General features: G+C 69.9%; 46 protein-coding genes and 1 pseudogene. 38 read left to right on the top strand and 9 right to left on the bottom strand.

Annotated elements, in window-relative coordinates:
- Positions 1-379: epoxide hydrolase N-terminal domain-containing protein (locus tag VK501_RS13030; RefSeq protein ID WP_324337949.1), on the bottom strand; the 379-nt coding region annotated here is incomplete at its 3' end.
- Between the two features lie 872 nt (positions 380-1,251).
- Here VK501_RS13030 and VK501_RS13025 point away from each other — a divergent pair.
- Positions 1,252-2,829: a PAS domain S-box protein gene (locus VK501_RS13025; protein WP_324337948.1), complete on the top strand. Its 1,578-nt coding sequence runs from the start codon at positions 1,252-1,254 to the stop codon at positions 2,827-2,829.
- Between the two features lie 778 nt (positions 2,830-3,607).
- On the opposite strand, the pseudogene VK501_RS13020 reads toward VK501_RS13025, so the two are convergent.
- A pseudogene (locus tag VK501_RS13020) lies at positions 3,608-4,773 on the bottom strand (IS256 family transposase).
- Positions 4,774-5,115: 342 nt separating this feature from the next.
- Between VK501_RS13020 and VK501_RS13015 the strand changes: the two are divergent.
- The 3 genes from VK501_RS13015 (at position 5,116) to VK501_RS13005 (ending at position 6,817) form a co-directional block, all read left to right on the top strand.
- On the top strand, positions 5,116-5,601 hold the full coding sequence (locus tag VK501_RS13015; RefSeq protein WP_324337946.1) for a hypothetical protein: 486 nt from the start codon (positions 5,116-5,118) through the stop codon (positions 5,599-5,601).
- A 172-nt stretch (positions 5,602-5,773) separates the two neighbouring features.
- Positions 5,774-6,211, top strand: a complete 438-nt coding sequence (locus VK501_RS13010; RefSeq protein ID WP_324337944.1) for a hypothetical protein — start codon at positions 5,774-5,776, stop codon at positions 6,209-6,211.
- 75 nt (positions 6,212-6,286) lie between these two features.
- Complete coding sequence (locus VK501_RS13005) at positions 6,287-6,817, top strand: hypothetical protein (protein WP_324337943.1); 531 nt, start codon at positions 6,287-6,289, stop codon at positions 6,815-6,817.
- Positions 6,818-7,024: 207 nt separating this feature from the next.
- Here the strand turns inward: VK501_RS13005 and VK501_RS13000 are convergent, their stop codons facing one another.
- On the bottom strand, positions 7,025-9,100 hold the full coding sequence (locus tag VK501_RS13000) for a penicillin-binding transpeptidase domain-containing protein (protein WP_324337940.1): 2,076 nt from the start codon (positions 9,098-9,100) through the stop codon (positions 7,025-7,027).
- 766 nt (positions 9,101-9,866) lie between these two features.
- Between VK501_RS13000 and VK501_RS12995 the strand changes: the two genes are divergently transcribed.
- From VK501_RS12995 to VK501_RS12975, 5 genes are all read left to right on the top strand, one after another.
- Positions 9,867-10,124 (top strand): hypothetical protein, encoded by a 258-nt coding sequence (locus VK501_RS12995; RefSeq protein WP_324337939.1) that lies wholly within the window; start codon positions 9,867-9,869, stop codon positions 10,122-10,124.
- Positions 10,125-10,562: 438 nt separating this feature from the next.
- On the top strand, positions 10,563-11,510 hold the full coding sequence (locus VK501_RS12990) for a toll/interleukin-1 receptor domain-containing protein (protein ID WP_324337937.1): 948 nt from the start codon (positions 10,563-10,565) through the stop codon (positions 11,508-11,510).
- Between the two features lie 148 nt (positions 11,511-11,658).
- Positions 11,659-11,862, top strand: coding sequence for a hypothetical protein (locus VK501_RS12985; RefSeq protein WP_324337935.1), 204 nt, complete (start codon positions 11,659-11,661; stop codon positions 11,860-11,862).
- Between the two features lie 261 nt (positions 11,863-12,123).
- Positions 12,124-12,549, top strand: coding sequence for a DUF6941 family protein (locus VK501_RS12980; protein ID WP_324337933.1), 426 nt, complete (start codon positions 12,124-12,126; stop codon positions 12,547-12,549).
- Between the two features lie 317 nt (positions 12,550-12,866).
- Positions 12,867-13,955 (top strand): DNA cytosine methyltransferase, encoded by a 1,089-nt coding sequence (locus VK501_RS12975; protein WP_324337931.1) that lies wholly within the window; start codon positions 12,867-12,869, stop codon positions 13,953-13,955.
- Here VK501_RS12975 and VK501_RS12970 read toward each other — a convergent pair.
- On the bottom strand, positions 13,952-14,878 hold the full coding sequence (locus tag VK501_RS12970; protein WP_324337929.1) for an HNH endonuclease signature motif containing protein: 927 nt from the start codon (positions 14,876-14,878) through the stop codon (positions 13,952-13,954). The two genes, VK501_RS12975 and VK501_RS12970, sit on opposite strands and share 4 nt — an antisense overlap.
- A gap of 206 nt (positions 14,879-15,084) precedes the next feature.
- Here VK501_RS12970 and VK501_RS12965 point away from each other — a divergent pair, with 206 nt between their 5' ends.
- Positions 15,085-16,095, top strand: a complete 1,011-nt coding sequence (locus tag VK501_RS12965) for a NaeI family type II restriction endonuclease (protein ID WP_324337927.1) — start codon at positions 15,085-15,087, stop codon at positions 16,093-16,095.
- Between the two features lie 9 nt (positions 16,096-16,104).
- Here the strand turns inward: VK501_RS12965 and VK501_RS12960 are convergent, their stop codons facing one another.
- The 4 genes from VK501_RS12960 to VK501_RS12945 form a co-directional block, all read right to left on the bottom strand.
- Entirely contained in the window at positions 16,105-16,515 is a 411-nt protein-coding gene (locus tag VK501_RS12960) for a very short patch repair endonuclease (RefSeq protein ID WP_324337925.1), read from the bottom strand.
- An 8-nt stretch (positions 16,516-16,523) separates the two neighbouring features.
- The gene (locus VK501_RS12955; RefSeq protein ID WP_324337923.1) at positions 16,524-16,940 is read right to left on the bottom strand and encodes a hypothetical protein; all 417 of its coding nucleotides are present in this window, start codon (positions 16,938-16,940) and stop codon (positions 16,524-16,526) included.
- 766 nt (positions 16,941-17,706) lie between these two features.
- Complete coding sequence (locus tag VK501_RS12950) at positions 17,707-17,991, bottom strand: hypothetical protein (RefSeq protein WP_324337921.1); 285 nt, start codon at positions 17,989-17,991, stop codon at positions 17,707-17,709.
- A 365-nt stretch (positions 17,992-18,356) separates the two neighbouring features.
- Positions 18,357-18,947 (bottom strand): hypothetical protein, encoded by a 591-nt coding sequence (locus VK501_RS12945; RefSeq protein ID WP_324337919.1) that lies wholly within the window; start codon positions 18,945-18,947, stop codon positions 18,357-18,359.
- Positions 18,948-20,136: 1,189 nt separating this feature from the next.
- Between VK501_RS12945 and VK501_RS12940 the strand changes: the two genes are divergently transcribed.
- The 19 genes from VK501_RS12940 to VK501_RS12855 all read left to right on the top strand — a co-directional run bounded on the left by VK501_RS12940 (position 20,137) and on the right by VK501_RS12855 (position 40,602).
- Positions 20,137-20,940 carry a replication-relaxation family protein gene (locus VK501_RS12940; RefSeq protein ID WP_324337918.1) on the top strand — a complete coding sequence of 268 codons (804 nt, stop codon included), beginning with the start codon at positions 20,137-20,139 and terminating at the stop codon, positions 20,938-20,940.
- Between the two features lie 261 nt (positions 20,941-21,201).
- Positions 21,202-21,480, top strand: coding sequence for a hypothetical protein (locus VK501_RS12935; RefSeq protein WP_324337916.1), 279 nt, complete (start codon positions 21,202-21,204; stop codon positions 21,478-21,480).
- Between the two features lie 39 nt (positions 21,481-21,519).
- Positions 21,520-21,741, top strand: coding sequence for a hypothetical protein (locus VK501_RS12930; protein WP_324337915.1), 222 nt, complete (start codon positions 21,520-21,522; stop codon positions 21,739-21,741).
- Between the two features lie 36 nt (positions 21,742-21,777).
- Entirely contained in the window at positions 21,778-23,535 is a 1,758-nt protein-coding gene (locus VK501_RS12925) for a TraM recognition domain-containing protein (RefSeq protein ID WP_324337913.1), read from the top strand.
- A gap of 185 nt (positions 23,536-23,720) precedes the next feature.
- A complete protein-coding gene (locus VK501_RS12920; protein ID WP_324337911.1) occupies positions 23,721-24,548 on the top strand; it encodes a ParA family protein in 828 nt (275 codons plus the stop codon).
- Between the two features lie 68 nt (positions 24,549-24,616).
- The gene (locus VK501_RS12915; RefSeq protein WP_324337909.1) at positions 24,617-25,129 is read left to right on the top strand and encodes a hypothetical protein; all 513 of its coding nucleotides are present in this window, start codon (positions 24,617-24,619) and stop codon (positions 25,127-25,129) included.
- A gap of 279 nt (positions 25,130-25,408) precedes the next feature.
- Positions 25,409-25,738, top strand: coding sequence for a hypothetical protein (locus tag VK501_RS12910; RefSeq protein ID WP_324337907.1), 330 nt, complete (start codon positions 25,409-25,411; stop codon positions 25,736-25,738).
- A 37-nt stretch (positions 25,739-25,775) separates the two neighbouring features.
- The gene (locus VK501_RS12905; RefSeq protein ID WP_324337905.1) at positions 25,776-26,132 is read left to right on the top strand and encodes a winged helix-turn-helix domain-containing protein; all 357 of its coding nucleotides are present in this window, start codon (positions 25,776-25,778) and stop codon (positions 26,130-26,132) included.
- A gap of 309 nt (positions 26,133-26,441) precedes the next feature.
- Positions 26,442-27,236 carry a hypothetical protein gene (locus VK501_RS12900; RefSeq protein ID WP_324337903.1) on the top strand — a complete coding sequence of 265 codons (795 nt, stop codon included), beginning with the start codon at positions 26,442-26,444 and terminating at the stop codon, positions 27,234-27,236.
- A 284-nt stretch (positions 27,237-27,520) separates the two neighbouring features.
- Positions 27,521-27,769, top strand: a complete 249-nt coding sequence (locus VK501_RS12895; protein WP_324337901.1) for a hypothetical protein — start codon at positions 27,521-27,523, stop codon at positions 27,767-27,769.
- Positions 27,770-27,944: 175 nt separating this feature from the next.
- A complete protein-coding gene (locus VK501_RS28750; protein WP_349261009.1) occupies positions 27,945-28,106 on the top strand; it encodes a DNA cytosine methyltransferase in 162 nt (53 codons plus the stop codon).
- Between the two features lie 178 nt (positions 28,107-28,284).
- The gene (locus VK501_RS12890; RefSeq protein ID WP_324337899.1) at positions 28,285-30,933 is read left to right on the top strand and encodes a hypothetical protein; all 2,649 of its coding nucleotides are present in this window, start codon (positions 28,285-28,287) and stop codon (positions 30,931-30,933) included.
- A gap of 1,069 nt (positions 30,934-32,002) precedes the next feature.
- Positions 32,003-32,344, top strand: coding sequence for a hypothetical protein (locus VK501_RS12885; protein WP_324337898.1), 342 nt, complete (start codon positions 32,003-32,005; stop codon positions 32,342-32,344).
- The gene (locus VK501_RS12880) at positions 32,344-32,946 is read left to right on the top strand and encodes a thermonuclease family protein (protein WP_324337895.1); all 603 of its coding nucleotides are present in this window, start codon (positions 32,344-32,346) and stop codon (positions 32,944-32,946) included. Before VK501_RS12885 ends, VK501_RS12880 begins: the two co-directional genes overlap by 1 nt.
- Before the next feature lie 236 nt (positions 32,947-33,182).
- Positions 33,183-33,449, top strand: coding sequence for a hypothetical protein (locus tag VK501_RS12875; protein WP_324337893.1), 267 nt, complete (start codon positions 33,183-33,185; stop codon positions 33,447-33,449).
- Between the two features lie 408 nt (positions 33,450-33,857).
- Positions 33,858-35,153 (top strand): sigma-70 family RNA polymerase sigma factor, encoded by a 1,296-nt coding sequence (locus VK501_RS12870; protein WP_324337891.1) that lies wholly within the window; start codon positions 33,858-33,860, stop codon positions 35,151-35,153.
- Between the two features lie 30 nt (positions 35,154-35,183).
- Positions 35,184-37,325, top strand: a complete 2,142-nt coding sequence (locus tag VK501_RS12865) for a hypothetical protein (protein ID WP_324337889.1) — start codon at positions 35,184-35,186, stop codon at positions 37,323-37,325.
- Entirely contained in the window at positions 37,315-38,868 is a 1,554-nt protein-coding gene (locus VK501_RS12860) for a S8 family peptidase (protein WP_324337887.1), read from the top strand. Before VK501_RS12865 ends, VK501_RS12860 begins: the two co-directional genes overlap by 11 nt.
- Before the next feature lie 81 nt (positions 38,869-38,949).
- Complete coding sequence (locus VK501_RS12855; RefSeq protein WP_324337885.1) at positions 38,950-40,602, top strand: hypothetical protein; 1,653 nt, start codon at positions 38,950-38,952, stop codon at positions 40,600-40,602.
- A gap of 142 nt (positions 40,603-40,744) precedes the next feature.
- Here the strand turns inward: VK501_RS12855 and VK501_RS12850 are convergent, their stop codons facing one another.
- On the bottom strand, positions 40,745-41,974 hold the full coding sequence (locus VK501_RS12850; protein WP_324337883.1) for an IS701 family transposase: 1,230 nt from the start codon (positions 41,972-41,974) through the stop codon (positions 40,745-40,747).
- A gap of 351 nt (positions 41,975-42,325) precedes the next feature.
- Here VK501_RS12850 and VK501_RS12845 point away from each other — a divergent pair, with 351 nt between their 5' ends.
- Genes VK501_RS12845 through VK501_RS12805 form a run of 9 tightly spaced genes read left to right on the top strand, consistent with a single transcriptional unit; the run spans position 42,326 to position 51,713 of the window.
- Positions 42,326-42,937 carry a hypothetical protein gene (locus tag VK501_RS12845; RefSeq protein ID WP_324337881.1) on the top strand — a complete coding sequence of 204 codons (612 nt, stop codon included), beginning with the start codon at positions 42,326-42,328 and terminating at the stop codon, positions 42,935-42,937.
- 53 nt (positions 42,938-42,990) lie between these two features.
- Positions 42,991-43,923, top strand: a complete 933-nt coding sequence (locus VK501_RS12840; RefSeq protein ID WP_324337879.1) for a hypothetical protein — start codon at positions 42,991-42,993, stop codon at positions 43,921-43,923.
- A gap of 35 nt (positions 43,924-43,958) precedes the next feature.
- Positions 43,959-44,294, top strand: a complete 336-nt coding sequence (locus VK501_RS12835; RefSeq protein ID WP_324337877.1) for a hypothetical protein — start codon at positions 43,959-43,961, stop codon at positions 44,292-44,294.
- Entirely contained in the window at positions 44,291-46,225 is a 1,935-nt protein-coding gene (locus tag VK501_RS12830) for a hypothetical protein (protein WP_324337875.1), read from the top strand. The genes VK501_RS12835 and VK501_RS12830 overlap by 4 nt, the downstream gene beginning before the upstream one ends.
- Positions 46,222-46,680 carry a hypothetical protein gene (locus VK501_RS12825; RefSeq protein WP_324337873.1) on the top strand — a complete coding sequence of 153 codons (459 nt, stop codon included), beginning with the start codon at positions 46,222-46,224 and terminating at the stop codon, positions 46,678-46,680. Before VK501_RS12830 ends, VK501_RS12825 begins: the two co-directional genes overlap by 4 nt.
- Positions 46,668-49,373, top strand: coding sequence for a hypothetical protein (locus VK501_RS12820; RefSeq protein WP_324337871.1), 2,706 nt, complete (start codon positions 46,668-46,670; stop codon positions 49,371-49,373). The genes VK501_RS12825 and VK501_RS12820 overlap by 13 nt, the downstream gene beginning before the upstream one ends.
- Positions 49,370-50,482, top strand: coding sequence for a hypothetical protein (locus tag VK501_RS12815; protein ID WP_324337869.1), 1,113 nt, complete (start codon positions 49,370-49,372; stop codon positions 50,480-50,482). The genes VK501_RS12820 and VK501_RS12815 overlap by 4 nt, the downstream gene beginning before the upstream one ends.
- Before the next feature lie 17 nt (positions 50,483-50,499).
- The gene (locus VK501_RS12810) at positions 50,500-51,039 is read left to right on the top strand and encodes a hypothetical protein (protein ID WP_324337866.1); all 540 of its coding nucleotides are present in this window, start codon (positions 50,500-50,502) and stop codon (positions 51,037-51,039) included.
- Between the two features lie 2 nt (positions 51,040-51,041).
- Complete coding sequence (locus VK501_RS12805) at positions 51,042-51,713, top strand: hypothetical protein (protein WP_324337865.1); 672 nt, start codon at positions 51,042-51,044, stop codon at positions 51,711-51,713.
- Positions 51,714-52,073: the final 360 nt, after the last annotated feature.

The raw sequence follows: 52,073 nt of genomic DNA, 5'->3' as shown, positions 1-52,073 counted from the left end.
TGAGCAGGTCGACGATCTTCATCTGCTCGATCACCGAGCCGGGCCATCCGTGGCAGACGACGAGCGGCAGCGCGTCCTCGTGCTTCGAGCGAACGTGGACGAAGTGGATGTCGAGCCCGTCGATCTCGGTGATGAAGTTGGACACCGAGTTGAGCTTGGCCTCGCACTTGCGCCAGTCGTGCTCGGTCTCCCAGTAGCGCGCGACCGCCTGGATCGTCGCCAGCTGCACGCCCTGCGACGCATCGTCGACGCCTTCCTTCTCAGGCCAGCGCGTGGCCGCGATGCGGGCGCGCAGGTCTTCGAGGTCCGCCTCGGGGAACTTGACCGTGAACGGCCGGACTGCCGTGGCCTCCGCTGACCTGCCAGTGGTGGCAGACATGCGGGATCCTCCTTGCTTGCAGGCACCGGCCCGTCGCACGAAGCCTGATCGTGTTAATGCACTGCGCGCCCGTGGATGGCCCTGGGGTGTGCTGCGTGGGCTCAAGTCGAGCGCTGACTGGGAGCGCAAACCAACTCTACGCGCGCCAACGCCGCGACGCCAAAGAACCCGAATGCGCAGTGTTGTGGCACTGCACTGCCCTCGGCGGCAGAGCGACGAAATGGCAGGCGCGCCGGTTGGAGTCGGCAGCCAGGTCGGCGCGGCGCCGCGAGGGACACGGCATGGGCGCTGCTGCTGAGGCAGCATCTCGCCGGCGCGCGACTCCGTCCCTCAGCGGCGGGCTTGACCGGCCACCACTCTCGCTTTCCATGCGCAGGAGCACTGACCAACAGGCGACAGGCGACCGCAGCTTTCGCGGAATCGCAGAGTGCTGCTCGTCGTCCATTGCGACAGTGAGGGTGCCTCAGGCGCGGCTATCGCGTCTGCCTCTAAGGAGCAGCCCGGCTACCTCTGGTCCGGCTGCTCGCCGCGCTGCCGCTGATCGTCTCAGCGGGCACGGTGCCGGCTCTTCGAGACGCTGCTCGTCGGACGCCAGGCCGTAGCGGCCGGATCGCGCTGGGTCGGCGAACGTCGCGGCGAGCTGAACGGCTGCGCCGGCGGTCACGGCCGCGCGCACCACCGGCGACTAGGCGCCGTTCAGGTTGCTCGGCGAGACCGGCGCCGACGTCCGGGTCCAGCCGCAATAGGGGTCCGGTGGCGGTATTCCAATCTTTGCGGCGTTGCGTCCTCGGGACTATGCGAGTCATAATCGAGGCGAGCCAGCCGGAACGCAGCTTGGAAGTCCGATCCCAGAGGAGGAAGCGCGCAGCGACGTGGGACGCGACCCGCCCTCGGTGCCGCAGTCGGAGAGCGAGCTGGAGGGGCTCTTCGATCTGTCGCTCGACCTGCTCTGCATCGCCGGTTTCGACGGCTACTTCAAGCGGGTGAACCCGTCGCTGGCGCGCACGTTCGGCTATCGGAGACAGGAGCTGCTGTCCCGGCCGTGGCTGGACTTCGTGCACCCGGATGACGTTCAGTCGTCGCGCGACGTGCTCGCCTATCTCGTGCGCGGGAACGACGTGATCGGATTCGAGCACCGCATCATCTGCGCCGACGGCTCGGTCCGCTGGCTCCAGTGGAACACGCGGACCATGCCCGAGCGAGGCTTCGTGTACGGCGCTGCCAGGGACGTGACCGACCGCCGCCGCGCCGACGCCGAATTGCACGAGGCGCAGCGGATGGTCGAGGCGAGCCGCGATGAGCTGCGCGTGCTCGCGGAGGAACAGGCTGCGCTGCGGCGCGTGGCGACGCTGGTCGCGCGCGAGTCCTCACCCACGCAGGTCTTCGCGGCGGTCGCCGAAGAGGTGGGACGGCTGTTGCGCGTCGATCACACGGCAATGGTCCGCTACGAGCCCGACGGAACCGCCACCCTCGTCGGGGCCTTGGGTGAGCCTGACCCCGGCACCCCGGTCGGCACCCGGCGCACCTTGGAACGGGAGAGGGTGGAAGGGCACGTCGTTGCGCTCGTGCTCGACACGGGGCGGCCCGCCCGCATCGACGACTTCGCGAAGGCGCCCGGCGCTCTGGCGGCTTACACGCGCACGCTGGGCATTCGGTCGGCGGTCGGCACCCCGATCGTCGTCGAGGGACGGCTCTGGGGCGTCATGTTCGCCCTCTCGCGGCGGGCCGAGCCGCTGCCGGCCGACACGGAGGCGCGGATCGGGGAGTTCACCGAACTGGTCGCGACGGCGATCTCGAACATCCAGGCGCGGTCGGAGCTCGCCGCGTCCCGGGCGCGGATCGTGGCGGCGACCGACGAGGAGCGCCGGCGCGTGGTCCGCGATCTGCACGACGGAGCGCAGCAGCGCCTCGTCCACACGGTCATCACGCTGAAGCTGGCGCGCCGGGCGCTCCAGAGCCAGGAGGATGCCGCCCCCGCGCTCGTGACCGAGGCGCTCGACCACGCGCAGCAAGCCACCACCGAACTCCGCGAGCTCGCGCACGGCATCCTCCCGACGGTCCTCACCCGCGGCGGGCTGCGCGCTGGAGTGGAAGAGCTGGCATCGCGGATGTCGCTGCCCGTCGAGAACGGCGTGGCCGTGGGCCGGCTCCCCGCGGCAGTCGAGTCAACCGCCTACTTCGTGGTCTCCGAGGCGCTGACCAACGTCGCCAAACACGCTCGCGCCAAACACGCCAAGGTGACGGCGCGGATCGAGGACGACTCGCTGGCAGTCCACGTGCGCGACGACGGTATGGGAGGCGCCCGGCCTGACGGGAGCGGCCTCGTCGGGCTCGCGGACCGGCTCGCCACCCTCGACGGCCGGCTCCAGGTCGAGAGCCCGGCCGACGGCGGCACGCTGATCGCGGCCGCCATCCCCCTCGCCGGCTGGGCCCCGGACTTGGGCAGGTAGGCCAAGACGGCGAGAACGGTCCAAGACGGCGCGCCGCGCGTCCACGTCGCCAACACTTCCGATTGACCACGGCCGCGCGCCCCACGAGCTCGACCAGCGCGGCCGCACCCAGGGCGGCAAGCGCGCACGCACGATCCACTTACCCGATCCTTCCCTGGTACGCGCCCCCCATGGGGTACGACGACGAGCGTCTGGCTCGCGACGCCAGACGCTCACTCCGGACGAGAAGCGGGCGGCCGCCTCCGCGCGACCGGAGCCGTGCCACTTCCGCGTCCGTGGGACAGGCAGCAGCGACGGGCTGACTGCTCCTATCCATGCCGGCGTCGCGTGGGCCGGATGAACCAACACGCTGCTGCTTTCGCCTGCGCGCGAAAGCACAAGACGTCGCCGGCGGCGCGGCCATGTCGCGCGTGCACGCACGACTGATGTCACGGATGCGCAGGCGTTGGTGTGGGCTCTTTCGCGCTAACCGATCCAACCTGCGGATTAGAAAGGACTTGCTCACCATGTTCGGTGACGTCCGGTGGCGTCAGATTTGGCTCTGACTAACCAGATTCTACATCTCGTGACGTTCGACGGCGTGGCACAAGAGCGGGGACATACGCCCTTCAGGGAGCATTCCCGACACGTCAATCAAGCCCTGGGTGCCGCGCGTGGGTACCGCATGCCACCGCGATCGTTCGAGCTGCAGACTTCCGCGAGCTGGCGCTGCGGTGCAAGTTTACGGAGGTTGTCCCGTCCGTCGTGGATCTTCGTGACGGCGGTCCCGGTCTGATAGTCAGGCGTGGGCGAGCGTAGCGGCCTCCTTGAGCGGCTGCGAGTTGTCGTTGTTGGTGGTGCGGGAGGTGAGGTCTGCTTCGACGGCGATCGCGAGCTTGGCGAGGTCGGGGTAGCCGACGATCCGGCGGAACTGGGCCTCGGCCTCGAGCATCCCGGCGGCGGTCCAGCGCAGGCACATGTCGCCGGACTGCCAGCGCTTGACGTTGCGCGACGTGCGGCGGACGGTCTCGATCATCGACTCGATCGGGTTCGTCGACTGCAGGGTGCGCTTCAAGTTGCCCGTGATGCCCAGGCGGGTCAGCGTGAGCGTCTCCTCGAGGCCTTCGCGCAGCGAGCTCGCGGCGCCGGGATGCGGCCGCTCGAGCTCTGAGGCGAGGGCGCGCAGCCCGTCCAGCGCGAGCGCATGGTTCTCCGACGCCCAGGCCCTGCGCAGCCTGGCCTTGACCGCGGGGCGGTCGCGCTCGGGCAGGTGGTCCAGCACATTGCGCTCCTTGTGGCGAACGCAGCGCTGCACCGGCACCGGCCCGAACACCTCAGCCACCGCGGCGCGCAGCGCCTTGCCGCCGTCGAGGCAGACGAGCACGCCCTGCTCGACGTCCAGGCCCCGCTGCACGAGTCTGAGAGCAGGTGCACGGTGACGGTCTTGTTCTCGGTGCTGCCGTCCCACAGCCCGAGCGGGCCATTGGTCCCGTCGGTGGTGATGCCCAGCGCGACGACGCAGCAGCGGCCCTTGAGCTCGATCCCATCGAGCATCAGCACGGCCAGCCGGACGTCGGCCAGCGAGCGCGCCATTAGCGCGTCGAGATGCTCGCGGGTGCGGCCGACGAACTCGCGCGAGACCGCCGACTTCGAGGTCGACCGCTCGGCCTCGACGATCTCCCGGCCGACCGGCTCCCTGGTGCGCGCGAACCTGCGGGTCGAGACGCCAGCCAGCATCTGCTCGAGCACCGTCCGCGTCAGGGGGTCGCGATCGGCGAAGTGCGCATAGGTCACCAACGGCACCTCGCGCTCGCCGTCGGCGCTCCGAGCCCGCGGCCGGTCGACGGGCACGCGCCGGCCGCCGAGCGTGACCTCGCCCGCCTCGTGGCCGTGGCGCACCGCGACGCGGTCGGGGTTGCGCTTGCCCTTCGGACCAACAACATCATCAACTTCCTCTTCCATCAGCTCGGTCAGCACGCCGAGCCCGACGCCGACGCTGAGCGCCAGCAGCCCCTCCTTCGCTGCCCCGACCAACTCGCCCAACGCCTCCTGCACCCGCGCGGGCAGGACGGCCTCCTGCGCGATCGCGGCCTGCGCGACCGATACGGTCTCCCTCACGGCGGTTCCTCCTTCGATCTTGGTGGATCACCGCGAACGCTCCCAACCGGAGCGGACGCGGCGGAGGGACCGCCGTCTTCAAGTTCTACGAACTACGGGACAACCTCTTCACGTGCTGGCATAACACCAGTCGCTCCCATCGGACACCACACCGCAGGCCTCTTGACCGGCCCCGCCTGGAGGCATGGCATGCAGGAGGTCGTCGGTTCGAGCCCGTCTGGCTCCACTGGTACGAAAGGCCCGCAGACGCGGCTTTTCCTGCCTTTCGTCGTTTGTGAAGGGGTTGAACCGGCACCAAATCCGGTGGTTGAGCTCTCGTGGGTACCGGGCGTGGGTACCGCGTATCTCGTTGCCGACGGCCTGGCAGTCCGCCGCGAGCCGTTCGAGCTGGCCGACGACCGGACCGGCATCAGCCCGTCCGACGAAACTCGCGAGGACGTCGGCGTCCTCCATGAAGTGATGCACCGTCTGTTGCGGCGCCGAATGACCTCGGTGGTGCGGCCAGCCAACTCCGGCTCAAGGCCGCACTGCTTCAGCGGTGCGAGTAGACGACCAGCGGCGAGCTTTGAGGAACACCTAGCGGTCGTGGTTTGCCTCCTCGAGCTCGATTCGGTTCAGCACCAGCTCGACGTCACGGCTTGGGTCCGCGTCCAACGGCCGCGGCGGTCGCTGTGACCAAGGAGTACGAATTTGTGGAGCTTGGGATCAGGAATCGCTTAGTCATAGCTCACCGGGGAAACTATCGGAGACAGGTCTGTACCATGACTGGCGACGTCTAAGTGCTTCGAGGTACCTAGTGGCGAGCACTAGCGCCTCGCTCTATTCATTGACCCATGGGAGGACCCGTATGGCTAGTCGTTCCTGCTTCGGCGGGCTGTCGCTGTCGTTCGCCCGTATCGGCGCTCTGTTGACCGCGGCCGTGATGGTCGCGACGCTGGCGAGCGTCTGCGCGAGTACGTTCTCGCCCTCGACGGCACACGCGTCGTTCTTCACGTTTTGCTCGGCGGCGTCCCTTGGCGCCTACCCGAACGACCGGTGCGCCCATTCCGTGTCCCGGCAGTACGCGTGGACGCGGAGCTCCGTCGCCGTCACGTCGGGCGTGTGCGCCATCGTGAAGACCGACGCGGGCGGATTCGGTGGCAACGCCACGGCTCCGGCATGTGACTATACGGACCAGTGGGTGTACTCCTACTGCGGCTCGCCATACTCGTGCAACGGCTATCCAACCGTCACGAATAACGGCCAGTCGAGTCCGTATCAGTTCTACGCCGCGGCCAACTTCTAGGGAGACCTGCAGATGCTCAAAAGAATTGCTGTTGCCGCGGCGATCGTCGCCGCCGCCGCCGGAGTCGGCACTGCGGTGTCCGCGAACGGCGACTCGACATCGCGTTCTGGGCCGCCGGCGGCTGCCGACTTCCCGTCTGCGCCGGGGAACCTCGCGCGGTTCTCCGCGTTGAAGTCCGCACGGACCAGCGCGGACGCGTTGCCTGACGCGCTGCACCCAGAATCGCTCGAGGTCGACACGTCGACATCGCGTAAGATCACGTCGCGGCCTGCCGGTTCGGCGTGGATCACGGCCGACGACAAGCTGACGTGCCTATCTGTCCAGCCCTCCGGGGGGGGCGGGACGGCCAGCTGCCACTCGACGTACTCCGTTCCCCACGGCTTCGGCTACACCACCGGCGACGCCTCGGAAGGCGCCGTCACCGTCGCGGGTGTCGTTCCCGACGCAGTCGACCAGGTTGTCGTGCATATCAAGGGCGCCGCCGACCAGAAGGTGCCCGTGTCGAGGAATGGCTACATCGCCGAGGTCAAGGGCTCGCCCACGAGCGTCTCCTACACCGACGCATCCGGCGAGCACTCCTGGCCACTCGCCGCGTTCAACGGCTAGGCAACTCGGCGACACCTTCGCTGACGGGGCGGTCCGGCGATGCCGGCCGCCCCGTAGTCGTTCGTGCAGCGGCCTTCTTGGACGGCCGTGTCGCCGCCTCGTGGCGACGGTGGCGCATGAGACGGGTGCCAACGTTGCTTTGGACGTTTTCTGCCCGTCGCTGTCAGGTGCGTCGTGCTCTTGGCGACTGGCCCACGGGCAATGGGTCTACCGGTCCGTCGACGTCCCGACCACGACCTTGGGCTTCACGCCGAACCACTGCGACAGGATCAGGCGCGCGGCGGGCGCGGCGGCCTCGGCGCCGAAGCCGCCCTTCTCCACGGTGCAGACGACGACGATCGGCTTGGCGTCGGGGTTGGCCTTGTCGTAGGAGTAGGCGACGTACCAGGACTGGTCTTGCTCGATCTGCTGCGGGCCGTAGAAGCGCTCGGCGGTGCCGGTCTTGCCGTAGATCGGGAAGCGGCTGCGCGGCCAGCCCTGGTCGAAGACCTGCTTGGAAGTGCCACCGTTCTGGTTTGCCGCGCCATACAGGCCCTGCATGATCGCGTCCCGCCACGCCGCCGGGATCTTGACCCGGCGCCGGGACGGCGCGTCGAGCTTCTGCACCAACCCCCGCCCGTCTTCGACCTGTTCGCCGAGATGCGGCGTCGGCACCCGCCCGCCGTTGATGATCGTTGAGTACGCGATCGCCATCTGCAGAGGCGTGGCTTGCAGGCCGCCCTGGCCGACGGCGAAGTTGGTGTTGTCACCGGGGTTCCACTCCACGTTGCCGAACCCGATGCCGCACGAGCTGACCTTCCGCTTCTTGCGGCACGCCGCCTCAAGGCGGTTGATCCGGCGCACCTGCGCGGGGCTGGGGATCGAGCCGGTGGCCTCGCCTGGCAGGTCTATGCCCGTCCTACGGGCGACGCCAAGGTCGTGGGCCCACTTCTGCAGCGGCAGCGACGGCTGCTTGAGGTACATCTGCTTGCCGACGTTGTAGAAGTACGTGTCAGAGGAGACGCGCAGCGCATCGATGAGGTTGATCGTGCCGTACGCCTTGTGGCCAGCATTGCAGGAGACGTCGATGTTCTTGCGCGCGCCCGTCTGGAAGCAGCCGGTGTCGTTGAACGTCTTCGTCGTCGTGGTGACGCCCGAGTCCAGCGCCGCCAGCGCCGTGATCGGCTTGAAGATCGAGCCGGTGGGATAGGCGCTCTCGTCGGCGCGGTCGACCAGCGGAGAGCCGGCTGCAGCGCCGAGGTGCACATTCAGTGCTGCTTCAGTCGAGTATCGACCCGGCGCGGCGTCCAGCGGGTCGTAGCTCGGGCTGGAGCCCATCGCGTACACGGCGCCGGTCTTCGGGTTGAGCGCCACGAACGCCCCGGGCAGGCCGTGCCCGGCGGTGGCGAGCGCGTGCTCGGCCTTCTGCTGGAGGTCGAGACGCAGCGTCAGCTTGAGCTGGCGGCCCGCCTTGGGCTGGACGGCGGTCAGCGCGCCGCGGCGCTCGCCGGCGGCGTTGACCTCGATGCGCGTCGTGCCGTCGGTCCCGCGCAGGAACTTGTCGTACTCGGCCTCGAGGCCGTTCTGGCCGATGTCGGTCCCGCCGGCGATCCCCTTGAAGTTCTTCTTGTCGTCGATCTGGTTCTGGGTGATCTGCCCCACCGTGCCCAGCACCTGCGCGGCCAGCGTTCGGTTCGGGTAAGACCGGACGTAGAGCTGGTCGACGGTCACGCCCGGGAACTGGTCACGCCGCTCCTCGATGTAGTTGCGCTGGGAGGCCGGGACGTTCGTCTTGATGCGGACGTTGACGTAGGGCACCTGGACGATCGCGTCGACCACGCGCCCGTTGATCGTCGCGGCCGAGAGCCGCAGGACGCTCCCCAGGCGCTCGTAGCGCTTCAGCAGCTCGCCCGTCGCCTGCGGGAACGGCGGCTTGGGGCCCTGCTGGCCCTTGGGCTTGCTCGCGCGGATCGCCGACTGCTGCCCGTAGGCGGCGATCGCGCTGCGCATCTGGACAGGGACGGTCGACGGATCGAGCGACACGACGGTGGCCCGCCGGTTGTCGACCAGCGTGAGGCTGTTGGCGTCGACGATCTGCCCGCGCGGCGCCGCGATGCGCTCGGTCCGCACGCGGTTCTCACGGGCCTGGGCCAGGTATTTGTCGCCGTCGAGGACCTGCAGGTACCAGAGCCGGAAGAAGACGATCCCGAACAGGACGAACGCGACGACGCCGGCACCCGCGACCCGCAGCGCCAGCTGCTGTGTGATCGGGGGTCGGCGATCGTCGGCGGGATCGAACGGCATCAGGGCGTAAGTTAGCTCTCAATGGGGTCGATCGCTCATTGCCGATCAGGCGATGAGCGAACGCAGCATGAGCCCTGGACACTACGTTATCTACACGACTGCAAACTCACTCTGCGCGACTGCCTCACCTCAGCTTGGTGCAGAACGACAGGCCGCTGGGTCGCTCGCACAGCCATGGTGTGATGGCAACCGCACGCGCAGAGACGCTTTAGAACATGTCGGACTCGCCGTGCTCGCAGCCCTTCCGGTCGACGTCGAGGGGGAACGTATCGATGACCCTTTTGGACCGGCGTACTGAAGCAACGCATCGCATCGAAGGTGCGGTGCACTCGAGGGGTTGTGCATCGGACTGATCGCCTAAGCCCGTTGCATCCCATGCCGCCAGCGCATGGGACATTGCCGAGCTCCACATTCCTGCGGGAGGTGACGGTGGAGTTCGCTCTGCACGCCACCAGACAGTCGAGCGTGGAGTTCCGAACGCTGACGCTGCTGCTGCCGCCGCCACAGTGGCCCAGGAAGATTCCGGCGACGTGGCACTGGACGCCGCCGCCCGCGGTCGACCGTATGAAACATCAGTCTGTTGATGTGCCGACGCCGCCCCGTGGCGACGACCATCGAGGCACGGAGCGGTCGCCTAAGCTAAGCCCACCACAGCCACATCGAGCGGCGCTCGGTCAGGCCGACGCGATCACGGCCTCGGCGCGCGAAGCGCGCCCGAGTCGATGACGAGTCGAGCGGCGACGCGGAGGTCGTCGAGTGCTGGGCGGTGCTCGAGCTGGCCGCTGGCGGCTACGTGATGGGGCAGGCCCGACTGCGCAACTTCAAGGTGTTCATCGCCGGGGTCACCCCACGCTCGCTGGCCTCCAGCGTGGCGGTCGCCGACGCCGGACGGCAACTCGCGCTCGTGCTCGCTGGCGACCAGCCGCCCTACGAGGCATCCGACCTACGGGCACTGAGAGCGCGAACCACGGGATGGATCACGCAAGCCGGGCATGTGGCCGATCCGCCCGACGAAGCCCACTAGATCGCGTCGGTGCGGTCCGCCCGTCCGACGCTCGATAACCCGCTTTTACGTCGCCGCGCGGAGGGGGCCTTCGGACGACGGGCGCCGTCGGGCGCGGCGGCTCCCGGCGTCGGCGCCGGCGTGCGGTCGGTTCCAGCGCAGGTTGTTGAAGAAGCATCACACCGACGGCCCCGAAACGGCCCCACCTCGGCTTGCCGACGCTGCGGATCGCCACTCAAGTTGTAGGAGTCTGTATGTAGGGGACGCCCACCCCCACCCCATTTCCCCCTAGCCCAGCAGCGAATGGCGCTAGGCCCGGATGTACCCCTATGTAGCTGGGTTAGGACGTGCCACGCCCGTCAACCGGCGGTTGTCGGTTCCACCGGCTTGCGGACTACCGTGTAGTCCTTGCAGCCGGGAGAACGATTCAGCCTCATCCAGCGCATCTACGCAGCGCTCATGGACGAGTACGGCGACTGGTCATGGCCGATGATCGACGCACTCCTGGCGGAGTTCGGAGCCGGTTGGTCGGGCACCGAGGATCGTGTGGAACGGTTGCTCGAGCGTCTCCGCACGTTGGACGATGGACCTCTCGCAGCGCTTCACGCGCACCTCCATCCCGGCGAAGCGGATCCGAGCGCTCCCCTCCCTGGTGTCGACGATGCCGGACCCTGGTCCGAGGGCACCCTGCGGGTCTTCGTGAGCCATACGACGGCTAACAAGGAGGTCGCTGGCAAGCTCCGCGACTGGATGGCCCGCGTGGGGATCGAGTGCTTCGTGGCGCACACCGACATCGAGCCGACGCGCGAGTGGCAGGACGTGATCGAGTCGGCGCTTCGCACGTGCCACGTCGTCGTCGCTCTTCTGACGGACGACTTCAGCAAGAGCAGATGGTGCGACCAGGAGGTGGGCTTCGCCGTGGGTCGCGGGATCCTCATCGTGCCCGTGCGCTTGGGCGTCGACCCATACGGCTTCATCGGCAAGGTGCAGGGTCTGACTCTGCCTGCCGACCTCGACCCGAAATGGCTCGGCCCGAAGCTCGGCGACGAGGTCTTCGGCCTCTTGGCGCGCAACCCGCTGACGGCCGCTCGCATGGCGGACCCGATCGTTCGTCGCTTCGCCACGAGCTGGTCGTGGGACAACACCCGCGCTGCGTGGCCGTACCTCGTGGGCCTGCCGCGGACGGCATGGACCGAGGATCGCCTTGCGATGGTCCGGGAGGCGGCGAAGTCCAACGTCGATGTCACGCAAGGAGTTCTGTTGGACGGGACGGGCATGACGTTCCCCGTCCATCTGGAGAACCACCTTCGGTCACTCGGCATCGAGCTAGATCCGCCGTCAACGAGCGACTCCGCTCAGCGCTCGTCGAGTGGCATCCCCGTCGCCGACGACGACATCCCCTTCTGAAGCGCGCGACACGGTGAGATGATCGCCCGTCCTGCCGGGGATCGGGCACCCGGCAGCCTTGCTTTCGTACTGAGCGAGTGCACTTCATGGCGCTGTGTAGGTGAGTCAGGACGTGCAACGCGGTCACCTCCCCGGCTAGGGTCGGTTCATGGAGACGCTCACGCCGACCGAACTTGCCGTCGAGCTGTGGGGAACCGCCGAGAACGATTCGCACAGCCAGGGCGCGCGTCAGGTCCGTCGCACCGCTCGCTCGCTGTTCCCCGCCGACGCTCCGGGGATGGGCGGTCATTGGCACCTGACCCCCGCCCAGGTCCAAGCGATCCGCGCCGAGGTGATGGCCACGGCTGGCTGAGCGTCAACCAGCGGTTGTCATTGAGGATCCGTCCGACCCGCACGACAGGATCGCAAGACCTCCCAGCCGATTCCCCGCAAATTGCGGGTGAGTCCACCGCCCTCGCCGCCCATAGCACAGGAAACCGCGCTCGTGCCGTCCGACACGAGCCGTACTGTCGCGGCCGATCCGCTCCGCAAAGTGAGCGGGACGACGGTCCCTGCCTACGGTGGGGACCGAGAGAGGAACGGACCAATGGTCCGAAGTACGAAGGTCAACCTGATGCTCGCCCAGTCCGCGTTGGTCGCGGACGGCTTGCTCAACACCCTCGGCGCGGGATGGACGGAGATCGGGCCGGACCCGTCGCCGTTCGCCATCGCCGGGATCATCGAGGTGCCGTGGGACGCGACCGGGGTGCCGCACACGTTGCGGTTCGACCTGCTCGACGATCAGGGCAAGCCGGTCGTCGTGGACACCCCGGACAGGGGATCTGTGCCGGTGACGATCGAGGGTCAGTTCAACGTGGCCCCTCAGCCCGGCGTCAAGCGCGGTACGCCGCTCTCGATGCCGATCGCGTTGTCGCTCCCGCCGCAGCCGCTCCCTCCGGGTTCTCGGTACGAGTGGCGGCTCGAGATCGACGGCGAGACGCACGAAGACTGGCGGCTCGGATTCACGGTCCGGCCGTTGGCCCAGTCTCGTGCGGCGTAGTTCGCGCTACTGAACTAGCCGCAGGTGAGGACGCTTAGCGCCCTCTGACAAAGACACGGTGGCACCGGTGGGGGCCTTGAGATTCAGGCCGCTTGCACACGGCTTGAGGCTCCCGCCGGTCGCCAACGCTCCGACGCCGGTGAACTTCGTGATGTAGAGATACGTGTCCACAAGCCCCGGAGTTCGTCGTCTGGACCATACCCCCTTCGACCGGACAGACGCGGCCGCTTGGACGCCAACAACGATCCGGAGCCCCTCCGCTTGTCGGCGCTACCGGGGTAGCGGCTTCCGCCGGGTCGGCCGCTAGGTTCGTCCGGGTGCGTAAGTACGAAGTGATCGACCTCTTCGCCGGGTGTGGTGGCATGACGCTCGGCTTCTCTCTCACGAGACGTTTCGAGCCCATCTTCGCCGTGGAGTTCGACTCCGACGCGGCCGACACGTATGAGTTGAACTTCGGAGCACACATCGCGCGTCAGGAGGACGGTCGTCCGACTCCGATCGAGGACGTGCCGTCCTTTCCGGAGGCCGATGTCGTCATCGGCGGACCGCCGTGCCAAGGATTCTCGCCGCTCAACATGCGAGGCGTCGGGCTCGAGCGCCGCGACCTCTGGCGCGAGTATTTCCGAGCCCTCGAAGAGGCCAACCCGGTCGCCTTCGTCATGGAGAACGTCCCGGAGCTGCTGCGCTCGGCAGAGTTCGTCGACTTCAAGGAAGCCGCCGAGACCGAGCTTGGCTACCGCGTGGAGGGTCGCATCCTCAACGCCGCCGACTACGGCGTGCCGCAGACGCGCCGTCGCGCGATCGTGATCGGCACTCGGCTCGGCGAAGTGCCCTGGCCGGAACGCACGCACTTCCCGGCGGGCGATGTTCCGGCTGGCGGCAAGCCGTGGCGCACCTTCGCCGATGCGGTCAAGGGCCTGCCCCTCAAGCCCACGGGCAAGGACTGGCACAACCCGAGGAACCCCAAGCCCGTCAGCGTCGAGCGCTACCGCACGATCCCGAACGAGGGCGAAGGCCGGTTCCACCTTGCCGAGCGTCGCCCCGACATCACTCCGGCGTGCTGGATCCGAAAGAAGACAGGGTCGACCGACGTATTCGGGCGGTTGTGGTGGAACCGCCCCGCGTTCACGATCCGGACCGAGTTCTACAAGCCCGAGAAGGGTCGCTATCTGCATCCGAGCGAGCACCGGCCGATCACGGTTCGCGAGGCTGCTCGGTGCATGACGTTCCCCGACGGAGCCAAGTTCAAGTTGCCGCCTCTAGACCAGCAATCGATGACCTCGGTGGCCAAGCAGATCGGCAACGCTGTGCCGCCGATGCTCGCTCAGTGCATCGCCAGCGCTCTCGTCGAGCACATGGACGATGCCGGAGTTCGCAACGAGCAGCGCGAGCTGACGGCTGCCTAGCCGCCCGCGCGTTCGTCGCGGCGGCGACCCTGGAACTCCGCCGTCAGACGAAGGTGGTCCTCGTGACAAAGCGTCACGAGGTTGCTCATGTCGTTCAGCTCTGAGGCGGGGAGCGCGTCGAGCTGCTCCGCTACTGCCGTCTTGTGATGGACCTCGAGGTAGAACCGCCGGTCCCCGGCCCGCTCGGCGGCCTCACGGTTTCTGCCGCAGTCCTGACACGTGAAATCGTCTCTCTCGAAGACGCGAGCCCGAACTTTCTCCGGGTATAGGCGCTGACGCGGGTCGGTTCGGTCCTTCGGATCGGCCGAGACGAGCCGATACTGGCCGGGCTGGAGGTCCGGCTCGTCGACGTGCGACTCGATCGGCCAGCCTTCCTCGTCCCGCAGCTCCCGCCAGCGGCGGCTTCCCTCTTTGATCTTGGCCACGTAGTCGAGATCGTCTCGCGTGAGTACATGACCAACTCGAGCCTCGAGCAATGCGGCTACTCGATCCTTACCGCTTCCCGGCCTGCGGCGGATCGCGTTCATGAGCTGCCAGAGCGCAGCTTCTTCAGCGTTGCGATCAAGCGACCGCAGCCGGTACCGGTCCCCCTGCTCTTCGATCTCCCATCCGTGTTCGACGCGAAGCTCGCGGACTCGCCGCGCCCAAGTTCCGATGCCAGCGACCGCCCTGAGTTCATCGCCCCAGATCCACTCGTTTGGGTGCTCCTGGAAGTAGGCCAGGATCTTCCACAGTGCGCCTTCGCCGGGCTTTGATCGCGGACGCGGCCCGAACAGCCGGACGACGCCAGCCCCGGCCTCGCCGAGTGCCAGGTCGAACTCTTCTCGGGTTAGGTCGTCATCGCCCACGCGAGCGGCGAGGTCGACGAGCTGCCTCCCAGCGTCGGCGATGCGGCTCGCCGCGTCGTGCTCGTCGTGGGCCATCGGCGCGTAGTTCGCTCTGAAGCCGACCCTCCCCTTCCCGAGTCGCCAGCCGCATAGGGCGTTGTCGCCACAGCCGCCGACAGCCGCTGCAACGGCCGTTGCCGGAGAGTGTCGGTAGAGGCGCGCCGTGGTGCCCGGCGAACTGTGGCTCGATGCCCGTTCGCCGGAAGTCTGTCCGTCGGATGAGCCCGACTCATCCGCATCACTTGCCCGACTACGACCCTCCGGTGATGGGCGACGACTTGGAGCTCGACTCGGTCGCCGCCATCATCCTTGCCAAGGACAGCGACGGCGAGATGCTCGGCGACGCACTCCGGGAGACGTATGACCAGCTCTACGACGGCCAGCGCACGGGCCGGTGGAACCCGGACCAGCTCCACAAGACCGAGAAGACCCACATGGGCACGCTGGTCGAGATCAACGTCCACCGCGCCTTCGAGTTCGACGACGGCAAAGAGATGGACTACCGCGTCGGCGGGATCGAAGTCGACTGCAAGTTCTCCGCTCGCCTAGGCGGCTGGATGCTCCCGCGAGAGGCATACCGCCACAACCACCTGTGCTTGGTCATTTGGGCCAACGAAGAGCACAACCGATGGGAAGCCGGGCTCGTGCGCGCGACGCCCCGCTCGACGGGGCTGGATCCGGCGGCCGACGACGACTTGCTGGGGGCGGAGAACCAGGACCGGAAGCGTCCGCTCACACCGGCCGGAGAAAGCCGCATCCGTTGGCTCCATCCGTCGCCGACGCTGCCAGAGAACCTCTTGATGCACATCCCTGCAGAGACGCGGGAACGGATCCTCAGCGCTGCCCCCGCGAACCGGCGCAAGCCCACCGGGCAAGCGAAGATCAACATGCTGTTCCGGCTGGTTCAGCATCGGCTGGTCAATCGCGGGTCCGTAGTCACGGTGGCCCAACAGAAGGATTCGCCGAAGCGGGCACGCGACGCACGCAAGCGCAAGCACTTGGGCAAAGACGGCATCCTCGTGCTGGGACACCAGGAGCACGACCCGCTCGTCGCGGAAGCTCTCGGCCTTCCCGTCCCAACCAAGGGCGATTTCGTGAGCGCCCGCGTTGTCCCGGCTGAGCCGGGCTTCGCCGGTGACGCAGCGGATATCGAGGGGATGCGTTGGCGGCTGGCTCTCGACGAGGACCCGGTTGTGCCTGCCCCGCTCATGCCTCGCGTGAGCCGCAGGGGCGACGACGAGGACGACGACTGACGAGGGTCGCTACCGGCCCCGCGCCGCGAGCGTCGAGGCGACACGGTCGACGCAGGCCGCAACGTCCTTGCTCACCTCGAAATCCCAGAACCGAAGAACGACCCAACCGGCGTCAGTGAGGTCCCGATTGACCTTCGCGTCGCGCGCCTGATTGCGGGCAATCTTCTCGTCCCAGAACTTGCCCGACTGGCCCCAGTAGAAGTCCGGGTGGCCGTGCCAGAACGCGCCATCCACGAAGACGGCGATACGTCGGCCGATGAACGCGAGATCCGGCTTGCCGGGCACTCGCTTCGGATGGCATCGCCAGCCGCGCACGCCGCGTGCCCACAGGGCGCGCCTCAGCGCCAGCTCGGGCTTAGTGTCCTTCGAACGGACTGCAGCCATGTTCTGGCTGCGACGCTCTTTGGAGAGGTGATCCACCTCGCGTCCTACGAGGGTTGGATGTCCTCGAGCGACACCATCAGATCTCCGTCGCGGTTCCTGACTTCGACCAACAATCGAGCGGGGATCTCCGCCTCGGCCGAGACCATCGATTCGTTCCAATCCCAGTCGTAGACCGTCACGGGGCTTTCATCCGGGATATCGGCAGCCTCGCCCTTATGGATGCCGAGATCGAAGCGAGCAATCCCGCTGGCCCATACGGTCATGAAGTAGCCCCCTGGCGCAAGATCCGCCCGGACAAATTCGATGTCGCTCGGATCGAAGGAGGCAAGGATCGACTCGTCGATCTCTACCCCGAGGCCCCACTCCTGGTCGAGAGTCAGCGGGAACCAGGAGATGGCGTCCGTAATCTCGGCCTTGAGCGTCTCGACGTTGGCATCTTCCGTCAGGAACTCGTTGGCCATCCCTCGGGCAATCTCTGCGGGAACGTGTGGCCTGATTGAACTCGAGGATCGAAGCGAGTCGCGAGACCTTCGACGGATCTGCTCCAGCCTCGGCCAGATCCTGCCGCAGACGATGGTGCAACTTCGAGGGGTCCGGTGAGTCCGCAAAATCGGCCTTGTTGATGCTGATGAGGATGACCTCGTCACCGCTCTCTGCGGCCTCGATGACGGTGAGCCAGATTGCGGCGTCGACAAGCCCTTTGATGGGTGCCGTTTTGCGCTTAGCAAAGACCGACAGGTCTTGTTCGTTCTGATTCGGCTTGGGCTTTGCGGGCCGCGACGGCTTGATCGGATGACGATGCTGAGCGGCCCATTCGATGGCTCGTGCAATTGATCGGGGATGATCCGCGATGATGCGTTGAGGTCCAACGAGCCGTTTCTCGAGCGACTCGCGATAGGCCGCTACTCCGTCCTCGTTGTCGGCCGGAACGGACGGGCGCGTCAAGCCGAACGATCCGAGGTCGTAAGAGATCGCTCCAAGGGCCTTCCGCATCCGCTCAGTGCGTTCCGGGAATTGCCGCATCAGCTCTTCGACCACGCCGCGAGGCGTCCAGATCTCAACGTCTGGCAATTCGCCGTTATCGGACGCCTCAAATAGTGCTGAGACTTCTTGACCGTGTAGGTATACGTCGCCGTGGTAGGCGTTCGTGTCGACGATGACGATCATTCGAACACGCCGGTCTTGCGCAGTTCGCTGAGCTCGCCGCGTGGAGCCGGGCTCGTGCGGTCACACACGGCGCGGGCGCTGGGAACGGAGCCAAGCGCGGTCTCGCGAACCCTTGAGGGCGCTGAGCTGAACCGCAGTCTTGCCGATCAGGTCGCCCTCACACAGGAGGATCTCGTTGTCGTACCAACGGAGCGCCTCACCGATACTGCCATCGCTCCACTCGACGACCGCCCGACGCGAGCCGGATGACCCGAGAGGCAGCGACTCGAACGCGACAACGGCCGCCACGGTTGCGGCAAGATCCATCGTCCAACCGTGGCCCCAGATCTCATCTCGCTCGCTCACCTCTGGAAGGCTACGGGTTCGGGTGACCGGAAGAAAGGCCCGGCGGCCGAGTCGTTGCTTGCATGGTTACCCGATGCTGCGCGGCGGGGGCGGGTAGTGCTCAAGATCCATCCGGATCGCCGCTCCGCGAACCTGTACCCCTGGCTCCTCGGAGATCCCTACCTCCTAAAGCGCGGGAGTGGCGTCGAGCTTCCGTATAGCGGCTACCCGTATTCGGAATCGCCGGATTCGCCCTGAACGAGGACGGAGGACGGTCGTCAACCGTCGGTTGTCGCGGCCGCAAATGGCGAGCGCCGTCGCAGCCTGAAAGCTGAGGCTCAGAGCCGTGCCACAGACGAACGGCGTTGCACGTGACATCGCACTCCTTACGGGCGATGCGGCACCACGCAGCCTTGGTTTCCCGCTGCTCTAGTGGCGAGCGCCGCCGGGGCGGCTGTGCAGCGGCTCGGTGGTGCGGCCGCCCGCCGCGGCGGCGGCGCGCGCGATGATGGGTCTGCGCACAGCAGCCAGACCTCGTCGAACCAGCGCGCGGCGCGATAGCCGTCGACGATGCGCCGCAGCCGGCTGGCGCCCTTGAGCGTGCGCTCGAACTCGAGGACGACGCGACGGCCATCGCGGTGCTTGACGATCAGATCGGGCCAACGCTTGGACGTTCGATCGCCGGCCTCTCGCAGGTCGGCGCTGTGGCGCGTGCCGGTCGTGCGTTCGCGGGCGCGGCACTCGCGCTCGGTGTAGACGCTGGCGCCGTCGCCGCGCGCCTCGAGCCGCGTCACGAGCCACGCGAGTCCTAGCTCATGCTCGCGCTGCAGATCGGTGCGCGCGGGACGCCGCGGCGAAAGACCCACGGCGCGCAGACCGCGGGCGGTCACGCTGACCGTCCAGCCGGCGGTACCACCGCGCGTGCCGCTACGCGCCAGCAGCCCGGCGCGTTCAAGCCGTCGCAGGCGCGCGCTCACCTTCTCCTTCGAGACGCCGAAACCGCTGCGCCAGCGTGGCCGCGTCGACGAACCGAAACCGCGATATCCAGTGGAGAATCTCTCGGTCTCGTTCGTCCTCGACCCTGGAATGCCTCTGCCGCACCACCAGGGTCGGTGCCGTTGTCGTCGTTGTCGTCGTTGATCGTTGTTCCTGTCTCATCTGCCTTCCTAAGACGAGGCTCTCACCCAGCCCCAGCACCCTGACCCCACCCACCAAGGGCAGCCGCTCGGCCCCGTCCCAGGTGCAACCCCGGAGTGGGCTCCACCACCCGCACTCACCATCGCTACGAAGTACATGGTGGGTGTGGGTGGTCGAGCACGCGACGGCCGCGCGAAGCCCGGTGCGACGGGGCCGAGCGGCTGCCTACCCGTCTCGCCGCGAGACGGGTTGCGAGACGGGTAGCAGCCGCCCTCCAGGGGTGCACAACTGGTGCTGCGTCCGAGTAGTGGTGATGTGCGGCGCACGGTCCGAACGGTCGCCGTCGAAGCGGCAGGGCGCGGACTGCGGTTCGGAGTGCGAGGGGCGATCGCCGACGACAGGTTGCGCGAGGCGCTGAGCTTCCCGGAGCGGTCGAGGGTCGCTGGGCCGGCGGGCGCCCGTCTCCGACAAGGTGCTGACCTGCCGGCTGATGCCACGCAAGGTCGCTCAACCACCGCCGTGGGGGTGCCGTCGACCAGGACATGGACTCGTTGCCGAAGGATGGGGGAGCAAACGAACGAATGGAAGACCGCGCGCCCAGGTCAAATGGTGCCCAGCGCTGCAGGTCTTCGGCGGCAAGACCACCGAGAGGGGGAAGGGCGCGAGCGCCGACGCTGTTCCCCTGGGCCCCTGCTCTAGTGGTCCGGCTAGTGGTCCGTCCGTCGTCCCCACTAGGCGCTCAAGATCTGGCTGTGCAGTTCCCAATCACCCTTCCTCCAGTTCCCAACCACCCTCCCCCACCGTAGGAATGAGTGAGGGTGGTTGGGAACTGTCTGTGGGTTAGGTCAGCATCAATTGTGGAAGAAGTGGGACTTGGACTGAGGATGGATCAGAGAGCAGGGGTCCAGGGGAACAGCAGCAGAAGAAGAACAATAAGAAGAGGGAGAACAAGGGATAGAAACAACAACAACAACAGAGAACGGCAACGGCAAGAGAGCACCAACGGATGAGAAGGAACGAGGGCTAGGGATGGCCAGCAGCGAAGGCGAGAACGGCAAGGAGAACGGCAACAAGGCGATGGGCGGCGAGAGCGCGGGCGGGCGGCAGCGATGGGCCAAGGTGGAGGGCGAGAAGGATCGGGAGTGGCTTGCGTGGATGGCCCGTTTTCGGTTCGTGACGTCGGAGCTGATGGGGCTGCGATTCGGGGTCAGCGACCGCAAGGCGCGCAAGCGGCTGATGCGCCTGGTAGGCGACCAGCTGGTCGGCGTTCATCGCTCGTTTGGCACCACCTCGGTCTACGTTCTGACGCAGCGCGGCGCCCAGCACGTCGACATGCCGCGCCGGCTGCGGACGCCGCGGCCCGATCTGCACCGCGAGCATGAGCTGGCGATCGTGGAGAGCGTCGCCAAGCTCGAGCTGGGTGCCGCCGCCGGCGTCGAGGTCCTCACCGAGCGCGACTGCCGCCAGCGCACCGCCGAAGGGCCCGACCGCTTCAGCGTCGAGGTCGCCGATGACCGCGGTCGCAGCACCGACCGTTGGCCCGACATCGTGCTGCTGACGCCGAACGGCAAGGTCGCCATCGAGCTCGAGTTTGCGCCCAAGCACTCCGAGCGCCTGGCGCGGATCCTGCGCGGCTACCTGCTCAGCGACCTGGCCGAGGTCCGCTTCCTGGTGGTCTCCCCCAGGCTTGCGCGCACGCTTCACCGGGTGACCGAGCGCGAGCGCGCGAAGCTGCCGCTGCGGCACACCGACGGCCTGACGCGCGTGGTCATCGACGCCTGGACCAGCGCCGAGCCCGAAGACCGCGAAGCGATCCGAGCCCAAGCCGCCTGACCGCCGGCGGCCGCGGTGGGCGCATGCCCAGCGAGCACTGGCCGCACCGAGAGCGCAGCGGACCGGCGGCGGCGGCCGGGCGGACGACCACCACAATCGGGCCGTCGTCACCGTTCCAAAGCAGGCCCAACGACCGACTAAATCGCGCGTCGCGCGACGACGGCTCACGCCGCCGGCCGGTCATCGACCCGGCTTCTCCACGGCTCCTCTGACCCGTCTGGGTGGGCGTTCCACCGACCACCACCCCCGGAGCCCAGCCAGATGCCTCTCACCGCCACCAACGACGTCGTCTCCCTCGAGCAGATGCCGATCCGCGTCCTCGAGCTCCACATCCACGACGAGGACGTCTGCCGCAACTGCGGCTGGCCGCCCGCGCTCAACGGCTTCTGCACCTGCACCAACTTCGAGCCCGAGCCGAGCACCTTCGCCGTCACCTACCTCGACACGCGCGCCACGCGCGCCGCCAACGGCCTGACGCCGCAGAGCGCCCCGGCCCCGACGCGCCGCCGCCTGGCGCTGCGCCGCGGCGACTGCGCCTGAGCCTCACGTCCTCGCCGGCCGCCACCGAAAGGCGCTCTGATGTGCCCACAGCGCTACCTCGACGCCGACCCCGAGCGGCTCCCCGCTGCCGACCACTACCGCCTGAAACGCGTCCACGGCGGGCGGGTTCTCCCGCGCCGCTGCGCAAGCGCCATGCAAGCAGCGACACTGGGCGCGCTGCTGCCCTACGCGACCTACGTCCTGCCGCTGACCGCCGACGGCAAGGTCGTCCAGGCTCCCGCGGGTCCGGCCAGCAACTAATTGCGCCATCGGCGCTCAAACGCCCGCCTAGCGGGCATGAACAACGATCGCGACCACGCCCCCGGCGGGGGCCTCCTTGACGTCATCCCCACCCTGCTCGGCGCTCTGCTCGCCGTCGCGCTGGCTCCCGGCGTCGCCGCCGGGCTCGCCCTCGGCGAGTTACTGCGCCGCCACCGGCTCGCCTGGAGCTGGACGATCGCCGCCGGTGCGCTCGTCGCACCAGTGCTCCTCATTTCAGGCCCAGCGGCCGCCCACGGCCTCCTGGACACCGTGAGAGGGCTTCCCGGTTCCGTTCCCAGCCCGACGGCCCTCACCGAGATCCTGTGGCCGTTCTGGCTCATGGTCGCCTGCCCGGTAGCGGGCGTCTACAAGGCCTGGCGCGATCACCGCTCGCGGATCCAGGGCGGCAGCGCCGAGGAATCGGTCCGCTACCAGCTCGGCCCGATCGCATGGTGGCGCAAGCGCCGCCACACCGCCGCGCAGCTGGCCGCCGGGCCGATCGCCGCCGACGGCGTGCTCATCGGCGCCGACGAGCGCGGCAACGTCGTGCGCCTGCCGCCGCTTGCCGCCCACGCCACCATCGTCGGCGGCTCCAACACCGGCAAGACCAACACCGCCGAGGTCATCCTCGAGGGCCACGTCGCCGACGGCGCCGGCTTCATCGTCCTCGACGGCAAGGGCGGCCGCTCGCTCGCGCACGCCGCGATCGAACTCGGCCGCCGCTACGAGCGGCCCGTGGCGCTGTGGTCGATCTTCCCCTACGGCGACGAGACCCTCGACAGCCTGCGCCTGGCCTGGAACGTCACCGGCGACGGCAACCCCACCGAGATCAAGGACCGCATCGGCTCCAGCGAGGAGCAGTCAGAGCCCTACTACGCCGCCGTCGCCGCCCGCGGCCTGCTAATGGCCGCCCGCGCGTTGCAGAAGCTCGACGGCGTCGTGCGGCTCGACGAGCTCGCCGCCTGCCTTGAGAACCACGAACGCCTCGTCCAGGCGGTCGGGGACGCCGCCACCGAGGATCAGCCCAGCATCAGCTGGGCCAAGAGCCTCGGCGACGCCGAGAAGTCCGGCCTGCGCGGCATGGGCCTTCGTCTGCGCACGATGGTCAACTCCGATGGCGGCGAGTGGCTGCTGCCGACGTCTGACGGCCGTGAGATCAACCTCTATCGGGCCATCACCGAAGGCTGGCTGGTCGTCTTCACGCTGCCCCAGGGCATGTACCCGCAGCTCATCCCGCACGTCACGCGCTACGCGCTGCAGACCATCAACAGCGTCTGCACCCGCATCGAAGGCGAAGGCCGCAAGGCCAACGCGCTCGTCTTCGTCGACGAGCTGTCGGCCTTCGACGGCGAGCAGCTGTGCGCCACCTACGAGCGCGCCCGCTCGGCCGGCGTGCGCGTCATCGTCGCCACCCAGTCGGTGTCGAACTTCGAGAGCGCCGGCGGCGACAAGCTGCTGCACGCCGCCCTGGACAACAGCGAAGTCGTCATCGTGCACCGCCAGGCGGTCCCCGACGCCGCCGAGCTGCTGGCCAGTCTCGGCGGCACCGAGGAAGCGTGGGAACACACCCACCAGGTCATGGACGGCCGGGGCATGGGCGCCATGGGCGTCGAGCTGGGCCTCGACGAGTCCGGCCAGCGCGCACGCCGGCTCACCGACCGCTTCCGCGCCCACCCCAACAAGATCAAGCAGCTGCGCCAGGGCCAGGCGATCGTCATCAGCACCCGCCCCGACTTCCAGGTGCGCCACATCAACGTCCGCGCCGGGCTCACCGCCCGCCCCGAGGCCGCCTAGCTCGGTGTCTATACGCCCGTCTTTACGTCCGTGTACACAGCGATCTTTACGCCCGTCTTTACAGCTATCTGTACATCTGCGCGGTTAGATGCCTAGATGTACGCATAGCCCTGCGCCTAGCTGCCTAAGCGCGTCTCTCGCCGCCTAGCAGGACGCTGGGCGGGAACCACCGACCAAGGAACGACATGGCTCACGTCATCGCACTCGCCAACCACAAGGGCGGCGCGTCCAAGACGACCTCGGTGGCCAACCTCGGCGCCGCGTTCGCCATGGAGCCGCTCAACAAGCGCGTCCTGCTGATCGACGCCGATCCCCAGGCCAACCTCTCCACGATCTTCGGGTGCGACCCCGAGCTGATCGGGATGCGCCTCGAAGACGCCCTGGAGCGCCCCAGCTGGGACGACGCCCCGGCGGCGTGGCGCACGCGCCCCGTGCCCGGCCAGGAGCCCGTCGAGCTGGCCGCGGGAGTGCATGTGTTGCCGTGCACCGAGGAGCTCGAGGTCGTCGTGCGCAGCGAGGCTCAAGCCGAGGGCTTCGCCCACCGGCTGCGCAACCTCGTCGCGCTCTACGACGGCTCCTACGACATCATCCTCATCGACACACCGCCCGGCCGCCAAGCGCTGTCGACGCTCGCCCTGCTGGCCGCTCACTACGTGATCGCGCCGATCCGCCCCGCCGACCTCGACGTCGAGGGCGCCATCCGGCTGACCGAGATGCTCGAGGACGAGATCGAACAGCACAACCCGAGCATCAAGATGCTCGGCGTGCTCGTCACCCAGACCGACCGGCGCTGGAAGATCGGCGGCGCGGCGCGCAACGCGCTGAAGGAGGCCCAGATCGCGACCTTCGAGCGCGAGGTGCCGTTCGCCGTCAGCGTCGGCCGCGCCCCGGCCTACATGGCTCCGACAATCGTGCTGCAGCCCGACGGGCGCGTCGGCTCCGCCTACCGCGACGTCGCCATGGGCCTCGCCGAGGTCCTCGACCAGGTGACGCGCCTGGAGGTGGTCTCCTGATGGCCGAGCCGCCGCCGATCCGCGCCCGGCGCCGACGCGCCGACGGCGACCTTCCCGGGCTCGGGCCCGTGGCCCTGCTCGATGCTGCCGCGCCAGTCTCGCCCGGCACCGTGGCTGAGGCCGAGCGCCCCGCTGACGACACTGGCCCTCGGGGCGCCGCGGAGGGCAACGAGGTGGCGCGCACCGAGCGGCCCACTGAGAACGCCGCGGAGACCGACGGAGCCTCCGATACGACGCCGACAGGCGGCGATGTGCCACCGGCGCATGAGGTCCGCGGGGCGGCGCAGTCGCCGGCTGACGCGACCGACCGGCCGGCGCGGGGCGCCGCAACGCTGCAACGCCGACGTCGTCCCGTGGCCAGTGGCAACCCCTACGCCGGCGCTCGATCACGACAGTTCAACGTGCGCCTGCTGGACCCGCTCAAGGACCGCTACGAGCAGCTCCGTCGCGAGCTCGGTGATCAGGGGATCGACACCAGCGTGACCGAACTGCTGCACGCGCTGATGCACGAGGGCCCCGAGTCGGCCGACGAGGCACGGGCGTTGCTGCAGCGCTGGCGGCTGCTCAACGCAGCGCTGTAGAGCGCCGGCCAACCGTTGTCAGGCTGACGCTGGGCGCGCCCGAGTGGCGAGCGGCAGAGCAAGGCGCGAAGGACGGGACCCCTTGGCCTGGCGGCCGGGCGGACGACCACCACAATCGGGCCTTCGTCGCGGCTACGCAGCCACGCTCAACGACCGGCCACGCCTCGCTGCGCTCGGTGACGGCTGCGCCGCCAGCCGCTCGATCGAGCGGGCTACTTCACCGCTCCTGCGACCCGGCTGGGTGGGCGTTCCACCGACCACCACCCAAGGAGCCCCACCATGAGCGCCACCACCACCACCGTCAAGTCCGCCACCGGCCGTCAGCGCCAGACCATCGCCGACCTGGCCCGCGAGCTCGACTACACCGACGTCCCCGAGCCCCGCAGCACCACCCACGCCTCGGCGATCATCCAGCGCCTCATCGAGGACCGCGACCCCGCCGGCGCCAAGCCCGCCCCGACCTCCCGCCAGCTGCGGATGCTCGAGCGCCTCGGCGCCGAGCGCGGCAAGGACTACAAGGTGCCTGCCACGCGCGCACAGGCCAGCGCGAAGATCTCCCGGATCCTCGCCGCCGGCGCCCCCGACGAGCAGCAGGCCGTGGCCGCCTAACGGCGGCCGCAAGGCCTCCTCCCGGACCGCCCACACCATGCTCGACTCGCAGATCCTCGTCGTCGCGCCCACGGGCGCGACGCTCTGCGGCCAACCGCTGCAGCTCACCAACAGCGAGCTGCGCCTGCTGCGCCGCCTCGCCCGCCAGCCCGGCGCGGCCTACTCCGCCGAAGTGCTGCAGGGCGCCGCATGGCGCCACGCGCCGACGCTGCGACCCAGCCGCGTCCGGGACGCCATGAGCAAGCTCAGCTCGCAGCTGCGCGCGATCGCCGAAATATCGGTCGTCGAGCACGTCGACGCCTACCGGCACACCTACCGACTGGCCCTGCCCGCCGCCGAGGTCCTCGTCCTCGACGACGCCACAGGCCCCACGACCTACGATCGGACCCCATGAGCCCTGAACCCGACACCAGCGAGCGGCGCCGCAGCCTGCGGCCCGGCGACGTCCTGTAGCGGCGGCCCCCGGCAGTCTCTGGCAAGCAGCCCCGCGGGCCGAGTTGCCGCGAACTGCCTAAGCGCAGGGGAACCGCCAGATGACTGGCACTCGTCGCCGTCGTAACGCGCTCGGTCGTCGGCGTCGACGTCGACGCTCATGGCTGTGGTGTCAACGGCCATACCACCGTCGCTCAGCTTGCGACAGCAGAGCACCGCCCCTACCGGCGTGGCGGCGCAACCTTTGGCGCGGCCAGCCGTACCTGAGGTCATGTCCCGCATCCCGATCCTCGCCGCATGCGCCGTCGTGCTTGGCCTTGCTCTCGACTGCGGGTCCGCTCAAGCCAAGTTGGCTGCCGCCGGCGACCGCTGTGCGCCGCACCGCACCGAGCGGGTCCGGGCTCGGTCGGCCTCGGCCGTCGTGCTGCTGCGCCGCACAGATGTGCTGATCGGCTGCTCGCTGGCCACCGGCCGCCGACGGGTCATGTGGGTCATCGACCGCCACGAGGTCATTTTCGACCAGATCCACGTTCGCGGCACCTGGGTGGCCTACGTCGTGAACAACGTTGAGCGCTATGACCACACGCAGTGGCTCTTCCGCGACGATGCCACGCACGCCCATCGGCGCAAGCGACTGGCCGCCGGAGCGGTGACGGAGGTCGCGGTCGGCCCGGCCGGCGCGATGGCCTACGTGACCGGCGGCGCCCCCTCAGACCACCTGCTGCTCGATCGCCGCGGTGCGGGCGCCCTGCTCGTCGACCAAGGCTTCCGACTGCGCTCCGTGCGCTTCGCCGCCGACGACCGCCTGACCTGGCACCACAAGATCACATCGATGACCGCGTCGATCACTGCCCCCGACCGCTGCGCCACCGGCCACGACAGCGGCACACTTGCGCTGGCCGTGACCCACACGGCGACCACCGCGACCGCCTGCTGGCGGGCCACCGGCGCCACCCGCACCGTGACCGCCGACCAGATCACACGCATCGCCGTCGGCGGCTCCTGGCTGGCCGTCGGCACCGGCAACGGGCAGCTCCCCACCGCCGACGTCCTAAGCTTAGGCTAGCCCGCCCCGTGAACTAGCGTCGTGCGTCGCCTGCCCCGGGGCCGCGGCCTCTCTATAGGCGACCGTGGCTGGTGGACAGACCCGGCGGCGTCCCGCTCGGGCGCCGCGTGAGTTGTCAGTGTGGTCCGGTTCGCACCGACAAAGGAACGGCGATGCCAGCGCCATCCGACCCCGCTGGCCGTGCGGGAGACCGACGACGAGTTACGGTCTGTGGATGATCGCGCGGGGTCTGGATGTGGACGGCCCGCGCTGAAGACGACCTTCGCTGACGTCGACCCCTGGCCATGCCCCACGTCGTCACCGGTCTTCCTGATGAACAGCTGATCCTCACCGCCCCAGAGGGTCTGCGCCTGGTCATCATGGCGGAACGCGCGCGGAAGCACGGCGAGGACGCCGGTAGGCTGGTGGTCGACGCGCCGCGCGAGGTTCAGGTGCTGCGTGGCGAACTGGATGGGCGCCGGCCGAGCAGCCGCCATGCGCAACGTGGGGCGCGCTGGCCCTGTGCGTTGCGTGGAACGAGCCAGTGGACGTAGGTCGGCGCTGCGGCTCTCTAACGGCGTAGCGCCAATGACGATGGCCACGCATGAGTCGCCCGGATAGACCGTCGGGGCTGGCCTCCCAGCGCTCGGTCGATGCAGTCATGAGCGCCTCTGCGTCCGGCATGCGGCGCCGACCGCGTTGACTACGTCGACGTCGACGTCGTGGTAGGTGAGCTGCAGACACGCCCACAAGTGCAATTCTGCAGCTACTCGGATACCGAAGCTCCATCTTAAGCGCAGTGGTCCTATGGAGGTTCCCGACCTCGATCCTGATGTGCTCGTCGGCGGTCCGCCTTGCCAGGGCTTCTCGGTGATCGGGCGCATGCGTTGAGCCCCAGACGGCGCCAGGCGTGCGCGCCTGCGCGCCCGCGATCTCGGCCCCCCGTTCCCGCACTGGCCGGCTGGGTCCTCGCGGGATAGCGTCGAAAGCTCGCCGACGAGCTGCAGCTTCGCCATCCCATTTGCAGGGACATCTTTCATGCGCTGGACGCATGTCCCATTGCTAAGGAATGCTGCATTTACGCTGCCGGGCCTCTCGTCGTCTGTCCCTCATGACGGCCTTTCTCGACACGGAGGTCCTGCTCGTGATTTCTTCGCCCCGCGACCGCTGCGCGCTCGCTTCAGTCATGTTTGCGCTTGCGGCACTCTGCCTGCTTGGCATGGCAGCTCGTCCTGCGCCGGTGTCCGCCGCGCCGACGGTGATGACCCAGAGTCCCGGCGCCTTCGCCAACAGCGGCTCGCTCGACAGCGAGCGCGCGTTCGCCGGCGCCAAGTACATCGGCGCCGGGACGATCCGCCACATCGTCCAGAACGACGTTGGCTTCACGTGGGCCTCGACCGACGCGCTTGTGACCGACACCGCCAACCACGGGCTGTACAGCTTCCTCACGCTTACCTACAGGCCCTATGCCTACGGCGGGAGGCGCATCCCGACGACCGCCGACATGGCGAGCTTCTGCAGCGCAGCGGCGACGCGCTACGGCTCGACGATCACCGACTACAGCGTGTTCAACGAGCCCAATGCATATACGTACAAGTGGGGCGTCGACTCGACTCCCGACCATCACGACATCGTGCACGCTGTGCCGGCCGTTGATTACGGCGAGATGTATCGCGCTTGCTACTCCGCCATCAAGGCCGCCGACCCGACGTCGCGTGTCTACTTTGGCGAGCTGTCGAACGGCACGGCCGACTTCAACCCGTGTAACTACGTGAGCAACGCACTGACCAGCTCCGTCACGAGGGCCGATGGGGTTGCCATCCATCCGTACCAGCTCCTTGTAAACCCGCTCGACAAGTTGACCGGCGCTGCTTGTCGCGGCATTGGCCGCATCAGCGAATGGGGCCCGGTACTCGCGTCCGCATCCACCCTCAGGACGCCCGCCGGCGGCGCTGTACCACTCGCCGTCACCGAGTTCGGCTACTGCCGCTCTTCTTCGGCAAAGCCTTGCGACGAGCCGGGGGCGCCGGGCAACGAGACCCAGCGTGCCTCGTGGCTCGACGCCGCCTATGACAATGCCTCGGCGGCAGGCGCGACGTACTTCAACTACTACCACCTGGCTCCGGGAGATAACTCCTGGGACACCGGCATCATGAACGCCGACGGCAGCGTCACCGACTCCATGAACACGCTCCGGGCGAAGACCGGCAGCACGTGGGAGAGCGGGTACGTCCGCACCGGCGGCGCGACGTACCGCATCGTCGGCGGTGCGCCTATCCGCATCTACGACTGCACCAACCTCCCCGGCTGCTCGCTGGCGAAGGACGTGCCGAACCTCAGCGGCTACGCGAGCGTGCCCGCGAACGGGACGTTCGTGAGGATCGAGGACGGGCCCGCTCAAGGCCAGGTCGCCCGCGTCGTCGGCGGAGCGATGGTGCCCGTCGGCGCAGGCAACTGCGGAGCGCTGAACGGCTGCTCCGGTATGGTCGCCCTCGACCACCAGGGCTTTGACGCCTACGCCGCGGCGCATCCCGACATCGCCAGCGGGACGCTCGTCCGCCAGGCCACCGGCCCCGGCGCAAGCCAGATCACCCGCTCGGTGGGTGGCGCGCTGCTGGTCATCGGCACCTGCAGCTACCTCAACGGCTGCGCGGGGTGGGTCGACATCGACGAGGGCGGGCTCGATTTCTACAACGCGCGGCACAAGAACGTCGCTGACGGCACGTTTGTTCGGCAGGTCGACGGCGCGGCCGCGGGCCAGGTGACGCGGGTCGCCGGCGGCGTTCGGATGGCGATCAACAATTGCACGACCATTGGCGGCTGTCCGACCGATTGGGTCAACATCGACGAGTACGCCTTGTCGATCTACGACGCCCACCACAAGGCTATGGCCGACGGCACCTACGTGCGTCAGAACGACGGCGGCGCGGCCGGTCAGGTCAGCCGGGCGGTCGGTGGTGCGCTGCTGCCGATGCAGACCTGCCCGGGCACGTGTAGTTGGGTGCAGCTCGACGAGCAGGCCATCGGGACCTACAACGCCACCCACAAGGACATCGCTGACGGCACGTTCGTTCGCCAGTTCAACGGCGCGGCCGCGGGCCAAGTGACGCGGGTCGCTGGCGGCGTTCGGATGGCGATCAACAACTGCACGACCATCGGCGGCTGTCCGACCGATTGGGTCAACATCGACCAGTACGGACTCGACGCCTACGACGCCCACCACAAGGCTATGGCCGACGGCACCTACGTGCGTCAGACCGACGGCGGTGCGGCCGGTCAGGTCAGCCGGGCCGTGGGCGGCTTCCTGATCCCGCTGGCGACGTGCCCGACCGCCGGATGCGGTGGCGTCGCCGTCGGGCTCGCCGAGGCCTCGCTCAACGCGTACCGCAGCACGCACACGGCCATCGCCGACGGCACGTTCGTCCGCCAGGCCGACGGGGCCGCGGCCGGGGAGATCACGCGGGCGGCCGGTGGCGCGCTCGTGTCGCTCACCGACTGCGCGCCGCTGGGCAACTGCGCGGGGCGAGTCGACGTCGACCAGGCCGGCATCGCGTGGTACCGGTCGACGCGCCCCAAGCCGGCGAACGGCACGGTGCTCAAGGCGGTGCCGTCCAACGGCTACTGGCTGATCACCGACGGCCAGCGAACGCCGACATCGGCAACCAGCTCGGCGGTGATCGTCAACGACGGAACGCTCGCCGACTTCCCGGTCGCATAGCGCAAACAGACGCCGTCCCTGGGCCGTCGCCACATGCTGGCGGCGGCCCGCCCGCGCTTGCTGGACCGGGCGGATGTCTTCAACCAGGAGCAGCTCAAGCCACCTGGCCGGCCCGTGGGCTCGTCGTGACTTCAGGCACCGTCCTTGGGGGATGGGAGTCTCTCGCAAGGAGTCCCCTGCTAGCCGTCACGCCGTTCGAAGATGCTCAGCGCTGACCGACCAGCGCCGGACCAGACGAGGTATGGGCCGATGCTCGGCGTGTGCCCTCTCGATGCCTTCCCGCATGACGGGTCGCGAAGTGGAGCTGGGCCACCTGCCGCCCCCAGCCCTTCGCCAGTCGGCACACCGCGCATGATTGCCGGGTCGACCGCGACGACGCCCGCACGATCCTTGCGTCGCTCGTCGACCAGTTGCGGGGCGACGCGTTCTTCGCGCCGACCGCCCAGGCCTGGCATGCCCGCGCGCAGTTGCGCGCGCTCGGGCTCTGGAGCGCCCATGACGCCGCCGCCGGCCGTCCCGGTTGAGGCTGTATGACGAACGAGGTGACTGAACGTTGGCCCGCTCGGCCCCCGCCCCCGGTCGATTTCGCTGCCGCGATGCTCGTCTCCGGCCTAGCGCGGGGAGAGGCGGGCACACCCCGCAGTCGGCGAGCTATTGGCCGCTGGCGGCCTGACGGCGCGGGGTGGGGGATCAGGTGCCGGGCTGCTCGCCTCGGGCTGGCTCGCCCGCCAGATGCCGCCCGCCGGGTCCGCAGAGCAAGCCGACGTCGAGCTCGCGCTTCGGCGCCTCGGCCAAAACCACTGCTGATCGCCCGCTCGCAAGTATCTACGCCGCCCAGCGGCGGGCGCCCGCCTATCGAGCATGAGGCGCCACACACACGCCGCGTCCGGCCTGTCGCGCCCTGGCGACGAGGACCAGGACCGCAGCATCGTCACGCCGTCTGTCGACTGCGCAGCCGTGCCCAACGCACGGCCCACGCTCGCCAGGGCGACCCGCCGCTTCGCGGCTGCGCAGGACCGTGCGCCGAGCCCGTCGCTGCGTCGACTCCGGCGCGCCGGTCGCACGGCCCATGATCCTCACCACCAAGCGCCACAAGGTCCTTCACCCGAGCGAGACCTACCGTCTCGGCCTGGCCCTCTGGCTCGCTGACCGTCTCGCCGACGCCCCGTGCGGCCTGATGACCCTCGCGGAGCGCAAGCTGCTGGAGCGCGAGGTCACGATCCATCGCGGCGTCCTGGAGATCGAGGACGGGTGGGGTCAGATCCTGTACCGCGGCGTGGCTACGCCCCGCGACTACTGGCGCTACCTCACGCGCCGCGTCGAGCACGACGCCGACGGGTGGACCACCGCCGTCGACGGCTTCGGCCAGATCCGTGCCCACATCGCCCCCGCCGCGATCGGCGGCCGCTGATGATCGGCCTGGTCCTGCGCTGCTGGCGCCTGGTGGCGCTCGCCGGCGTGCTGATGTTCGCGTGGAGCCACCTGCCGGGCCCGCTGCGCTCCAGGGCACCGGCGGCGCTGGCGCGCCTCAACGCGGCGCTGCCCTGGCAGCACGACGCCGCACCCAGCTCCGCCACGCTGGTGGCCGTCGTCGACGGCGACACGCTCCGCGTGCGCCTGGCCGATGGCGCGACCACGCGCGTGCGGCTGCTCATGGCCGATGCCCCTGAGCACACCGCGACGCGCGCCTCGACCGGCCACCACGTCGACTGCGGCGGCAGCGCCGCGCTCAACCACATGGCCTCGCTGGTAAAGGCCGGCGATCAACTGCGCCTCACCGCCGATCCGACCCAGGACGGCTCCGACCGCTACGGCCGCCGGCTCGCCTACGTCTCGCGCGGCGGACGCGACCTCGGGCGCCTCATGATCCGCGCCGGGTGGGCCAAGGTCTATATCTACGACCACCCCGGGTTGCGCGTCGTGACCTACCAGGCGGCGGCGCTCTCGGCCCGCACCAACCGCCGTGGCGTCTATGCCGCCTGTGACGGCGACTTCCACCGCCCGGCACGGTGACGCTCTACCCCGATCTCTGCTCGGCGCCGCTGTTCTGCGAACACTGCCACGCCGCCGTCTGTGACGCCCTGCGTTCGCAGCCGGACACCGGCTCGGCGTGCGGCTCAGCCCTTAGTCCACTTCCCGCCTCAGATCACGGAGCGACCTGCTGTGTGCCATTCAGGTTCCGTCCAGTACGCCGATGTGTGAGCCGTCGCGGTAGCACGCAGGTGCACAAACCCCCGCCCAACAACATCATGAACTTGCCTTCTCTCAGCGTGCGCTCCCACCATCGGCCGGGGCTGGCGATTTTCGTCGCGCTCGCCGCCACCATCCTCACGGCGCTCCTTCCGCCCGCGGCCCACGCCGGCCCGGCGACGATCTACACGTGCCACGCCAAGACCGGCGGACCCAACGGCGCGATCAGCGACTCCGGCTGGGCTGGGCGAGCGCCGGCTTCGGCGACTTTCTCAACACCCCTGCCGCGCCGCGGCGGCTACCTCCGAACCGTCGCCGTGCGCTAAGCCGGCTCCGCGACGGTGCTGCCGGCGTCCCGCAACCAACGCGATGAGCGTCGCCGGCCCCGCCACCGCTCGTCGGATGTGCCGTGCCTCTGGCCGCGTCCTCGGCACGACGCGATGCAGCGTCTGCGGTCGCGACGCCTCGTAGCAATGCGCACGAGCTGCTATCGATCACCGACCATGATCGCACAGGACACTCCTTCATTTGTCCAACTTCAGGCCCGTCACCGCAGTCCGCGCGCGTAACCGGGCGATGGGAGCAGACGACTGCCAACAGCGCGCAAGCCTCGGCTTCAGGGATGGCAGAGACCTGTACACACCAGCGCGCTCAGAAGGTCACGGATGACCGTCTCCACCCCACCCAAAAAAGAAACTGCGCCACGGTTCGCGGGCCGCCCGCCTGAGTGGCAGATGCGCACCGCAAGCCCGCTCGAGCACGTCATCGCCCACCAGGACGACTACGTCCGCCGCATCCACGGCCACTTCTTCCGCGCGCTGTCGACCGCCGCCTGCGCAGACGCCGTCCAAGACGCGTTCATCGCCGCCTCCCAAAGCGACGACTTCGCCGCACTCGACGGCGCCGACCAATGCGGCGCCTGGGTCCGCACCCGCGCCTACCGCAACGCGATCGACCAGATCCGGATCCTCAAGGGCCGCCCCGATCGCGGCGCTCCCGAGCGCTTCGCCGTCGTCTCCCTGGACGACCTCCCGCTCGAGGCACTCCCCGGCGAGCCCGACTACGCCGACGACGATCCCCGCGCCGACGACGCCGCCGCGGTGCTCGAGGCCTTCAACCGCCTGCCCGACGCCGAGCAGCGCGTCATCGGCCTCCGGCACCTCGACAACCTTGACCGCCGCGCCTGCGCGCGGCTGCTCGGCCTCTCAGAGACCCAGTACAAGCGCAAGCACACCGAGGCCGTCCGTCGGCTCATCAACCTCGTCATCCAGACGCGCCCGCACGACACCTGTCTGCAGGCGCGGACGTTGATCGATCTCTCGATCAACGACATGCTCGACCACGACTCGGTGGCGCGCCGCGACGCCCACTTGGCCGGCTGCGCGCACTGTCGCCAGTACCAGCGCCGCAGCCGCGGCCTGCTCATCTTCGTTCCACTGCCCGCCGTGGCCTTCAGCGACCGCTTCGTGGCCCGCCTGCACAGCCTGCTCGAGCGCTTCATGCCCGTCGTCCAGAACGCGGACGCCGCCACTACCGCAGGGGGTGCCGGAGCGATCGGCGCCGGCGGCGCCAAGCTCGCCGCCATCGTTGCTGCCAGCGTCGCCACCGTCGGTGGCGGCACCGTCGTCATCCACCACCAGGTCACCCACCACGCTCCGGCCAAGGCCGCAGTCGTCCAGGCCCGGCCAGTCGGTGCTCCCGCGGCTGCACCGACCACGACCACGACAACCGCGCCGCTCGCGCGCTCAGCCAACGTCACGCGCGCCGCCGCTGCGGCCAAGGCCCGCGCCAAGGCTCGAGCCAAGGCGGAGGCTGCCGCGCGCCGCAAGGAGGCCTCGGCGTCTGTCGGCTCCGGCGAGCTCAAGCCGCTGGGCCACGAGATCACCGTGCCGAGCATCGCGACAGCCGCAGCCGCGCCGCCGCCGGTCGCTTCCACACCTTCCCCCACGCACACCAAGTCCGCCCCGGTCGCGGTGCCGACCCAAGCGCCGGCCGACTCGTCCTCGGGCGAGTTCGCGCCTCACCCCTAGTTCATGTCCTTGATCTCGAAAGGATCAACGTTGCAACTGCACATCCCTCAGACGCTAAGCCGCGGACGGCACCGCGTTGCGGTCGCCGCGGCGGCCGCCCTGCTGGCCGCCGGTGCGCTCACGCTCGCCCAGGCCGCGCCCTCGCGCGCCGCGGGCGGCTACATCAACGCCTCCTGTGACACCAACGCAGGAGTCTCCGACGCCTACGGCGGCTGGACACCCTTCACCAACACCGCGCTCGGCTCGGGCGTCTACACCGTCAACAACTGCAACTGGGGCGGGCTGCACACCGAGCTGGAGCCCAGCGGTGGCTTCAGCGTCACCAGCTACCGCGAACTCGGCTGGGACTACGCCGCGCCGGCCAACACCCGGATTACCGGCTTCAGCGCGGGGATCGGCGGCTGGAACCGTGCCTGGGACGGCTCGTCGCGGGGCGTCATCACCGTCGACGCTGACAGCTCCCGCCTTCGCGTCTATTCGTCTGCCGACGGCATCTGGCCGACCACTGACCCGTTCGCCGCCTGGGGGCTCAACGCCTCGCAGTTGCGGATCCGCAGCGCCTGCGACGGCGCATCAGGTTGCTCGAACTCGACCTCCTGGCACTCGGTTTTCTCGCCCAAGACCTACCTGGCCGACGACACGCCGCCCGCCGCCGGGACGATCTCCGGCGCCGCCAAGGACGACGCGACCTGGAAAGGCGCAAAGAGCCTGGCCTACGCCGCCACCGACCAGGGCGGCGGCGTCGCCCGGTTCCGTCTCTACGTCGACGGCACTCAGACCGTCGATCACGTCATCGACACCTTCGGCGGTCACTGCTCGATCCTCGGCAGCGAGAGTGGCCAGTGGATCTTCGGCTACCCCAAGCCGTGCCCCAGCGGCGTCAACGACACCGAGGCCATCGACTCCAACGCGATCGCCGACGGCTCGCACACCATCACCGCCAAGGTCGTCGACGCCGGCGGCCGCGAGGCCACGCTCTACACCGCGACCAAGCTGGTGGCCAACCACCCGCCCGTCAACACCCAGGTCCCGAAGTACGCCGGCGCGGCCCAGTCCACCCTCGTCCCCATTGTCGGCACTGCCGTTGCTGTGGCCGACGACGGAACGTGGAGCGGTCCGAGCCTCACGATCACCCGCAACTGGGTGCAGTGCGACGCCAACGGCACGTTGGCCTCTTGCGGCGCAATCCCCGGCGCCACGGCGCTGAGCTACACGCCCACCGCCGCAGACGTCGGCCATCGTCTGCGTCTGCTGGTGACCGCCACCAACGCCGCCGACTCCGTCACCGTCTACTCGGACCCGACGGGCATCGTGACCGCCCCGAGCAACGCTGAAAACACCACGCCCAAGCCGACCGACGGCACCGACGGCACCGGCGGAGTCAACGGAGCCAACGGTGCCAATGGCGCGGGCGGCTCCTCGAACTCGACGACGAATACCACGACGCTAGTCGCGCCGGCGCTGCCGGTCACCGAGGTCAACTCGACGATCGCGCACACATTCCGTGGCCGCATCGTCGGCGAGGCCTCCGGAACCGTCTGCCCGCAGGACAAGGCAACACTGAAGTTCGAGCACATCAAGGGCGGCCGGCTCAGCTTGAGCAACGGCAAGGCCGCCACCGCACAGGTCCAGCTGACCTGCAGCACGACGGGCAAGGCGATCGCCGGCGCCCAGCTCGACATCGCCACCAAGATCGGCGCCAAGGCCGCCGTCGCGGCCGACATGAGCACCGACGGTGCCGGGCACGCGGTGCTGCGCCTGGCAAAGGGGGCCAGCCGCGCGGTGACCGTCGGCTACCGCATGTACGCCGACGACCCGATCGCTCGTGCCACGGCGACGCTGAAGGTACTGGTCAACAGCAAGGTGTCGCTGAAGGCCAACCGCAAGCGTGTCCACAACGGCCAGGCCGTGACGCTGCGCGGCACGCTGGCCGGCGGCGAGATCCCGACGCGCGGCGCCTCACTGGCCGTGCAGTGGAAAGACGGCAAGCGCTGGCGTCCGTTCGCCCAGATCAAGACCGATCGCAAGGGCGCGTTCAAGTACGCCTACAAGTTCACGCGGACCAACAAGAAGGTGACCTACGCCATGCGGGTACAGGTCATCAAGGGCCAGGTCGACTACCCGTACGTGGCGACCGCGTCCAAGACCGTGAAGGTCACCGTTGCCCCCTAGCAACGACCACCAAGCGGCCCGCTTCGGCGGGCCGCCCACGGTCCTCTTCGAGCTGCTGCGGCGACGGGCGATGCCCGCCGCCGTCGGTGGCTGCGCGGCCGCCGCCATGGTGCTGGCCCGTCCTCGGGCCGCTGACGGGCGCATGCCCCACGCCGTCCATCCCCGGCCGTGCGGCCGCGTCGTGGTGCAGCTGCTCGCCGCGATCAGCGCGATCGTGCTCGCCCTCCTCATCGCCCCCTCAGCCCACGCTGAGGAGATCTTCACCGGCCAGGCCACCGCCGCGCACGCGACGGACTCCACCTGGATCCCCGCACCCGCCCAGCGGGCCGCGGTCTGCGTCGTCGACACCGGCAACGACGTCAGCCCCGACACCGTCAACGTGCTCGACCGCCTCTCGGTCGACAGCGGCGACGGTGCCGATCGCAACAGCGACCACCACGGCACGCTGATGGCGATGATCGCCTCGGCGCCCTACAACGGCTTCGGCATGGTCGGTGCCGCACCGTCGATCAACGTCGTGTCGGTCCGCGCCTCGCGCGAGGGCGCGAGCTTCGGCGGCACCGACCTCGGTCTCGCCATCCAGAAGTGCATCACCAACCGCAACATCTACAACATCAAGGTCATCTCGATGTCGCTCGGCGGCGCCATGATCGCCAACCTCGACGCCGCCGCGATGGCCCTTGTTCAGAACAACGTCGCCAACGCCCGCCGCGCCGGGCTGAACGTCGTCGCAGCCGCGGGCAACCACCCCGGCGCCATCGACTGGCCCGCCGCCTACGGTCCCGTACTCGCCGTCGGGGCGGCCGACAACACCGGCGCCCGTTGCTCATTCGCCGCCTCCGGCCCCGAACTTGACCTCTGGGCCTCAGGGTGCCCGGTCGACGCGGCGCGGCCCGACGGCACCGCCGTGTGGGCCAGCGGCTCAAGCGAGTCGACGGCCTTCGTTGCGGGGGTCCTCACCCAGCTGCGAGGCCTTCGCCCCGACCTGACCGTCGATGCCGCCGAGCAGCTGCTCACCCAGAACACCCGCGCCACCGACGCCGGCCCCTCGCTCGACGTCGACGCGGCGTTGCGCGCCGCCGGGCTCGGCGCCGAGCTGACCGCCGGTCATGCCGCCATCCCGGTCCTCGGCACCCAGCCATCAACCCAGGAGGCCACCTCCAACACCACGACCACCGTCACGGCGCCTGCCGCTCCCGATGTTCCCGTGACTACGACCCCGGCGGTAGTCCCCAAGCCTGTGGCCGTCGCTGCGCGCCCTCCCGCTCGGCTTTCCAAGCCGGCGGTGAGCTCGGTGCGCTATCGCCGCGGGCTGCTGACGTTCACCTTCAAAAACAAGCCCAAGGGCATACAGGCGCGCGTGGAGATTTTCGCGCGCCAGAAGGGGCGAGCATTCCCGACCCTCACGCGCAACCTGCGTGTCACGGGCGACAGGCTGCGGACCCGGGTCTCGGGAACGCTCAGCGAAGTGTCGATCACGTACCGTGATCCCACAGGGGTCCGGGGGACATCGGCTCTGCTGAGCCTCCATCCGAGGAAGTAGCGCCGCTTTCCTACGGAAACCAACGCAATGCTCGCTCGACTTCGTCTCACTCTCACCACCGCCGCCGCCCTTCTGGCGGCGGTGGCCGTTCCGATCAGCGCTCACGCGCAGCCCCGTCCGTTGCCGGGCGACGTCGGCCCGGTGGCCGGCGGCGGCGCCTTCGTCATGCAGACCTGCGGCGAGACCGCCTCATCGCAGGGCTGGTCCACCACCCTGAACAGCAACCCGATCGCGCTGGCAACCGGCGTCAACTGCCCACCGTCCAACCGCCCGCCTGGGTTCCCCAACAGCTTCCAGCAGGCCGGTCTCTGGGTCAGCGACCGCCTCGGCAACGCCGGGGGCGCCATCGAGGCCAACGCCGGCGATCGCGCCGAGATGACCTTCACCCCGGTCACAGGAACGATCACGCGCCTGCGCTACTGGCGCGCTATCGCAAAGGCCAACGACGACAGCTGGCAGCCGTACATCGCGCTGAGCACGCGCGCCAACGTCATCGACACCTGCGAGATCGCCGGCCAGTCGATCTGCTTCGCTGGCGGCGACGACTGGTACCCCAACGACACCGCCAACGTCAACCGCAGCTCCTACCGCGACCTCGACAACCAGACCGCCAGCTCGATCATCATCGGCCTCTACTGCCGCGACGTCCCGCCCGCCCACACCTGCGGAAACGGCTTCTCGCTGACCAACATCAACGCCGAGATCTTCTCCGCGTTCCTGACGATCGCCGAGTCGACCGCGCCGACGGCGGGCACGCCCACCGGCAGCGGCTGGACGACGACCGACTGGGCACAGGGCACCCTGCCGCTCTCGCTGAGCTCCGCCGACAGCACGGGGATCTACGCCACCCGCGTCTACGCCGACGGATCGCTGATCGCCACGCTGCGGCGCAGCTGCAGCTACGACCGGCCGCGGCCCTGCACCGACGAGCCGGGTGGCGCCGTGGGGATCCCCACGGCCGACCTGGCCGACGGCGCCCACAGCATCGAGGTCGCCGCCGTCGACGCCGCCGGTAACGAGACGCGCGTCGCGCGCCCCCAGCCGCTGCGCATCGACAACCAGGCGCCTGCGGCCCCGCTTGCACTGGCCTCGCCGTCTTCGACCTCGCAGGCCAACAGCTTCTCGGCCAGCTGGTCGCTTCCGCCCGACTCCGGCACACCGATCGTCGCCGCGCGCTTCCAGCTGTGCCAGAACGGCGGGTGCGACGCAGTCCAGACCGCCCCGTCGCCGACCGGCGTCTCCGGCCTGGCGCTTCCCGCCGCCGGCGACGCCACGCTGCGCGTCTGGCTCGTCGATCAGCTCGGCCACGAGAACGCCGCCGGCGCCTCGACGCTGAAGCTGACCTATGCGCCTCCGGCGCCGCAGCCTGACCCTCAGCCGCAGCCGGACCCCACTCCCCCGCCAACGCCGGTCCCGACGCCCACGCCGGTCGTCACCAAGGTGTCGCCTGCGCTGAAGCTCACGACGGTGCGGCGGGCGGGCCGCAAGGTCACGATCGCCGGCAAGCTGTCGACCAAGGCCTCCGGCCGCGTCACCATCCGCTACCGAGTCCGCCAAGGTGGCCGTACGCGCACCGTGACCAGGCACGCCACGATCCGCCGCGGCGCGTTCCGGCTCACGTTCACGCTCTCGGCGACAATCGCCAAGACGCGCACCGCCACCGTCTCGGTCGCTTACCCCGGCGACCGAGACACCCGCTCGCAGACACGCACGGCCAATCTGCGCCTGCGCTAGTAGTGCTTTGTTGGTTGTCGCTCGTGGTGGCGGGCGGGGTGGAGTGGTAGTTGGTCGAGGTCGACGGGCTGCTGGCAGGTCTGGCAGCGGCCGGTCCAGCACCTGAGGAGCGGTTGCAGCAGGCGCACCGCTCTGGGCAGGGTCAGGCCGGCCGCGGGCGATTTGGGCGTCGGCGCTCCAGGGTGAGAAAGCCGTGGGCGGCGGTGACCAGCGCGGTGTGGTGATGCCAGCCGATCCAGGAGCGGCCCTCGTAGTGGTCGAGGCCGAGCTCGCCCTTGAGCTGCTTGTAGTCCAGCTCGATCTTCCAGCGCAGCCGGGCCAGGCGCGCGAGGCGTTCGGGGGCGGTGTCGGCGGGCAGGTTGGAGATCCAGTAGTCAGTCGGCCGATCGGCGCCCTCGGGCCACTCGGCGATCAGCCACTCCTCGCGCGGCACGTCGGCCAGGCCCTTGTGCCAGCGGTGCGCGGCACGGACGCGCGCGAACACGAAGCGCGAGGTCAGCGGCGTGGCGTCGGGGCCGTCGCGGAACGTGACGATCTGGGCGTCGTCCGCCAGGCGCGCGATCAGCGCGCCGATCGCCTCGGGCTCGCGGTCGGCCTTCGGTCGCGTGGGCGGCCGGCCCGTCGCGCCGGCCCGCGCGGGCACGGTGAACGTCGTGCCGGGCGCGAACACCTTCGTCTCGGCGCCGACCGACAGCACGTACTCAAGCTGCGCGTCGTGCAGGCGCTCGCGCAACTGGGTGTTGTCGCCGTAGGCCTGATCGCCGAGCACCGGCGCCTTCGCGACCTCCCAACCCGCCGCGCGTTCGACCAGCTCCACGCCCAGCTGAGGCTTGGTCTTGAACACCACCTCGGCGGGGATCTTGGCCCTCTGGCGCCGGTCGGCGTCCTCACACCACTCCTCCGGCAGGTACAGCGCCCACCCCAACGGCACCGTCCCGGTGGCGCCGACCGCGTGCACCGAGACGCCGATCTGGCAGTTGCCGATCTTGCCCAGCGTCCCCGAGTACTGACGCTTGACGCCCGGCGAGCGCGTGCCGTCCTTGGGGAACCCGGTGTCGTCTAGCACCCACGCCTGCACCCCGATCGCCGGCGCGACGCGCTCGGCCACCGCGCGCGTCACCAGCGCCGGATCCCACGGGCTGTCGGCCAAAAACTGCTGCAGGCTCTGATAATCGGCCGCCGCACCCAGCCGCTCGCACATCGGCTCAAGCGACTTGCGCGGGCCCTGCTCGATCAGCCCGCGCAGATACACCCCGCCGTTGACCACCTGCACCGGCCGGTTCATCGCCCCGGCCAGCACCTCACCCGCAAACGCCTCCAAGCGCTTCTTGACCGCCGACAGACCGGCGCCCTCAGACCGTGCATCCCTCACGCCACCGCCGCCATCATGAACCCCCCGCGTCGAGCAACCAAACACGAGCAGGATTCGACGACACCACCAAAAACCCCTACAACCCAACTAACAAAGCACTACTAGGAGCGTGGGTCCGTAACCCGCCGCGGGTTTCGCCCCCTGAGCGAAGACCCGCAAGGGAACCTGGCCCTGTGGGCCAGTGTTCCCTAGCGGGGCGCCGGTGGCGCCGCTCTTGCGTTCGATGAAATCCCCTGAGCGGCTTCTGCGCGACTAGCGTTCCGCCATCGACACGACGACGACGTACGTTTCCGCTGGCCTGGCGGCCGGCACAGCGCGCCAGACCCGCCAGGACGCCGGGCCCTTCGCCGCATGCCACCCAAGCGTCGCCTGACCGCCGAAGACGACCGCATCGCCCACTGGGTCGCCCGCTGGGCACCAGTGACCTCGATGCAGGTCGCGCAGCGCTTCGGCCGCTCCCGCCGCACCGCCTACCGACGGCTGCAGGTCCTGCGCGACGCCCAGCTGCTGACCCTCACCGAGCCCGTCGGCTCACTGCCCGGCGTCCTTTACCCCGCCCCGCGGCTCTCGCGCCACGGACGCCACCCGATGCATGGCGCCAAGCTGGCCAACCACCTCGTCGCCGTCCAGCGCGTCATCGCCTACGAGGGCGACGGCCGCGCCCTGCTGGCCGCCCACGAGCTCCACGAGCATCCCGGACTCCTCGACCAGCTGCCCCACCACCGTGATCGTCCGCTTCGGCCTTCGGTGTGGGTTCTCGGGGACCCCGCATGCGCCATCTATCCGGCCATGAGAGGCAGTGAGGAGGACCGCCGCGTGCGGGCCCACCTGGCGTCCGCGCCGCAGAACGGCCTCGCCTATGAGCTGCTGATCGAGCCGGACACCGTCCTCGAGGTTGACCTGCCGGCGCACATCACGGTGCTCGCCGTCGACCTCGCCGACGTCCGCGACGCCAGCGCCTGACCGGCTGAGCAAGATTTCTGCGCCACCCCTCTTGGCCCGCCCGCCCAGAGGGAATGAGCGTCACCGAACTCGATCCTCTCTTCGGGATCCTGCACGCCAACGGCGCTGCAGCCGCACCCGCTGAACCGCCGCCGCCGCCGGCGACGGTCCCCGAACCGGCCGCCGCCATCGTCGCCGATCCCGGCGATGAGACCGTCACGCCGTCGGCGCCCGAACTCGAGCATCCAGAGGCCGCGCCGCAGCACGACCCGGACCTGCAGCCCGCCGACCTCGAGGACGACCCGCTCGCCGTCGACCACGAGGGCGAAGACCTCGGCGGCTTCGACGCCGTCACCGACAGCGAGCCCGACTTCGAGGACGACGAGCCCGCCGCCACCGTCGAAGTCGTCTACGACGAGGAGCCCGAGCAGCTCGAGCTCCCCGCGCCCGCCGCAGGCGGGGTCTTCGCTGCCTTCACGCCGGAGATCCCGCAGCCGCGCCCGGCCCCCGCCGCGGCCGCCGCGCCCGTCACCCAGCCCGCCGCCGACCAGCCGCGAAAGGACGGCGGCCCGCTGAAGCTGCGCCCGCCAAGCCTCGGTGCGCTCCGGCCCGCGATCGGTCGCCTGGCGGCCCGCGGGCACCGTCCCAAGAAGCGCATGATCATCGTCTTGGTCCTGCTGGCGCTGGTCGTGATCGCCGCCGCGATGGGGCCCAGCAAGACGCCGGCGCCGTCCGCCAGCAAGCCGGCCGCCGCGGTCCCCGCTGCGCGCGCGGGCACGCCGTCCAAGCCCGCCGCGCCTAAGGCCGGCAAATCCGCCGCACGCCGGACGCACCGCGCCGCTTCCCCGCAGCGCACCCGTCGCGCCCGGACCCGGGTTCGCACCCGCGTTGTGATCCGACGCGTCGCCGTCCCCGCCCCCGCGGCCACCGGCGCCCCGGCTACGGCCCTCGCGCCGCGCGCCGCGCCCCTTCGGCGCTCGTCGGCCGCCTCCGAGTTTCGCCCCTAGCTCCACCAACCACCCGAACAAGGAGTTTCACCCCAGTGACCACCGTCACCAACCGCACCGGCGCGTTGCTGCTCGCGCTGCTGGCCCTGGCCGCCATCGCAGTCCTGCTCAGCACCGAGACCGCGCAGCTGGCCTTCCTGCAGAAGGCCGCGGGCTACACGCCCGCCGGAGGCAACTCGTTCTCCGGCGCCAAGACCTACCTGGACAACCTCCAGGGCGGCATCGCCCCGCTCGCCATCCCGGCCTGCCTCATCGGCCTGTCGATCGGCGGCCTGGGCCTAGCCAGTGGCCAGCAGTGGGCCCAGCGGACCCTGACCGGCGTGCTCATCGGCGCGACGATCATCTTCCTCGGACCGCAGATCCTGGCGTGACCCGGCGACCGCTCACCCGGCCGCTACTGCTGGTCCTGGGCGTCGCGCTGGCGGCGGGCATCCTGATGCCCGCCGCCGCGCAGGCGGCGCCGCTGGATCACGCCGCCAGCACCCCGCTGGGCCTCTTGGGCCTCAACGTCGGCAGCCTCGTCACCGACATCATCAAGAAGCTCGTCGACCTCGTCGTCCCCGACTTCGCCAGCCACTGGATCACCGCGCTCGTGCAGTGGCTCGTCGCCGTCCCCGACGTCACCGACGCCCACGCCTACCCGCACCTGAACGCCTACCGCGCCGAGCTCGTCGGTCTCGGCTTCGCGCTGCTGGCCATCAGCCTCAGCGTCTGCGCGCTGCAGATCGCCGCCGGCGCCCCGATCGCCAGCCAGGTCGCCAAGCGCGCCGTCGCCGCCGCGGGCGTCCTGGTGCTCTACCCCAAGCTGGTCTCCACCTTCATCCTCGGCCTCAACGTCCTGACCGGCTCGATGGTGACCCAGCACCTCGTCACCGACGGCATCGACAAGATGCTCGGCGCCGCGCTGGTCATTGGCATCGCCACCTCCGGCGTCGGCTGGGGCCTGGCCGTCGGCGCCGCGCTGACCTCGCTGTACTTCGTCGCCGGGCTGATGATCGTCAAGATCGGCCTGACCTCGCTCGAGGCCGTGCTGATGCTCGCCGGGGCGCTCGTCTGGGGCCTGTACCCACTGCCCGCGACCGCCTGGCTGGCGCGCACCTGGATCGCCGGGGCGATCACCATCGCGCTCATCCCGGTGGCCTGGGCGCTGATCTTCGCCGCCGGCGCCCTGCTGACCAGCGACTCGCTGATCTGGGCCTCCGGCGCGCACGGCGGCCTGCCCGACGAGCTGCAGCAGATCGTCAAGCCGTTCACCGCCGTGGCCTGCCTGTGGCTGGCCTTCAAAGCACCCGTCTTCCTCATGGCCGCCGGGCGCGCCGTCGGCATCCACCCCGGCATGGTCGCCGGGCCCGCCCGCGGCGGATCGGGCGGCGCCGCCTCCGGTGGGCGCCGCGGCATGCTTGCCGCCGGCGTACAGACCAACCGCGACCGCTTCCGCGCTCTGGGCGCCGCCGCCGCAGCGCGTGCCACCCCGTTGGCCGCGAACGCCCGTCAGCGGGCGGCGTCACTGCGATCCAGCGCCACCAGCGCGGTCGGCAAGCGCGTCGCTCCCGTGGCCAGCACCGCCGCCGTCGGCATCGGTGCGCCCCACACCGCCACCGGCGTCATGGGCGGCCACGCCGTCAAGCTCGCACGCACCAGCGCCAACGGCCTCAAGGCCTCCGTCAACGCGCCCGTCAAGGCCAACAAGGCGTGGAAGGAGCTACCCAAGAAGGGTGCCGCCGCACGCTACGCCGCCGCGGCCGCGCTGCCCGGCGCCGACAAGCTTGCCCCCACTGCAGGCGGTGCGGCCGCCGCTGGCGGCGGCGCCTCCGTCGGTCCGCGTCAGCCCGCACCCGCCGCGCCGCGGCCGCCTGCGCCCTCGAGCACCACGCCCGAGAAGACCGCGGCCGCGGCTGACCCCGCCGCCATGGCCGCCCAGTCCAGCCCCGCGCCTGGCGGTTCTGATCCGGCTGTCCGCACGGCCGCCTCTGACGCCGCCGTTGCGGCCGCCGCCGTCAAGGGCACGCCGTCGGGGCCAGGCGCCCAGCGTCGCCCCACAGCGCCCATCGGCACGCCCGCCAGCTCGAGCCCCGCCACCGGCTCCTCACCGAGCACCGCGCCGGCGCGCGCCGCCCCGCAGCCCGCCATCGACAACGCCCGGCGACCCGCGACCAAGGCGCCCGGGATCTCCGCCCCAGCGCCCGCCCGTCGCACCGCCGCGCCCAAGCGCCCCGCGCCCGCCGCCGATCGCGCCGCCGCGCGCCCGGCCCGTCCCGTTGACCCGCGGCCGACCACGCCGCCCGATCGCCGCCCCTCATGAGCAACGACACCAACGACCTCGCCGGCGCCCTACGCGAAGCGCTCGCGCCCCGCACCAGCCTCGTCCATCCCACCTACCGCCACCTCGGCCGACCGGTGACCCTGATCGGCCTCAACCGCACCCAGTGGGTCATCGTCCTGCTCGGCCTCGCCGCCACCTGGGCGCTGACCTCACTACTGCCCATGCCGACCCAGTGGGCGATCTCTGTCGCCGGATCGCTGGTCGGCATGCCCTGCGCGCTGCTGTTCGTGCTCACCGCCGACAGCGAGCTCAGCCTGCGCTCGATGCTGCGCGGCGTGCGTTCCTGGCGGCGCAGCGCGCACGTCCTGCTGCCCGACGTCGCCCTGGCCACCGAGCCGCACGGCTACGAGCTGCAGGCCCCCGACACCAACCTGACCAACCCCGGCGTCAGCGACGCCACCACCCCTTCCCTGGAGGACCTGTGGGCCTCGTAAAGACCCCGTCGCTGCGTCGCAGCGAGCAGCCGCGCAGCGCCGCCGACGAGCTGCCCATCGAGGCGCTCAGCCACGACGGGCTGCTGATCCGCTCCGACGGCGCGCTCGTGCGCTACCTCAGCGTCGTCCCCAACAACCCGCTGGTCCTCGACGAGGACGGCTGCCAGCGCATGACCGCCGGCTTGACCGACATGTTGCTGCGCGTCCCGGCCGGGATGAGCCTGCAGTTCTACGTCCACGCCAACCACGTCTCGCTCGAGCAGCTCGTCGCCGAGATGCGCACCGAGACCGACGGCGCGACCCAGCGGCTCATCGACTCCGAGGATGACCTGCACCGCGCCCAGGGCGCGGCGCTGCGCGCGCTGGCCGCCTGCCACGAGCAGGGCATCGCCCAGCACGCCGAAGCCCAGGCCGCCGTACGCGTGCGCTACGTGCTGGTCGTCACCTTCGACCCCGCCCAGCAGACCCGGACGCTCGGCACCCTGCCGATCGCGCGCAAGACGCGCGAGTCAGACCCGCTGACGCGAGCGCTCGACCACCACCTCGGGCTCATGCGCGACGCCCAGGAGCTCTGCGATCAGCTGCGAGCATCGCTGCGCTCGCTGGACCTCACCGTCGAGGCGATGAGCGGCCAACAGGTCGCCGATCTGCTGTGGTCGCGCCTGGCGCCGACCAAGGCCCGGGCGCTGCCCGACCAGGCCCCCGGCCTTTCTGAGACCGCGATCCTCGGCAGCCTCGATCACGACGTCGACCGCGCCAGCGCCGCGGCGGCCGCCAGCCGCCTGCGCAATGCGCTGGCCCAAGGCGTCATCGACTTCCGCCCTGCCCGCCACATCGCCATCGACGGCGACCTCGAGCAGACCGGATACGTCTCCAAGCGCCCCGAGCGCACCTTCTACGGCTGGCTGCTGCACGCCATGCAGTCAGACCGTCCCTGGACGCTGTCGATGCACGTCCGCATGCGCGACCGCGGCCAGGAGCGCGACCGCTTCCGCCGCCGCGAGCGCGTCCTGTGGGGCATCAACAGCTCAGAGACCGGCCGGCCCAACCGCAGCCAGCACGAGCAGGAAGCCGAAGTCACCGCCATCGGCGACGAGCTGTCAAGCGGCGGCGAGTCGATCGCCGACGTCTCGCTCTACCTCTCGCTGCGCGAGCTCGGGCCCGAGCCCGACCCTCGGGCGCTCGGCGAAGCGTCGCTGCGCGCCCTGCGCACGATGGTCACCCCCGTCGAGGCCGGCGTCCAGCAGGGCGAATGCCAGCAGCCCGACCTCTGGCGCTCCAGCCTGCCGCTCGGTCTCGACGTCGCCGCGCGCACGTTCCCACTCATCACCCGCAACGTCGCCGACAGCATCCCGTTCGTCTCCACCAGCTCGGGCAGCCCCGACGGGATCCCGTTCGCCTTCGCCGACCCGGGCCGCACCGTCGAGCGCATCAACCCCTTCGACAAGCTCCACGACAACGCGGTCACCCTCGGCTACGCCAAGTCGGGCAAGGGCAAGACCGCCACCGTCATCCACCTGGCCTCCGCGGCGATGGCCCGCGGCGCCCAGGTCTCGGTCATCGACCGCTCCACCGGCCACTACAAGTTCCTGTGCTCGCTGATCCCCGGTGCCGCGCACCTCGAGCTCGGCGACGCCAACGAGCAGGCCACCATCAACTGCTGGGACGTCCCCGACCCCGGCAACGTCCCCACCGACAAGGTCGCGTTCCTGCTGCACCTGCACGCGCTGCTCATCGGCGAGCACGACCCCGACCAGGACAGCTACGGCCTTGACCGCCTGCAGCGCTCGCTGCTGGCCCACGCCATCCGCGCCACCTACCGCCGCTGCCACCGCGACGGCCTGGCGCCGCGCGAGCAGCTGCTGCACCAGATCCTCGCCGAGCTCGCCGACCTCGAAGCCGACCGCTCCGCCGAGCACGCCGCCATCTACCGCGACCTCGCGCTCGGCGTCGCCGAGTTCTGCGGCGAAGGCACCTACGCCTACCTGTTCGATCGCCCGACGTCGCTCGGCGTGCGCCCCGACGCGCCGCTGGTCGTCTTCAACACCACCAAGATCCCCGCCGACATCGCCCCCGCCGTGCTGTTCTCGATCTTCGAGTACATCACCAACCGCAACGAGGACCGCTGGTCCGCAGAGCTGCAGCGCCGCGCCGCCGGCTACCGCCCCGCCGGGCCGCTGGACGGCACCTCGATGCTCGTCTTCGAGGAAGTCTGGAAGGTCGTCAGCCGCCGCGCGACGGCCGAGTTCGTCGCCGAGCGCGCCCGCCGCGGACGCCACACCGGCCTCTGGACGATCGCGCTGTCCCAGACGCGCACCGACATGGACAACCCCAACGCCCGGGCGCTGCTGGACAACGCCACGATGCACTTCGTCCTTGGCCAGAGCCGCGGCGACCTCAAGGCCGTCCAGCGCGGCGTCGGACTCGGCGACGAGGAGATCGAGCAGATCCGCAAGCTGAGCACCGAGAAGGGCGTCATGGCCCAGGCCTACTTCGTCAACGGCGAACGCGGCCGCGGCACCGTGGCGATCCGCATGGCCGCCCCGATCTACTGGACGGCGACCTCCGAGCCCCACCACGACGTCCCTCGCCGCGGCCTGGCGCTGCGCACCGCCGGCGGCGACCCGTGGGCCGCGCTGGCGCTGCTCGTCGACCCCGCCTGGCACGCCCAGGTCGACCGCGATCAGGCGTGAGCGTCGCAGTCCCCGCACTGCAGGTCGCCCGCCACAGCCGGGCGGCCAAGCTGGCCCCCGGCATCCTGGCCGTGCTGCTGCTGATGATCGTCGCGCCGCTGGCGATCATCAGCAGCCAGCAGTCAACCCAGGACTTCGGTCCCGGCGGCCTGCCCGCCGGCGCCCAGCCGTTCGTCGCCGTCTACCAGGACGCCGCGCAGGCCTTCCACGTCTCGCCGTTCTTGCTGATGGCCGTCCACGAGGACGAGACCAACTACTCGACCTCCACGCTCGCCGGCGTCACCGACGGCCTCAACTTCGCCGGCTGCTGCGCCGGGCCGATGCAATTCTCCATCACCAGCGCCGCGTCCAACACCGCCGGTGGCTCCGGCGGCACCTGGGCAACGTTCGCCAACGCCTACAACAAGGCCGACGCCCCGCGCCCCGACGACTACCCCGGCCGCTACGGACACCACCCCAACGTCTACGACAGCCACGACGCCATCTACGCCGCGGCGTCCTACTTCCGCTCACTCGGCGCCGGACCGCAACTCGACACCCGCACCCTCGGCGCCCTGGCCTCCTACAAGGGCACGCCGCCCGCCTCGCTGCCCTACGCCCGCCACGACTACCAGCGCGCCCAAGAGCTGCAGCAGCTGGCCGCCGCCGACACCGGCGCCGGCGAGCTCGGCAACGTCGACGGCACGCCGCTTCAGCGCGTCGTCGCCTACGCCAACAAGATCGAAGCCCTGAAGCTGCCCTACTGCTGGGCCGGCGGCCACGCCCCCAAACTCGGCCCCTCGGCGACCGCCAACGACTGCTGGCGCCAAGACGCCGAGGCCGCAGGGCGCACCTTCTCAGACACCGGCCTGGACTGCTCGGGCTCGCTGCGCTGGCTGCTGACCCTCGCCGGGTTCCGCGACCCCGGCGGCATCGGCTCCGGCGCCTTCCCCTCCGCCTACGACAGCGGGCCCGGCACGCACGTGACCATCTGGTCCAACGCCGAGCACGTCTTCCTGACCATCGACGGCCGCGGCTGGGGCACCTCCGGCTCCAACTACAGCCACGGCCCCGGCTGGGCGCAGCACACCACCGTCGGCTTCACCGCCAGCCACCCCCACGGCCTCTGATCCCCAAGGACCCTGACATGCTCAACCACCGCCTCCCCGCCCTGCTCGCCGTCGCCGCCACCGCCCTGGCCACCGGCTGCGGAGTCTCCAACCCCTACGACAAGACCCAGGCCGCCGCTCCCGCCTCGACAGCGGCCGCGACGACCGCCGCCGCGCCCGCAGCATCTCCCGGCGGCGCCCGCGCGCCGCGTGCGGCGCGCACCGCCGATCAGGCGATCCGCCTGTTCGCCACCACCTTCATCAACTGGCACTTTGACCAGCTACCCAAGCAGCGCCTCGCGCTCGTCGCCCAGTCCGCCGGCACGCTGGCCGACGAGATGAAGCAGGCCGCCCACCAGGCGCTGACCGAGGTCAGCCGCCGCGCATCCAACCAGGCCAACACCGGCACCGTCGAAGTCGTCACAGACCCCAAGCACAACGGCCAGTTCTACGTGGTCACCCACGAGACCGCCAAGCTCGGCGGCAGCGACGAGCAGTCGGCCTACTTGGTCTACCGCGCCACCGCCCAGAAGACCGCCGACGGCTACAAGCTCACCTCGTTCAAGGCGGTCAGCTGACGATGATCGTCGCCGTCTGTGGCCTGCACGGAGGAGCGGGCACCACCACGATCGCCGCGCTGCTTGCGCGCGCCGCCGCCGCCCAACAGCCCGGCCGCGTGCTGCTCTGCGACAGCGCGCCCGGCGCCGGCGACCTCGCGCTCGCGCTCGGCGCCGCCAGCCCCTACAACCTCACCGACGTCGCACGGCTGGCCGACGACCGCCAGACCCCCGCCGAGGTGCCCTGGCTCGAGCAGGCCGACGGGCTGCGCGTCATGGCGCGCGCACCCGCACGCCGCGCCGCCGCCCGCCCCGACGCCGTCGTCAAGGTCCTGCGCGACGCGGCCGCCGCCCACTCGCTTGTCATCGTCGACGCCGGCGCCCTGCAGTCAGAACACGCCGCCGCGGCGCTGCACGCCGCCGACATCGTGCTATGGACCCTGGACGCCACCGCGCAGCTCGACCGCTGCGCCGCCCTGCTCGGCGGCCCGCTGGCCACCGACGCGCGCCACGCACGCTGGCTGCTGGCCGCCAGCGCCACCGGCCGCGACGCCGACGTACCAGTCGCCGCGCGCCTGACCGAGCTCGTGCCCACCGCCGCTCGCCTAATCCTGATTCCAGCGGTCGGCCACCGGGCCGCAATCGCCCCCGAGCGGCTGCTCGCGGGCACCCAGCTGCTCAGCGCCCTCAGCTAGGGGGCTTCACGGTCGTTCGAGGCACCCGCTTGCGACGACCCTGTTACAGCCGTCGCCTTGATTCCTGGACCTGCCGGTACTGCGCCGCCCGGCCGTGGCGCCACCCCTGGTCCGAACTCGACCAGCTCCGCTCTGCCGGTACCCGCGAGTGGTACCCGGAAGACTTCACGCGCTGGGTACCAGCGAGAGTGGTGGCGTTCTCAATCAACAACAAGCGATGTCAACGATCGTCGGAATTCCCCAGGTGCGATCACGGGAATTCCCCACCTTGTGAGGGGTGGTTGAGGCCGGCTCGGAGGGTGGCGAGGCGGGCGCGGTGGTCGCGCATGCGGTAGCTGTCGCCGTCGATCTGTAGGACGG

Origin of the sequence: Baekduia sp., assembly GCF_035318805.1 — a bacterium.
Lineage (GTDB): Bacteria > Actinomycetota > Thermoleophilia > Solirubrobacterales > Solirubrobacteraceae > Baekduia.
The sequence above is the reverse complement of the archived record's forward strand: the minus strand, read 5'-3'. Positions and strand labels throughout refer to the sequence as shown.

Excerpts from the sequence above, each read along its gene's own strand:
- VK501_RS13015 (WP_324337946.1), top strand. The coding sequence starts at position 5,116 with ATGCAGGAGGTCGTCGGTTCGAGCCCGTCTGGCTCCACTGGTACGAAA.
- VK501_RS13010 (WP_324337944.1), top strand. The coding sequence starts at position 5,774 with ATGGCTAGTCGTTCCTGCTTCGGCGGGCTGTCGCTGTCGTTCGCCCGT.
- VK501_RS13000 (WP_324337940.1), bottom strand. The coding sequence starts at position 9,100 with ATGCCGTTCGATCCCGCCGACGATCGCCGACCCCCGATCACACAGCAG.
- VK501_RS12990 (WP_324337937.1), top strand. The coding sequence starts at position 10,563 with ATGGACGAGTACGGCGACTGGTCATGGCCGATGATCGACGCACTCCTG.
- VK501_RS12985 (WP_324337935.1), top strand. The coding sequence starts at position 11,659 with ATGGAGACGCTCACGCCGACCGAACTTGCCGTCGAGCTGTGGGGAACC.
- VK501_RS12980 (WP_324337933.1), top strand. The coding sequence starts at position 12,124 with ATGCTCGCCCAGTCCGCGTTGGTCGCGGACGGCTTGCTCAACACCCTC.
- VK501_RS12970 (WP_324337929.1), bottom strand. The coding sequence starts at position 14,878 with ATGGCCCACGACGAGCACGACGCGGCGAGCCGCATCGCCGACGCTGGG.
- VK501_RS12955 (WP_324337923.1), bottom strand. The coding sequence starts at position 16,940 with ATGGCCAACGAGTTCCTGACGGAAGATGCCAACGTCGAGACGCTCAAG.
- VK501_RS12940 (WP_324337918.1), top strand. The coding sequence starts at position 20,137 with ATGGCCAGCAGCGAAGGCGAGAACGGCAAGGAGAACGGCAACAAGGCG.
- VK501_RS12935 (WP_324337916.1), top strand. The coding sequence starts at position 21,202 with ATGCCTCTCACCGCCACCAACGACGTCGTCTCCCTCGAGCAGATGCCG.
- VK501_RS12930 (WP_324337915.1), top strand. The coding sequence starts at position 21,520 with ATGTGCCCACAGCGCTACCTCGACGCCGACCCCGAGCGGCTCCCCGCT.
- VK501_RS12925 (WP_324337913.1), top strand. The coding sequence starts at position 21,778 with ATGAACAACGATCGCGACCACGCCCCCGGCGGGGGCCTCCTTGACGTC.
- VK501_RS12920 (WP_324337911.1), top strand. The coding sequence starts at position 23,721 with ATGGCTCACGTCATCGCACTCGCCAACCACAAGGGCGGCGCGTCCAAG.
- VK501_RS12910 (WP_324337907.1), top strand. The coding sequence starts at position 25,409 with ATGAGCGCCACCACCACCACCGTCAAGTCCGCCACCGGCCGTCAGCGC.
- VK501_RS12905 (WP_324337905.1), top strand. The coding sequence starts at position 25,776 with ATGCTCGACTCGCAGATCCTCGTCGTCGCGCCCACGGGCGCGACGCTC.
- VK501_RS12900 (WP_324337903.1), top strand. The coding sequence starts at position 26,442 with ATGTCCCGCATCCCGATCCTCGCCGCATGCGCCGTCGTGCTTGGCCTT.
- VK501_RS12895 (WP_324337901.1), top strand. The coding sequence starts at position 27,521 with ATGCCCCACGTCGTCACCGGTCTTCCTGATGAACAGCTGATCCTCACC.
- VK501_RS12890 (WP_324337899.1), top strand. The coding sequence starts at position 28,285 with ATGCTGCATTTACGCTGCCGGGCCTCTCGTCGTCTGTCCCTCATGACG.
- VK501_RS12885 (WP_324337898.1), top strand. The coding sequence starts at position 32,003 with ATGATCCTCACCACCAAGCGCCACAAGGTCCTTCACCCGAGCGAGACC.
- VK501_RS12880 (WP_324337895.1), top strand. The coding sequence starts at position 32,344 with ATGATCGGCCTGGTCCTGCGCTGCTGGCGCCTGGTGGCGCTCGCCGGC.
- VK501_RS12875 (WP_324337893.1), top strand. The coding sequence starts at position 33,183 with ATGAACTTGCCTTCTCTCAGCGTGCGCTCCCACCATCGGCCGGGGCTG.
- VK501_RS12870 (WP_324337891.1), top strand. The coding sequence starts at position 33,858 with ATGCGCACCGCAAGCCCGCTCGAGCACGTCATCGCCCACCAGGACGAC.
- VK501_RS12845 (WP_324337881.1), top strand. The coding sequence starts at position 42,326 with ATGCCACCCAAGCGTCGCCTGACCGCCGAAGACGACCGCATCGCCCAC.
- VK501_RS12840 (WP_324337879.1), top strand. The coding sequence starts at position 42,991 with ATGAGCGTCACCGAACTCGATCCTCTCTTCGGGATCCTGCACGCCAAC.
- VK501_RS12825 (WP_324337873.1), top strand. The coding sequence starts at position 46,222 with ATGAGCAACGACACCAACGACCTCGCCGGCGCCCTACGCGAAGCGCTC.
- VK501_RS12810 (WP_324337866.1), top strand. The coding sequence starts at position 50,500 with ATGCTCAACCACCGCCTCCCCGCCCTGCTCGCCGTCGCCGCCACCGCC.
- VK501_RS12805 (WP_324337865.1), top strand. The coding sequence starts at position 51,042 with ATGATCGTCGCCGTCTGTGGCCTGCACGGAGGAGCGGGCACCACCACG.